We start from the raw sequence: 56569 nt of genomic DNA on the forward strand, positions 1-56569 counted from the left end.
AAAATTATTAATATTAGAAATCTTTGGAATGAGACTTCTTTTTTGAAGTTCACTTATTATTTGTTTAAAAGTTTCAAAGTCTTCGCAATAAATATTCTGCTCAGAATACCCGTTTTTACAATAAATGAAGATTGAAAATAATATGATAAGAAGTTTCATATAGTTATTATCGACAAAATAAAATAAATTTTAATGGGATATTATCTTAAAGGTTTAATTTTAAATTTATACTAAGCTATTTGATTATATATAACATAATATCCGAAAAACTTATTAGTCTTTAACTTCAACAAGTTTTTTTGGCCAAAGCCTATAAAGAAAGAATATTAGAAGCCCAACAATTGCCACAAGAAAGCTAATTTTACTTGATACACTTTGTATCGATAGTAAGAACACCCCCACTAGGATACTGATCATAGCAAGACAAAAGCAGAATCGATTCTTGCTTTCAGGAATAACACCGACAAATCGTCTTGTGCAATTTCCACAAGTCTGAGGCTTCTTTATTGCATGCATCCAAGAGATTGTGCGCTTCCCGCAACTTGGACAAGGACGAATATTGAAATCCTTAAGTGCGGGCTCTGTCATTTTTAAATCACCATCTAACGTCATCTCAATATCCATACTCTTCTCTTTTGCTCTCTCATCAATAAACTTTTTTAAACAGTAAGTTATTAACTTCAACCAGATCAACGCAGCGATGGTGACAATGAGAAGTAGTAATACTTTCTCTGTATAGCTTCCTACAGGAATGAACCCTTTCAGTTGCGTCATTAAGTAGTTATAAAATTCAATAATCATAAATATTTTGATGTAGCCTAAGTAATTCGTATAAGTCGTATCTCTTTTAAAATCTGACTAATTTTCGAAATACACATCTAGTAATATACGACACTTTATCGTTTGATAGTCAAAAAACATGAGCAATATCAGTAACTTAAGAAAGATCATAGTTACAAACGATAAACTACTGTAATCATAGAAGTTACAAACATCAAAATTTTAAGAAAACCCTAAACGATAATTCTTCAACAATAACAAGGGTTTATAAACAAAGCCTTATTCAAGAAAATTTATGTTCAAGTTTTTAAAAAGTTTAATCCTTTAGTTAATAGAGCAAAACAACGTAAAAACTCTGAACACCTATAGTATTAATTTCAAACTCCCCCATGTGAAACGCTCAAAACGCTATATTAGAAGGATGAAGATAGAACAAACACACACAAATTCTGCAAATGTGGAGCTTGCTCCTGCCCCAAAAACTGCCCAGAAAGCGACAAAGAAGAGGCTGTCGGCCCCATCTCGTTTTGACTACTCTGAGGCAGCTCGTCTAAAGCGTATCGAGCTTCTAGAAGAGCAATGTGGGCAAGACCTTGATGCCATTGCAACAACGGACCTGGATGGCCTAAATTTAAAGGGAAATATCGAGTCCTACGCTGGAAGTATTTCAATTCCTATGGGAATTTGTGGGCCACTGAAAATGAATGAAAAGGGAGAGACGGAAGAGCTCTACATCCCTATTGCAACTTCAGAGGGTGCTCTGGTTTCTTCAATTACTCGTGGAGCACTTGCTGTTTCACTATGTGGTGGATTCAAAGCAAAGGTCACAAGAAAGCGCATGTATCGCGCACCTGTTTTTACATTTGAAGATATTGATCATGCTGATGAATTTAAGGCATGGCTTGAAGATAATTTTAATACAATCAAAAGTATCACAAAGAAATATTCTAATTTTGCTGATCTAAAAAAGATCAAGACGACTCTTATTGGTCGCAATGTTCACGCTAAATTCATTTATGAATGTGCAGATGCTTCTGGTCAGAATATGACTACAGTTTGTACTTGGCAGTCATGTCTATGGATTAAAGAAGAACTTCTTACTTCTAAGATTAATCTTATTGAATTTTTCTTAGAAGGAAATGGCTCAAGTGATAAGAAAGTTTCAGTTGGATCGGCCATGCAAACTCGTGGAACTTACGTGACTGCAGAATGTGTGATCACAGAAAAAGTACTAAAGAGAATCCTTAAAACTTCAAGTACAGACTTAATTAACCTATATCTTAGATCACTTCCTATCACACGCCTTGAAGGGATGATGGGATATAACGTAAACGTTGCCAATGCAGTTGCTGCAATCTTTGCTTCAACGGGACAAGACCTTGCTTGTATCCATGAGTCATCTACGGCGGTTTTAAATTTTGAAAAACACGAAAAAGGTTTATATGTAAGTTTAACTCTTCCATCTCTTGTCATTGGTACAGTTGGTGGTGGAACAGGACTTGGCCATTATAAGAATTGTCTACAAGCAATTGATTGTGCAGGAGCTGGAAAGGTTGAGCGTTTTGCAAAAATTATTGCAGGAGCTGCTCTTTCTCTTGAGCTTTCAACAATGTCGGCTATCTGTGGTGGACAATTTGCTTACGCTCACGACAAGCTTGGAAGAAATAATCCAAAAGATCAGCTTAAGACAAAAGATATAACAAAAGACTTTATCAAAGAAAACTTCTCTGATCTTTCTGAATCACTAAAAGAAAGTGAGACTATTGAACACGATGTAAAAGTTAACGTTGAAAATGGAATCATCACAGAAGCAACATCAAGAGTTGTAAATAAGTCGCTGGGCTTCACTGCACTTGAAGTGGATAAAGAAAAACAAGTTATTTTAAAATCAAAACCACTAGATACTGATGTAATTGCAGGCCTTGCAGCAATTGCTGGTTTTGCAGATAGTGATATAAGACGCAAATTCTTAAAGACTATTCGAGATAACGAATTTACAAAATGTCATATTAGAGAAATAGAGGCTTACCGAATGGTATCACGTGATTTTTCACGTTATATACCGACTCTACACGGTACCTATATCAATACTCAAAAAGAAGCATATTTAATTCTTCTTGAAAATTTAAACTTCTCACAAGTAGAGCTTATTAATACTGAAGCCTCTCCAGAGCTGTGGATTAGTTCAACGAGAGAGCTTATTTATGATGCCATTTCAAAGGTACACACCAGCTTTCTTTCAAGTGAAGAAGTTAGTAATTCTTCACTAAACTTAGGAAAGACGAAAGTTGACGCTGATTTAACTAAATCAATTATTACCTATATCCGTGCTCAGCGCTACATAAGTGCAGAAACAGAAAGTAAATTAGAAGAAATTCTTTCTAATATCAATAAATGGGCAAAGCTTATTGATGAAGGTCCAAAGACTCTTACACACAATGACTTTAACCCAAGAAATATCTGTTTTAAGAAAGGTCGCCCATGTTTTTACGACTGGGAATTATCAAGATTTAATTCTCCATACCGTGATTTAGTAGAGTTCATGAGCTTTACAACTCCAAGTGAGGAGATTGCAAGTGATATTGAATTATTCTTTGAAAAAGACGGTATTGAGCTAGCGAGAAATGAAAAACTAGAAAATATGTTAGCATGCTCATATGAGTACTTACTTAATCGCGTACTCTTCTACTATGTTGGTCACAGTGTAAATGAATATGTATTTATGCCACATATCTTTAATAAAACGCTTGAAATCATCCAATTCATTGAAGGAGAGCTTGATGCATAATCTAATTCAAAAGCTACTTTCACACTCGATTGAAGAAAGAAATAAGAAAGTCTTATTCTTTTATAAGAATTATAAGCTTGTGTCTTCTCTATCCATTAATGAGATGATGGAAAAAGCATGTCAGATTGCATCTAAGATTATTGAAAACGATATTAAAGATGAGAATATAATTCTATCTTTTGAAAACGAAGAAAACTTTGTCACTTACTTCTTTGGGATCATCTTATCTGGAAATACACCTGTTCCAATGGCCTCAAATGCCCTGATGCTAAAGAAAGACTTTGAAGAGCTACTCTTTCAATTTGCCTCTAGTGCAAAAACAAAGTATATCGCCGCAAAAAAGACACCAGCGGGCTACACAAATATATTTAAATTAGATGAGGCAAAAAAACTGGCATCAAACTTTGCAAACCCAACACTTGAAGATACTTGTTTTATTCAATACTCTTCAGGTTCTACTTCTGCACCAAAGGGTGTTGTTATTCGTCATAAAAATCTACTGGCAAATAATGAGCAAATTAATATTGGGATTAAGCTAACAGATAAAGACTCGATTTGTACTTGGCTTCCACTTCATCACGACATGGGACTAATAGGAAGTCTAATGACAGCACTTCTAAGTAATCTAGAATGTCATATTGTGCGAACTCAGGATTATGTTATTGCCCCTCACAAGTGGCTACACCTAGTGAGTGAAACGAAGTGTAGTGCCCTTTGTATACCAAATTCGGCCTACTATGTTTGCGCCACAAAGATTCCAGAAAGCAAACTTGAAGGTCTTGACCTAAGTCATATTCGTTTTGCTCAATGTGGAGCTGAGCCAATCAAGGCAAATGTTCTCGATGCTTTTAGCAAACGCTTTAAGAAATATGGATTTAACTCAAAGGCCATAATGCCTGTTTACGGACTTGCAGAAGCAACCCTTGCTGTTACCTTCCACGAAGTAGGAACTCAGTATAAAAAACAGTCTCGTGACAATGAAGAGTATATCTCATGTGGGAAAGTCCTCTCTCCTACCGAGCTAGAGATAAGAAATAGTGAAAATGGAATTGGAGAAATCTATATTAAGGGGCCATCAATTTCAGACCACTACTATGGCCGTGCCACTCACCTAGAAGATGGATGGCTCAATACCGGTGATCTAGGCTTTCTAGATGAAGACAAAAACCTCTATATTACAGGAAGAAGCAAAGACTTAATTATCTGTAATGGAGTCAATATTTATGCCAATGATATCGAGTTTGAGGCCGCAAAAGTACCTCAAGTAAAACTAGGTCGCATCGTGGCCTTCAGTGTGCCAGGACTAGATGGTGAACTGGCAAAAATCGTTATTGAAACGAATGAGAAGTCATTAGAGGGCCGTAATAAGATTAAGGAGCAAGTTATTGAAATCCTTAGATCTAAAATTGCACTAACTTTAGACAGTATTATCATTGTTCCAGAGTTGACCCTAAAGAAGACCACAAGTGGAAAAGTAAAAAGACAGGATGCGAGACAGCGCTTTCTTAAGGGAGAGCTAAATAAAGTTGAAAAACGCTTTGGCCTTAACTTACTTGCATCAAAGTGGATTAAAAATAAGTTTAAGTTTAATTTCTTATTAAGAGAAAAAATAGGATAAATAATGGCACAAGAACTTCTTACATATTTAAATGAAGCAATAGCAGAAGTTTCAGATAAAGAAGTTGTGCTAAGTGAAGACACAAAGTTTGCAACTCTTGGACTAGATTCATACGATGCCATGAGTTTTATCGCCAGACTTAAAGAAGACTTTGAAGATCTACCTGTTACGATCTTCCTACAGTGCCAAACAACAACAGACTTAATTAAATACTTAGAAAATAATCATAAAGAAGAGATGGAAGAACTATGGAAACAAGATTAGTAGAAAGACTGCAAAGACTTAATAAACAATCTGTGGACCGTGCTTTCACTGTAGAAGCTCTTGATTGGACAAAGCCAATTGATAAGAGTTTAAAGTGGACACCAGATGAGATGATTACAATCTCATATCTTCCTAGTTATGACTTATTAACTGATGCTCAAAAGCTTCGCTTTAACCAATTAATTGGCCTTTCAATTTGCGAGCAATTTATATGGTTTGAAAATGTACTTCTCAATCCAGCTCTTAGAAGCTGTAAGAGAATCTATAAGCTAAATCCAGAAATGAACGAGGCCATCGATCACTTTATGGAAGAAGAAGATAAGCACGGTGAAATCTTTCTTCGTATGTTAATGAAAGCAGAACCTGAGAATTACTCAAAAGAGAATCCTCTAAGAATTTTTAAGCTTTCTAAGACTCAAAACTTTATCATGAAAATTGTGACGAAATTTCCACAAATCTTTCTATGGTGGATTTGGATTGCCCTATTCTTTGAAGAACGTACATTAGATATCTCGAAGAAATATAATAAGGCCCTAAAAGAAAAAGATGTTGATTGGAACTTCTGGCAGTGCCATTACTACCACATGCTTGATGAAGTGAGACACCAACAAATTGATGAATGTTTCCTAGCAACTTTCTACAATAAGGCCAACCCTATTCTTAGAAAGATTAATGCCAAGGTATTTATCAACTTCATCTCTAGCTACTTTGGACCTAAGAGAATGGCCACTCGAATTCTTGAACTAATGCAAGAGGAATTCGATGACCTAAGTACTGAAACAATTAATACTCTAAAAGATGAATTTGATACTCTTCGTACAAATGTTGAGTTTCAAAGAAGTGCTTTTTCAAGACAAGGCCTTGGCCGTACTTATGAACTGCTTGCTCAATATGATGAAATGGATGACTTTTGGGATCTATTAATTGAGGAAAGTAAGGAAGATCACCTTGGAAAAAATCGCTTTGTTCGCGGTACTCACTCAACAATTCTAAACTAAAAAAAAGGCCCTGTTAAACAGGGCCTTGATATATCTATTGGCTTAAATCGCCTTTTAAACTCGTTAGTAATTCATCAAGATCAAATGGCTTATAGAAGAAGCGAGTTACCCCTTCTTTCATGGCCTCTTTAAGAGAAATATCTGCTTGGCCAGAGACGAAGTAGAAAACCTTATCCTTTTGTTCTTTGTGACTATTTGAACAATCAAGTACGACCTTTCCATTACCATCGGGCATCTTATAGTCAGAAATAATCGCATCAAAAGTTCCACCACTATTGATTAGTTTAACAGCGCTATTTCCAGAACTTGCACATTCAGTCTCATAACCTTCAAACTGTAATTCTTCAGCTAAAAGCTCTAAAATATCTGGTTCGTCATCAACGATTAGTACTTTGTAAGGCATGTTTTAATTTCTCTTCTAAATGTATAAGTCGATAATAATGTAATGCATCCTATTATAAATACTATATTTTGTAAAATAAAATAAATTGATAAGCTATACAGTTTAATAGTATAGGCCAAGGCTTTGTTTTCTAAGATATATTTTACAAACTTTGGCGCTGTTCCATAATAAAACTCGACAAATAATTGCCCTGCTCCAAAGCTCATTAAGTACTCATCTCGAATATGGCGAAAGTAATTTAAGACATAGTGGTCATGGCCAAAGCCTGCAGTGACTAAATAACATTGATTCTTGGCCAATAATTTCTCAATTGGTTTAGGATTAATATCACTACTTTCAACAAGTGTTCCGATAAAACCAAAATGATCAACGTAAGCGATGGCCGCACGATAATTTAATCCATTTGTCAGCCTAGAAACTTTTATTGTTCCATCTTCACCTTTTTCTTCAATAATTTCTCTGAAGTTAGTCTTTGCTACAGCGGCCGATGGATTAACTAAATATAAGGCCATTCTAGAAATATAAGAACCATTTCCTCCGTGATCACCTGTATACTCAATGATCCCAGTTGCATCCCCGTCAAAAGTTGCATTAATAACTAGAGAGGACTTTGTCTGAATATCTTCTGAAGCAGCACTCATGACTAATTTAAAATAAAGTGCTTGCCCGACAGTATCTGGAATAACGATATTATCTTCATTTGGTGGATAGTCAGTTCCATCAGGCTTTAAAAAGAAAACCAATTCGATCTCATCTTTAATTGTTGCAAGTTTATCTGTAAAACCAGCGCAATTTAATTCCGATGTTGAACATAGATCAATGAAGCTGACAAAAGGAGCTTCCACATCAGAGCTAGGGATTTGAGTCACAATTCTAAAGCTGGCATCTGATCCATTACTATTATCTTTTACAGCAACATATAATTCCTCATCGCTGTAACCTTTAGTATCGATATCCTGAAAGTACAATCCTCCATCAGTAGAAACGACATCTGGTAGATCACTTGAAGTATCAAAATAATAAGCTGCTTCTTGGCTGGCCGTAACTTTTACTGGAACATAAAGTGTAATTGCAGCCTCTGGAGTCGAGCTATCACCACCTAGGTTAATAAAAAGCTCATTAAGGTTGGTACCTGAATCACCTCTTAATCTAAAAATAGGTTCCTCTATGTCATCAAGTCCCAAGCTAGCAGCGTGTGAGAGTTGACCTGCGATGAAGAATAAATTTAATAAGATGAGTGATTTCAATAATTTTTGCATATTAAAATTATGGTTTATCTTTTCTTCTTGGTCAAATAATAATAGATTTGATAAGAATGAAGTCACTTATAAATCACTTATAAGTTACTTAAATAACATAGATTCAAAGAGCAGATAGGAAGCACAATGAAGTATATTATCTTGTCATTATTATTTCTTACTTCGTGTATCGACACTGAAGGTATAAAGAACCAAAAACAAGTTATAACAAGTATGGCAACGGCCCTTGGGAAGAAGTACCCAAGTGTAAAATCTGTGGACTGCCAATATCTTTCAAAAAGACTATTACGCCGCGACAACAGACTCGTTCTCGTTGATGCTCGAAATATCTATCAATACGATGTCTCTCATATTCAAAGGGCCATTCCCCTTTCAAAACTGCATGAGACTCACCAAAGCCTAGAAGGACGCGAAGTTATCGTTTACTCAACGATTGGAACACGTGCAACAAAGGCCATTCTTGAGCTCGCAAAGTCAAATCAGAAAACGGAATTTAAAAACCTCTTTGGAGGAATTCTAGACTGGCTTCAATGTGGGGAAAAGATTTATAAAGACAATAAAGAAGTGAAAAAGATACGCTTTGAAAATGACGCTTGGAATATCGTTCCTAAGGGATATGAGTCGATTCTTCCATGAAAGTAATTAGTATCAATGGCCAAATTATTGATGAAGAAAATGCCAAAATCTCAGTATTTGATCGTGGCTTTCTCTATGGTGACTCTGTCTATGAGGTAACTGAAGTTCGAAACGGAAAGATTGGTTTTCTCGACGAACATCTTGAACGTCTTCGTAACTCAGCTCTTAAGATGCATATGCACCTTCAATTCACGGCCAAAGAGTTGGAAGAACAAATTATGAAAGTTGCCACAAAGCTTCATAAAGAGGGATTCCAGCGCTGCTATATCCGATTAGTTGTCACCCGAGGTGAAGGTGAAATTACACTTGATCCAAAAGCGGCCAGCAAACAAAACCTCATTATTATTGGAAAAGACTTACAAGAAAATCCAAAAACTTGGTATCAAGATGGTGTTGAAGTCATCGTCTCTTCAACACTTAGAAACCCAGTTAAATCAATGGACCCAAATATAAAGTCAGGAAATTATCTCAACAATATCCTAGCTTATAACGAGGCCCGTGAAGCAGGCTACTTTGATGCAATCATGCTCAACCAAGACGGTAATGTTACTGAGTGTACAACAAGTAACCTGTGGATCGTTAAGGATGGCGTCTTTAAAACTCCCCCAATTGCGGCCGGACTTTTAAAAGGTATTACTCGAGAAAATGTCATTAAGATTCTAGGTGAAAATAATATCCCTTTTGAAGAGACAAATATCACTGGCTCCCAATTAAAAGAAGCAGATGAGTGCTTCCTAACATCCTCTACAAAATACCTTGTTCCTATTGTAAAAATTGACAACCAGGCCATTGGCGGAGGGCGTCCAGGAGCTAAAACGTTACAAGTACTTGAAATCTTTAAAAAGCAACAAGGCATTCCTCTATAATTTCTTGTATTTACGAATTTATTCATTGACAAAAGTAATGACTATTAGCTATAAAGCTTCAGTTGCATCCGAAAATATTAGATAAGATTGATGGGCCTAAGGCTTTGTGCCTTTGAGATGTGATGCAACTTTATCCTTGTCCCACCCAATCTTAATTCATAAGGAGAGCCTCATGGCAAAGAGTACTACAGCGAGATCACGCTTTAAAATCCAAAGAGCACTAGGTGTTGAACTTCCAGGTCTTGGTAAAGGTGGAGCACTAGCTCGTCGTCCATACGGTCCAGGTGTTCACGGTAACAAAAGAAAGAAAATTTCTGACTATGCCGTTCGTCTAAAAGAAAAACAAAAACTAGTATTTCACTACGGTCTAAGAGAAAAGCAACTTGTTACTTACGTTAAGCAAGCTAAGAAGAACACTGCTGGTAAGCCGTGGATGGAAGTACTTCTTACAAACCTTGAGTCAAGACTGAACAACGTTGTTTTCAGACTTGGATTTGCACCATCAATGATGGCAGCTTCTCAAATGGTTTCTCACGGACAAGTACAAGTTAACGGAAAGAAAGTTGACCGTTCATCATACATCGTTAAAGAAGGTGATGTTGTTACTCTAACTGAGAAAGGTTACAACAACCAACTTTACAAGCAAACTCAAGAATCTCCACGTTTCGCAGCTGTTCCAGCTTGTTACAATGTTGAAGGTTCAGACAAGAAGAAAGCAACTATGGTTGCTGCACCTCTTGAGTCAGATGTACCATTTGACTTCAACTCTCAGCTAGTAATTGAGTACTACTGGAAGGTTAAGTAAGCACTCGCGGCATTGGTTGCCCAAAGGCAACCTATTGGACGCGATGCTAGCTCCCCTCGAAGAGGGCAAATTATCTATTCAACAAGCCGGGTTCAAGCCCGGCTTTGTTGTATCTGGAGCTATGGGAAAGCCTTAGCGATAGAAATAAAAAAGCTCCCTACAGGAGCTTTTTTATTTCTTAGCCTTAATTCTTAGCCTTATTATAAACAATCTTCTCTTATTTATTTTCTCGAATCTCAGTAGAACTCAAGTCCTGAAACTCATGAGGCTCTAGATAAATCACCTCTAGCTTAGGGTTATATTCTTTAATAACCTTCTCAACCTCACGATATTGGGCCATCTTCTCTTCTCTAGGAACAACATAGACCTTGCTAAGCTTTTGACACACTTTCTCAACTTCATGCCATTGCAAGAACGAACCAAATGTATCATCACCCATAAGCCAATTAACTTCAGGGTAGTCGACTTCTTTTAACCATTCATACGTAGGCCGACGCTGCTTCTTTGCCCAAAAGCCCGTATAAATCTGAAAACGATCTTCAGTCATGTACTTAATCTTCAAGTACTCACCATATGGATCGTCTTGCTCATTAGACTTCCAATGACTGTAGTCGAGAACAATAATAATATTATCCTCAAACTTAGAACATTGGTTAAGACATTCAAGATGTCCTTTATGAAATGGGTGAAAGCTCCCACCAAAGAGAGTTACTGAAGTTTTTTCTTTTGAGGAAAAAAGCTCAACCTGATTTGCAATTTCTTCTAATTTACTCATTTATTAGAAGTCTTTATCTTGAAGAGTCTTGCGGCCACTTTGCATCGCGCGCTCAGCTGCTGCATCACACTTTACTCTAACAATATCAGATAGAACCTGCATCACGTTGGCCGAAGTATTAAGGCCATGTTTGTCTTTGATATATTTCTTAAGTTTTGAAGCAACAATTAAAATTTCTTGATCATTAAGCGGCAGAGTTTTCTTATCTCCACCAACTAAAATTCGTCGCGGCTGTCGCCTTTGCTTGTTATCCTGCTCGCTCACGTTATCTCCATTTGAGTCATCAGTATTTTGTGATTTAAGATAATCAACTTTCACATATATCTCCAAGTCTAGTATAATTATATTGTATAGGAAATTTAAATCTAATAAACCAACGAGCAAATTATGAAGTTCTCTTGCGAATTTAACGATATTGAGTATTTTTTCCAAACAGAAATTGGTGCAAATACTAATGATAAATACCATCTCTTTCTTTCTGGTTCGAAGCTTACCAAATATCAGAATGAAGAAATGCGCTTTCACACACTTTACATCAATGCAAAATGTGAAGGTAGTGAACTAAATTTCATCATCACTGGTATTCCCCTCTCTTTAGAAGAAGAGGAACAAATTGAAGAATTGGAAGACTTCTTTGAGGCAAAAGAGATTTTTGAAAAGATTGAAAACTCATTTGATCAAATGTTATCTGACAGTAAGGCGCCTCCATGGGCAACTAAGGAGTATAAGTAATGAATCAAAATACACTACCTAATAATACTCACAGTAAAGTCATGGGCTATATTCTATGGCTATTTGGCTTTATGGGCTCTCACCGCTTCTACTATGGTAAACCTGTTTCAGGAACAATCTGGATGCTAACTCTAGGTCTTTTTGGTGTGGGATGGCTTATTGATATTTTTCTCATTCCGGCCATGGATGAAGAATGTGATGTACGCTACTACGACGGAGTATTGGACTACAATATTGCTTGGGTTCTCCTAACTTTCTTAGGAGTCTTTGGTTTTCATAAGTTTTACCAAGGTAAAATTATTATGGGAGTTCTCTATCTCTTAACTGGTGGATTCTTCCTATTCGGGATTCTATACGACTTCTGGACTCTTAATGAACAAATAGATGAAATAAATAAAAAGGGCTTCTAAAAAGAAGCCCTTATATTTTTGCTTGAATATTTTTTTAGTCTAGTAAATAGCGCAATGTCCTCTATAAAGATAAACAGTATCTCTACTAACATCTGTTGAGCTAAATGTTGAATAAGTCTGACCTGCATCAGTAAAGTCTAGAGCAAATTCCTTAGTCACTGTATCAACACGATATTCAACGTGAGTACGTCCTGGGAATCGACGATAGATTGTACGACACTCTCCACGTCTGTTACAAACAACTTGTGGATGAGTAATTTCACAGAACTCACTACGATGACGGATTGGACCTGTTTCAACTTCAGTTGAAATTGTTCCAGCAATGTCATAATTTAATGAAGTATCAAGCTTGTCTAAAAAGAATTCACCATTTGATGGAAGCTTAAGCTTATCATCAAACTTAACTTTTAGTTTTTCATCTGCAACTTTAATAACCATTTTTCTCTTACCTACAAATTTAACCTTTGTACGGTACTCACCTGGAGCTAGAGTTAGGCTATCTTTTGATGTTTTTAAGTTTAATTCTGAAGTGACAGATAAATTACCCTTAAATTCCTTACAGCTAAATAAAATAGTCATAAGAAGGGCCATTTTTAAAAATTTCATTTCTCCCCCTAAGTTAAAATAAAAAATATTTATCAAACGTAATTTTGTTTGTCCATACTGGCACAAATACTATGAAATATGTACTCATTTTTAAAACTTCTGAAAAGATGACCTAGAGCATGTTTCAAAAAGTTAAGAGAGGTTAAGATATTACTAGACTTTATTTTAAAATTGTTTAATATATTCGGGATATCGACAACTTAAACCTACTACGGAGACCTTATGGCAAACGCTAAAGTTTACGAAACTTCTATTGTACCTAAGGGTGAAATGCTTGAGCCTGTTAGAAATCAAGAAATGATTGCTTCATCGATGACGATCGAAGTACTTCACATCGCAACTTTCTTTGTTATCTTTGCTTTTATTTTTGCAGGGATCTGGAAAGCAGCTGTTGCTATTGAAAGAAAAGAAAAAGCATCAGAAAACTCAAAAGTTACAGCATAACTTTTATCAATTCTTAGAATTCAATATGAAATGTCACTGGCCCGTCGTTATTTATGACGACGGCCATGCTTTCTCCAAAAATACCAGTTTCTACTGGAACTTTTTCATTTAGTAATTTAACAAATTCATTAAATAAATTCTGAGCGACTTCAGGTTTGGCACTTCCATCAAAACTTGGACGATTCCCCTTCTTTCCATTCCAAGAAAGGGTAAATTGTGAGACGGCCAAAATACTTCCCTCAATATCAACAACGGATTTATTCATACGTCCGCTTTCATCAGAAAAAATTCTTAAGGCGACAATCTTATCAGCGGCTTTTTTAAGAGTCTGCATTGTATCATCATGTTCGATACATACTAAAAGGTTAAGACCTTTCTCTATTTGGCCGACGATTTCATTATTAACTTTGACTTGGGAACTTGAAACTCTTTGGACAACTATCTTCATTAAACTTTCTTATATTCTTCAATTTGTTTTAATTCATATTGTTTTTTTAGGTTTTTAATTTTTTCTTCGTAACTAGATACGAGTTGATCTCTAAGCCTTTTAGAATCACTCATCTGACGCTCTAATTTCTTTTGGGCCATATTTAGCTTTCGACGCATATCTGTATTATGATCGGCCGTCATTTTCTGTTTTTCCATATTATGGTTATGAGTCATACGTGAAAGCTTAACTTCATTTTCTTGTTTCATCATCTTAAGCTTTGTGTTGAAATCATCACGAAGTGATTGGAAACGCTTCTCATACTGATCCTTAATATGATCAACACTATCCTTCATCTCAGCTCGTTGCATACGGCTTTGCTCTTGAAAGAACTCATTTTCAGCTTGTTGTCTACGCTTACCTGTTTCAGTAAGCATATGAAGCTTCTCTTCTGTTTCAGCAAGTGTTTTCTTAAGCTGTGCCTGTTGGTCTTGAAACTTCTTTTCATAAGAAGCTTGAATATCACCGATCTTTTGATCCATCTCTTTTTGATGAGTCATAAGTGTATCTTCATACATACGACGATTACGAGCATTAATCTCTTCTTTCTCTTCTCTAAATGATTCCTGAAGAGAGTTTACGGTTTCCACACTCTTTTCTTCTGTACGAATAAGATTATCTCTAAAGTGCTCTCTTTGACTCTGCATTAGATCACGATATTGATTTTCTTTATGAAGCATATTATCTTCAGCAACTTTCTTTTCATGAGTGATATTGCGATTATATTGTGCTTTCTTTATCTCATGTTGTTTTTGAGAACGTGCCTGAATCTGATCCATATTCGCTCTCATATGATCTTTAAAATTAATAAAGCGCTCTTGTTGATCAAGGGACTGCTCTTTAATTCTCTTTGTAACACCAATATCTTTTTGAACTAACTTTCGTTCAAAATCATTAATAATATCAGCGTTTAATTGCTTTAGACGCTCAAGCTTCTGCTCGTAAGTATCTTTTATGCCTGCATCCTCAACGGCCTTCATTGATTGAGAACTTTTAAATCGAGCAATATCAACATTGTGGTTACTTTTAATATCCTCACGCTTATTCTTTTCTGCGCGAAGGATATCACTGACTTCAACTTGATGAGCAAGCCTTTGTTCCTGAAGATTTTTTTGTGTTTTAAGGTGTAGGTCGCGAGCAATCTGATCAACGCCTTCTTGCTTCTTATTTAATTCTCTAACATATGATTCGTTGGCCTCTTCTAAAGCTTGCTTCTTCGTTTCAACAAGGAAGTCTTCACGTCTTTTGCCTTCATCAACTACCTTACGTAGTGTTTTATTAGCATCATTTTTTAACTCATGATTTTCTAGAGTGAATTGAGACTTTAATTCATTTAATTCTTTTCGATTCTTTCTAACTTGCTCTTTTTCAAGTTTAGCAAAGTCATTATTTAACTTCTCAGTCGATTCTTCACTATGCTTATGAAGTTCCTTAATCTTATCTTGAAAGCGGTCTTGGTTTAACTCGACACGCTCATCTGCTCTTCTTTTTTGAGAAGTTAGGCTATTAGAGAATGTCTTCTCTCGCTGCTCAATTGTATCTGAATATGACTTTTTTAAAGTAGATAGCTTTTCATCAAAGTTTGTTTTTTGCTCTTTTGAAACTTTACGAAATTCTTCTTGTGTTTGCTCATTCTTATTGCGAAAGAATTCTTTAGATTTAGCGATGGCCTCTTTGGCCTTCTTGGCAGCAATCTCTAATTTCGATTGATTATCTTTGATGAGAGCATCTTGTTTTTTCGAGTATTCGTGCTTTAGAGTATTTAACTTCTCTTCGTTATTATCCTCTAGGTTCTTAAGATTTTCACGATATCCTGAACGAATACGATCAAGCTGCTTACGCTGCTCACTATTCATCTGTGAAATTTTCTTAGAGTAATCTTCTACTTTCATAAACCTATATGCGATAAAAATAATCGCCCATTAAAACACTTCTTTATTATACCTTCTTTATAGGATGCTTTTTACTAGGCAAAGTATATCCTCTATAAGTCATTGAATTCTCAATTATGTTAGTATTTTAATATGAATGAGCTAACAGATACAAAGAAATACGAAAGTTTCCTTAATATGTGGAGAACCCTAATTGCGCTCTCTCATCTCGATAATATTGTTTCCGAGCAAGAAAGAGAGCTTATTCAGGAATTTATCCATAATGCAAAGTTAAATGAAGAGGATAAGGAGATCTTACGTCAGGATCTTGAACAACGTCATCGACCAGACGAGTTCATTGGGCATGTTAATTATCCGGCCCACCTCTCTCAACTGCATCACTTAGCAAATATCCTATTTCGTTCAGATGAGCTCGATCCTAAAGAAGAGGCTTACCTAAAGAAGATTCTTGCAGAAATAGAGACTAAGATTGGTATTTACAATGCCACGACACAAAGCGCCGAAGCACTGAAAAAGATGTCTCAAAGTGAGATTGAAGTCAAAAGAAAGTCGGCCTTTGCTGAAATCATCAAGTTCTTTACCAAATAAGATTTGAGCTCCTATTTACTTCCTAGTTAATTCTCTTTGTGCTAAGTTATTGGCAAATATTTTTCAAAGGATTAACAATGAATAACGCAGAGCTAAATGAGTTTTTAGAAAAGTACGGACAAATGTTTAGACCAAATCCATGGCATGGTATCAAGACATGGGATGACGAATCAAAGAGAGTTCTAAACGCATATATTGAAATCACACCAAATGACCGTGTTAAGTATGAAGTTCATAAAGAAAGCGGTTACCTAATGGTTGATCGTCCACAAAAGTTCTCAAATATTATTCCACAACTATATGGATTAATTCCACGTACTTACTCAGATAAGAAATCTGCTGACTTTGCTGAGTCAGAAACAGGAAGAACAGGAATTGTTGGTGATCTAGATCCAATTGATATCTGTGTTCTTACAGAAAAGAATATTAAGCAAGGTGATATCCTAGTTAACTGTGTTCCTATTGGTGGTTTCAGAATGCTAGATGGTGGTGAAATTGATGATAAAATCATTGCTGTTCTAAAAGACGATGCAATGTTTGGGCACATCACAGATGTAGATCAAGTTCCAACTGCTGTTTTAGAAGAACTTAAGCACTACTTCTTAACTTATAAAGAAATTCCTGTAAAAGAAGGTGAAGCAAAAGTTGAAATCACAGACCTATACGGTGCTGAAGATGCAATGAAAGTAATTAACCTTGGAATTGAGGACTATAATGAAAAATACGTTAAGTAAGAAATATAAAGGGTGCCAAATTTGGCACCTTTTTTTTGCACTAATTCTTTGCCTGTCTTTTGTAAATGTACATCCAGCTTCATATATAGTTAACAAAGAGCATTCTAAGTTAAAGTTCAAAGTTAAGTATATGGCCTTAACAGACGTTGAGGGACAATTTGAAGATTATAAAATCTACTTTGATATGAAAGATAAGACCATCTCAAACCTTGTTGGCCAAATCAAAGTTAATTCGATTAATACTTTTGATAAAAAGCGTGATCAACACCTAAAAAAAGACGATTTCTTTGATGCAAAGAAATATCCTGTAATTAAGTTTCAGTCTGTACAACCATTTTCAATAAAAGAAAAAGAAGTAAAAACTGAGATCCAGGTCAAAATTAAGAAAGTTCAAAAAACAGTACCTGTGAAAATCACTTATCTTGGTAAAAGAAGCGATCCATGGACAGAAAAAGAAGGACATTATTTTCAAGGCAGCTTTATCATTGATCGTTTTGATTTTGATATCAACTGGAGCAAAACTTTTGATGGTGGTAACGTCGTGGATAAAGATATTCATATCAATTTTACAATTGAGGCATACCAGTCCAATGAAAAGCCTGCGTTTTCGAGATTTTATCTACCAACAAACTCGGTAAAAAGAGAAGTATCCCTTGATGCTAAAACATCAGGGGGAGATCTCATTATGCCAGAAAAGAAGGCCACAAAGTCCCCTGCTCCACAAGAGTCTAGTAGCTATTCAGCGCCTATGAATATCACACTCACCCTTTTTTCAACGGCAATTGTTTTCGCATTGGCCATTGGTGGAGGCATTTGGGGTCAACAGAAGCTCGTAAAGCTTATGGAGTCCAAAAATATCTCAGATAATTTAACGTTCTTACTATCCACAGTTATCGTAACAACTTTTATTGCAGTTATCTTCTATATCACTACTAAATACACAGGGATAGGAACTCACCCACTTTTTAACAGATAACAAACCTTAAGAAATCCTTTAGAACTCCTCTATTACCGGCTTTCTTAAGAAAAAATTTACTTGTTCTTAAACTTTCAAATTATTAGAATTCTTCAATGAAGAAGATTGAAAGGGAGGTTTCTACCATGACGATAGAAACAGTAGAGTACCAAGTAGTTGACGGGATCATTTTTACAAAAGATATCGATGGCCTATTTCGCCAAGAAATTGATATTCCACTTGATCATATAAGAACATTGAAATTCGCCTATCAAGATATCGAGTTTGATGATTATAACTGTTATTAATTCCTAATATACAAAAGTTAGGATCATCCCTTAAAATGTCATTATTAATGACTTAAAATAAGGGATTTATTCATGTTAAGAATTATCTTACCTATTCTTGTACTCTTAATATCATGTACAAAGAATGACTCAGAATTTAAAAATAGCTATCACATAGAAGAGAAGAACCCCAATGCTGCTTCAGTTGAAGAGCTTCAAAATATCAACCCAGTTCTTCTCATCTCTCTTGACGGTTATCGTCATGACTACACTAAGAAATATTCACCGAAGTTTCTTTCTCAGTTTGCAAAGAGTGGGACACAATTAAAGGGCCTTGTTCCAGCATACCCGACTAAGACTTTTCCTAATCATTTATCTATTGCCACTGGCCGATATCCAATGAATCATGGAATTGTGGCCAATCACTTTTATGCACCTGATTTAAACCAAAGTTACTCACTTAGAGATCGCAAAGCAGTTAAAAACTCCGACTTCTATCTTGCCACTCCAATCTGGTCAGCTGTAGAAGAGCAAGGACTTAGGTCTGCGACTCTATTTTGGCCAGGCTCTGAAGCCGAGATAAGTGGCCAAAGGCCAAGTTATTGGTATGACTATATTCACACAATGCCACATGAGGCGCGAACGAAACAAATCATTGAATGGCTAAAACTTCCTCAAAAAGAAAGGCCATACTTTATTACACTTTATTTTCCAGACGTAGACTCAGCAGGACATCACTATGGAACAAACTCCAAAGAAGTAAAAGAAGCAATTTTAAAAGTAGATAAAACGTTAGAAAGCTTTATTGCCACTGCAAGAAAGATTGTCCCTAACTTAAATATCATCATTGTCTCAGACCATGGAATGAAGGATGTAGACGAAATTAAGAAAGAATTAATTCTTAAGAATGAGGAACTTCTTAGCATGAAAGAGGATTATCGAATCTACGGCTCAGGTCCGATTGTTCAATTCTATTTGAAAGAGAACAAAAGAAATATCTCCCAAGATATTAGCTCTATCAATAAGTTAGCACAGAATTTTAAATGTTTTGATAAAGATTCAACTCCAGAAAAACTACACTTCAGATCAAGTCCAAGAGTTGGTAATTTTGCCTGTATCGCTCAAGATGGATATTGGATTGCTGCAACAGAATTTAAAATGCCTAAGGCCTCTCATGGTTGGGATCAATATTCAGATATGGATATGCATGGAATATTCTATGCAAGTGGCCCCGACTTTAAAGAGAGTTACTTAGGAGAATCAAAAGAGAATATTCATATCTTCCCTCTTATCCTTAGAATCTTAGGTCTTGAAAATCAATATACGATAGATGGAAAACTAGAAAAAATAAAAGAAGTTCTAAAATAAAAAAAAGGCAGGTTTTCACCTGCCTTTCTTTTATATCAATATCTAACTTAATAAGAAATTACATATTTTTTGGCTTATACCAACATAGTGGTCTAATACCTGTTTCGTAATTATCGATTCTATTACAAGTACCAATAGTTGCATCTCTTTTAGATACATCTTCATTTAGATCTTTATCACAAAGAGCTCCTTGGAAGTAAGTATCTAGACGACACTGACCTGCTGGGTGCTTATCATCTGTTTTTCTAACTACTGATGAATCTGGAGTAGTAAAAGATACTGGACGTCCAGAGTTTAGAAGAGTTGCTAAACCTTTAGAAGCTTGTGCCATTCTCTTACATAGTGCATTTTCATTTTCATCAGACCATACTGAATCACACTTCTTTTCAACTTCTGGATCGATTTCCATTTTTGAAACGATACGAGCATTATTGTCATCTTGGAAGATTCTTCTGAAACACTTAAGTGATGCCCAGTAATCAGATTGACCTTCGTTTGATGCCCATGATGGGATCCAAAATCTCTTGATCTTTGGAGCACCTGCTAGGTGGTGTCCTAATTCGTGACATACTACTAGTGCAAATCCATCTGGAGTTACAAGCTCATGACGAGCTAGACCACCAAACATGTGAACATTCCATACTCCGCCAGCTTGGTTAGCGTATGCATTTACTGTTCCGTCTTCCCACTTGCGGTGAAACTTAAGAGTTGCACCTTCTGTTTCTACTACTGGAGCATAAACTTCATTTGCACGATCGATAATGATATTGAAAAGTTCTTCAGTCATTCCATTACCTGTTAGAGCATCAACTCCACGATACATATCGTTTGTTGGCATGAAACCTGTTTTTCCGTGAATATCACAAGAATAAGATTGAATTGAAAAGATTGCAGTGATTAGTGCAATCAATAGCGTTGATTTTCTCATCTCTTTCCTCCCTGAAAGTATATAATTAAATGTAAACAAGTCATTATAGAAATTTTGAAAACTATTTGAAAAGAAAAAATTTTTATTTGCTAGTTTAAGTCAGAAGCATTTTACTCAACTATTAATCTTTTTAAGAATTTGAGCTGAATAAATACTCTCCTTACCTGAAACAATTTGAGCAATAATCATAGCAACGATCAGATAGGGTAAAATATGGTGGCCAAATATTTCAGCTCCCATAACGATACAAGCAAGAGGTGTATTTGAAGCTGCTCCAAAGACGACACAAAAGCCGATTGCGGCCAAAAGATTAGGGTTTATCGTTAAAACTGATGAAAGCCATGAACCAGCAGTCGTACCAATATACACTAAGGGAGTAAACTCTCCCCCTTTAATTCCAGATATTAGGGATATTGCAGTAAGTAGAAATTTTAAAATAACATCCTTTATCGATACGAACTCAACAAGGGCCTGCTGAATAACTTCGATACCAAGGCCTGTATATCTTTGTTTAGAGATGTCATCTAATACGTAGTAAATCATTATTAATAATAAACTACCTAGAAAAGTTATAAGTAGAGGCTTACCAAAGCTTTTAATAAATGACTTCACATTATCGATCAGTAAAATAAATCCTCTAGCAAGAGCACCAAAGAATAGCCCTGCAATGATTGAATACCAAAGCCAATGCCAATTAAAGTCCAAACTTGTAAATCGTATATAAGTTGAATGAGGTGCATATAGTAAATGAGTCGTGTAAAAGCCAATATATGAAGCGATCAAACATTCCAGAAATGTTGAAAGCTTTATCTTTACATTTAAATAAATTGCCTCAATACCAAAGATTGCACCTGCCAATGGTGCACCTATGGCCGTTCCAAATCCGGCCCCACATCCGGCCATTAATAAAACGGCACGCTTTCTTTTTGAGTGCTTAAAGAGTTTTGCCAATTGCTCGCCGATGGCGCCTCCCATTTGCACAGCACTTCCCTCTCGTCCAACACTTGCTCCAAATAAGTGGGATATAAGAGTTGAAAACATAATGAGAGGAATCATAATAAATGGTATTTTTCTTTTAGGTCGATGAACCTCATCAATGATCAGATTATTTCCTTGCTCACTAAGTGGAGAAAACTTTTTATAACAAAAATTTGCAACGACCATTGCAATAGGTAAGAAATAAATAAGAGCTGGGTATTTAAATCGCGTTGTCGTAACTAACTTTAGAAGATGTAGAAAAACTGAAGAAGCAATTCCTGTTAAAACTCCCAATACCACGAAAGTGAAATAGTATTTTAAGTCTCTTTTTTCATTTAGTTCATCATCTGAAATTGCCATAATTCCATTGTAAGTAGGAATCATGGCAACGTCTATTTATAATTCTACCAAGTTCCAGTGTTTTCCATTTCTTTCCAAGGAGACTTTGGTTCAAGAGCTTCACCTTTTTGAAGTAGCTCAATTGAAATATCATCAGGAGATTTTAAAAACGCCATATATCCATCACGAGGTGGACGATTTATCGTTATCCCCATTTCTTGTAAACGCTCACAAGTTTCGTAAATATTTTCAACTCTAAATGCTAGATGTCCCCAATTACGGCTACTACTTGGCATTTGCTCAAAGCTTCCATCTTCATTTGGCCAATTATATGTCAGTTCAATAAGTGGAGACTCTTCTTTCTTTGCTCTTTCAACATCACCAGGAGCACTTAAGTAAACCAGTGTAAAACGTCCAGCTTCACTCTCAATTCGATGGACCTCTTTAAGCCCTAATTTATTGCAGTAAAAGTCCATACTTTCATCAAGATTAGTTACACGAACCATTGTGTGGAGAAATTCCATCACGACCTCCTATTTTATCCAATTTTTGTGGTCAATTTTAAACTCATATTAACAAGAAAAATGGCGATAACGTACTAAAATTTCGTAAGGTTTTTGTAGGCCCTGGACCTTATCGTATAATTTTGTGAAGTAAAAAAAGGATACAATATGAAGTATTTAGGACTAGTTGTTTTTGGCCTCTTGTTTAATTTCTCACTACAGGCCAGTGGTGTTGATCGAAATATGACTGCCTCCATGATTGATAAGATGGTAGCAAAAGGAATTATTGGCCCAGAGGAAGCAAATAATGCAAAGTCTAAACTTGCGGCGATGCCTGATCAAGAATGGAATCAATTATCTGACTTAGGAAGAAAGCTTGCTTCAAAGCAGATGAATAACAAAAATGTTGATTTTGATGTAGAAAGCGCGGCAAAGAATATTGATTTTGACTCAAAACAATTCAAAGATATTCAATCTCAAGTAAAGAGCATAATGAATAGTAATTAAATAAAAAGGCCACTATAAAAGTGGCCCTTGTTTAATCTTCTCTAAATTTTTTATCGTGTATTTCTGGATGAACATATTTTTCAAAATAGTCTCGAGATATCCTTTGGCGAGAGTCATCCTTCTCTCTTGAATCTTCAGGAATCTTGTCTTCGACATAAGCCGCTGAGTTTGAGTAACTACCTTCATTTCCTACGCTTGAAATATTTCGATCTTTTTCAGCGTATGAAAATAGCGAACTAAAAATCATGGCAAACAATAATAAACGCTTCATAAATAACCTCCCATTTCCTTCGGGAATTGAAATGCGTTAAGTTTCCCTACAAGTTAATAATACTGCACCTTGGGAGCATTTTAAAGGGCCCGGCAAAATAATGATCAAATCTTAACATTAAGTTTACATTGAATTTATGCTGCCGATTTAAGTTCTTGATTAGACAAGACTTCATTGATCTTTTCAATCAACTGTTCTTCAGTAAATGGTTTATAGATAAATCCATTCACATATTCATATACATCCTTGTCTGAACCTTCAAAATTTAAGTTTACGCACCCACTAGTTAAAATGAACTTGGGTTGATTAAGGTTCTTATGTGAGCGAATTTCTCTTAATAATTCTGGGCCATTCATATTTGGCATCTTTAAATCAGAAATGATGATATCGAATTCCTTTGGATCATCTAAATACATCTCTAAGGCGACTTTTCCATCTTCAGCAGTCTTAGTATTTATTCCCAAGTCCATTAACATCTCTTGTAATAATTCTCTAATACCTTCTTCATCATCAACGACTAAGGCATTACATTTTACACATTTAATTTCTTTAGCTTTAACTTCGACACTTTGATTCATCATTTCTTGCTTTATCTCCTCTTTCTTGGACTCGTCCATATATGCAGGAACGACAACTTGAAACTCAGTCCCCTTTCCAATCTCACTACTAACATTTATTTTTCCATGAAATATATCCTGGACGAATTCACGAGTTAATGAAAGTCCAATACCTGTCCCACGTCCAACGTCTTTAGTTGTATAAAATAGATCAAAAATCCTTTCCTGATCTTCCTTAGTAATACCAGCTCCATTATCTAAAACTGAAACAGCTATGTTTTCACTATCTGACTTTACGATAACTTTTATGAGTGCATTTTTACGATTTTCAACGGCATCTCTTGCATTAGAAATAAGATTAATCAGCACCTGTTGAAACTTACCTCTATCTCCTTTGATATAAAGGTCTTCATCAATTGATAGTAAAAGAAGAACTTTAATCCCATCTTTTTCATACAACTCCTTAAGCATTGAAACTGTATCAATAAAAAGTGCACTTACATTAAAAAGTTTTTCTGACTCATCAGCATCATCTCTGGACTGACGTGAAAATTTTCTAAGTGCAGAAACGATTTTCTCAATTCTTTTAACTGATTTATCTACCTTTAAGAGTCTTTCCCCGACATCAGATTGACGATTAACTAGCTCTTTTAACTTCCCTAGTTGTCCGATAATAATAGATAAAGGATTATTTATCTCATGACCTATTCCAGCTGCTAAAACTCCAATTGATGCCAGTCTTTCATTTTGACTAGCTATTTTCTTCTGTGTCGCAATTTCATCAAATTGTCTCTCAATTGCTCTTTTTTGTTTTTTAACTTTTAAAGAAATTAATTTCTCTCGTTTTAAAGCTGATTCCACGTTATAGATAACTAGTCCAAATAAGGCCGCAAATAACGTAAGAATTAAAATATAGTCAAAAGATAAAGTTAGAGAAGAGAAAGAAATAGGTTTTGTGACTTCTATATAGTAATTTTGATTTCCGTCTACAATAAAGACTTCTTCATTGAAGTAATTCATCATCCCTGAATCTAGATCACTTTGACTAGTTCGTAAGTTAATCCTTATCCCTGAAAGGCCACCTTCTATTAGGTCTCTAGGTATTAAAGAATTAAATTTAAAAACCATTAAAGCGCGACCTTTCGTGCCGTCAACAGAGCTTACATCTTGAAAGATATAAACGTTAGAGGTGTCTTTATCGAAACCAGAAGAGTTTTTTCTTTGATATTTACCGCAATTATCTCTTCTACTATTTAGAGTTTTATATGTTGTTCCATCTTCGCCAAAATAACAGATTGAAGAAATATTTAAATCTGAGAGCATATTATTTGTGAAATTATGAAATTCCCACTTATTCACATTTAGTGACGATGAAAAAAATTGTGCAATTGTACTAAGAACTTCACTTCTTAAATTTCGAGCGGCCACTATCCCTGCAGACAGTTTCCTTGCATCACTTTTGAACTCTTCATGGTACTTCTCCCTCAACACTCCATCCCTTTGAAAGTAGAGAATGACAAGGAAGGCCAACCCAGAGAGTAATAACACAATGGAAATCTTAGATAAGCCACGCATCATTAAGGACCTTTTTTATTTTCACCTAACTCACATCGTCATCTACATAACATTCTAAACTTAATTATTTTTTAACAAGTGTTGTCAAAAAAAATGCTTTCAAAATATTAAGATAAGTTCCTAATATTTTATTACATATAAGGGGGGTCTAATTTTTCTTATTAGACAGATTAATTAAACTGGCCTATAAATTAAGTACACACACAAAGAAAAAATGACCACTGGAGAAAAAAATGAAGATGAAACTACTCTTCGTAACCCTACTGTCGTTCGTTGCGACAGCAAGCTACAACCCTCAACAACTTAAAACCTTAATTTCAAAATCTTATTCAAATTCAGACTTAAAAAGTAATTTAAAAAGAATGACTTCAGATGGTCACTACAGAAACTCTTATCGTACGGCCCGTGAATACCTCTTTGGAGAACTTCACTTAAAAAGAGATGGAGGCCATGGACAATATATTCGCGATGTTTATTGCGATGAGGTCTACACGAACTCGACACCAAATATCGGAACAATTGGAAGAAATAGAATACCAAATCACCAAGTCGTAAATTGTGAGCATACATGGCCACAATCAAAGTTTGGAGGAGCTGATCAAAGATACCAAGTGTCTGACCTTCACCACCTCTTTCCTACTCAAAGTCGTGCAAATAGCATCAGAGGAAATTATAACTTTGGTGAAGTTGATAGTAAGAACGCAAGACTTGATGATTGTCAGGTATCAAAATTTGACAACCACACTTTTGAGCCACCAGAATTTCACAAAGGAAATGTAGCTCGTGCAATGTTCTACTTCTCAGTACGTTATGGCCGCAGCTTAAACTCTCATCAAGAAAGACTATTTCGCCAGTGGCATAAGCAAGACCCAGTAGATGCTGATGAAAGAGAAAGAAATGAAAAGATTGAGCGTATTCAAGGAAATAGAAATCCATTTATCGACGCTCCTGAACTTGTTTCAGAAATTCAAGACTTCTAATATATTTTTTAAATTATAGAAATATGAAGGGCACTTTTAAGTGTCCTTTTTTATTATTTTGAATAATAGACTTGGCAATGAGATGAACACTCTTCGAAGTTTTGAATATCACCGCGCTGACTTAATCTCAATCCTCTTAAATTTGCTAAGAGATCCTCTAACTCCGGTGTCCCTCCACCAAATAAGTCATAAAGCTCTTTTGCTACACCAATCATTGCCGTAGGCTTAACTCCACATTCAATTCCAACAATACAAGAAATTGTACAATGCTTATACTTATCAACTTCTAGATTCTGTGTTTCAAGAACTCTTTTATAATATGTAGCTGATTCAATTGCACAGATTAGTCCATCAGAAGCAAATGACGGAAGTGAAACGCAAATTAATACAGATAAGAATAGGTTTTTCATACCTAAAAACTTAATGCATATCCTATGCTTAGGCCATCTAAATTCTCAGTAGGAAGTACTGTGAACCAATATGGTTTTCCATAATCCATATTATTAAAGTAAATCCCCCATGCATAGCTCATCCCAATGGTCATACCTGCTGTAACATCATGAAGATAATGCCATTCGTCGTTTATACGACTAAAAGAAATAAATATTGCAGCGAGATGGGCCAAGCTCCCCCATACAACACCATCCTGCGCTAAAACGACAGAAGCAAATGCAAAAGACGCCGAAGTATGCCCAGAAGGAAAAGAGTCATGCTCTTGAGGATAACCTGGTCTCGTTTCATGAATCATACTTTTTAACGCTACTGTTGTCCCTACAGTATAGAAAGTGGCCTGAAGCATATGAGAAGCTTTTTTAGCGCCTCTAGCACCACCTAATAAGTAGTTGCCTAAGATATATGTTCCATTTAGATAACCATAGCCAATATCCCCGCCAAACTCACCTAAGCCTTTTAGGTGATTCTTAGCAACTGCTCTTCTTTGGATTTCATCAAAGCCTTTAATTTGTTTAAGTAGACGAAGACCAGCAGTAATTGTTGTTCCGGTCCAAAAGATATACTTAGCATCAGTACAAACAGGTGAAGTGAAATCAGATAGGAGCCAACCACACTCATTCGCACGAGAGCTGACTGGATTATAGATAAGAAAAAAGAATAAAATTAGAACTCTTTTAAAAAATGTAGACTTAATAAATAGCAAACTTAAACTTCCTTGTTTCTAAACTTACTTATTTTACAGCGTATTTAGGATGTTTGCCTACACCTACATTTGTTTCAATTAAAAGTCTTAAATACAATGAACTAAATCACCTAAGAAGCGATTAACTTTTTGATTTCACGATCAGAGCGTTCACCAAAGTCCTTATTTGTATATTGAGTGACTTGCTTGCCTAGCTCTTTATCTAAGTTCTTTTTAAGAATCCCTAGAAAGGAAGGTGCCGCTACGATTTCAAGTTCATCAAATTTATTTCTTGTACGATTCTTTTCAAGAAAATCATTGATCTCTTTTGCAAAGCTAATTTCATTATGCTCTTTAGCTGTTGTCTTTGGCGAAAATGATTGTTGTCCATGACTATGACTTTGGGACATTGAACCTCGACGATCAGAAACCTGTTCAGACTCACTTCTTTTGGCCGTAGGATTTTCTAAACTTTCTATTAGTTTTAAATCTTTTCGTTTAATACGCTCATAAACTCGAGCACTAGATTTATTGGCGACAATTACCCATGAACGATTCATAGAGACCTCCTGTATGAGACTATAACCATCATCGCCTGATTTTATAAAAACTACTAACTAATTAAGGTAAAGAATAAGCTTTTTACTTACAATGTGAACATATTTGGAAAATTATATTTCCTTTTCCATGATGATTTGCTCGATACCATCATCTTTAATACGCTTTTCAAAAATATAGAAACCAAATTTTAAATTAAGACTTATCATTTCAGGGAATCGATCATCTGTATGGGTACGCAATTTTAGGAACCCCTGCTCCCTTACCCATTGGTGTTGTCTTTCCATCAGCTTAGTTGCTAACTTTTGTCCACGATAAATCGATGAAACACCGCCAATCCAACTATAGAAATAATCCTCGCGATCATAACCAATTTTAAAGGCAATAGGCTCATCACCATCAAAGAAGAACTGCGCAAGAAACTTCTTACAATGACGAGTTTTATCTCGCATCTTTTCTATACTATATGGAAGACTAAAGATATAGCCATTTACCTTTGAAACGATTTCAAAAACTTCATCGGTATTCTTTGTATATTCTCGGTACTCATAATCTGACATATTTATTCAATCCAAACTCGATATGATTTTTTAGGGTCATTAATCTCAAAAAATGTTTGAGGCCTATAATCACTATCTTTAACTTTTTTGACAATACTCTCAAGATCAATATTTCTTTCTTTTAATTTAACTAATGCAACATCTGGCATTAATGTTTCGATATGCTTTAGAGAATAAATAGGAAGTTTTATATTCGCTTTTTCTTTGCCATCTCTTTTTATGACAATTCGAAGTTTTGTTGCCTTCTGCATATCTCCTCACTAAATTAACACTTAAAAAAATTATCATAGGGTATTCTTTTTGTTTAGGGAATATAGCGACTTAGAATATAAGATAATTTTATTCTACATATACTACACTTGATCATTATTTAGACACAAGACTCACGTAACCCACTGAAATAACGATCGTTTTTTTGGCACCTCATCTGCATCTAAACTAATGATGATAAGATTCTTATTTATACTATTCACATTCAACCTCTCAGTTTGGTCAGCAGATCTTCATCTGTTTAATTCAGATGATGTCTTCAATGACAACTTTGCACAAAGTATTCTTTCAGGGGAGCTTAAAGCTGGCGAAAGTATCCATCTACGTGGAAAGAGCGTCATCTACAAAGAAGTCCTTGGAAGTGGGAATACGACTTTAATATTAAAAGTACACGACAATGAAATGGGACAAGATATGGCCCTTAGACTTCCCCATGGAAACCAAGAAAAGAATTATAATATTCATGATGGGAAGCGATTTATAAATCATTCCTTTGCAGGATTTAGTGAGCTAGAAGAAACAAAACTTCCAATTCCAATGATTCATTCATATGAGGATAGCTCTTACCTACTTGTAGATGTAATTGAAAATGACTTTGACGTGAAAGACTTTCTTACAAATAACGAATCAATACCAGATGTAGAAAAAGCTCATATTGAAGAAGCTCTTTTTGACTTTGCAAAACAAAGTGCAATTTATCAAACTATTGGAGATTTCCATGTCGAACAACTTGTCTATTCAAAGGCAAAAGGTAAATGGTTTCTATTAGATTGGTCATCTGGCCATGAATTAGCACGACTGCCATCATCACCAACACTATTTACTCAACACTTTTTTACAAATAGCAAACGTCCTATCACAGAATACGAAACGAATTTACTAAATAACTTAAACGAGATTGTCAGTGAAGAAAGAACGAAACAATCAGAACTAGATACAATTGAGCTTGAAAAAATAAAACAACAACTTAGTGAAATAACAGATTACAAGAAGATCTTAGAAGTTTACAAAGAAATTGAAACAAAGCATTTAATGTCTTTTTATACCTTATTACAAAAAGACTTTATCTCAAATCACTTAAACAAATTCCCATCTGGTGAGTTAAAGAAACAAGAGTTAGAGCTACTTCTTAATCACTTAGGAAAGTTTTCTCCTTACTACTTTTCTCAATTTGCAGAAAAAGTCATGGCCAATATTTATGACCTTGATGCATTTATGTTCATCTATAAGAAAATGAATGAAATTGGATTAGACGAAGAACTTGAAGACGATATCTCAAATATTATCTCTGATAATATTCAAAGAATACTCTCTAATACAACAGAGTCGCCAGAGGCCACAGAAATAATTGAAAAGCTTAAGGGTGATTTTGGACTAATCAGCTATCGAACTAAAGATATTCTTGCAAAAGCCTCCGACTTTTTAAAGCCGCCCCAAAGCTGCCAAGAAGTACTAGCGGAAATTCTCAATTCATAAGAATAATAAACTTAGCAATACTACCTAGGCGGCCCTTCAAATGAAGGTAGTTCATCTAACTTATCTTCCCAATTCGCTTTACTTCCAATAAACAAATGAGCATTAGGTTTTATACTAACAGGAACGTCCAAACTACCTGCAGGTACTACAATCAAGCCACCATTATTTTGAATGCTAGGAACAGCTGAGCCACAATTAGTACAAAAACTTTTAACGTGTCTTGTTTGAGGTAAATTAAATGTCTTAACGAGGTCTTCTCCAGATAACCAACTTAGCTTTGAATTTGTCGTAAAGAGGTTTGCCGCATGAGCAGAACCTGTATCTTTTTGACAATACTTACAATGACAAAGAAAGAAGCTTTCAAAACTTCCTTCAAGCTCAAATTTAATCTTTCCACATAAGCAAGACCCTGTATTCTTGTTACTCATACTTATCCCTATTAAATAGTTTGAAAGTTGAACAAATGGTATTTATGGCCCTTGTTCTACTATAGTATGCAATAATTTAATAATTGTTGGCAAAAAAGTACTGAAACGCAGTTATTATAAGGAAAGTTAAGAAATTACTTAGATTAATGTGTCATATAGCGTATATTCATTGCTATGACAGATAATATACCATTTGAAGACTTTAATTTAAGCGCAGGCCTCCTTGAATCCATTAAAAAATGTGGTTTTACAACAGCAAGCGCCATCCAAGAACTTACAATTGATCCAATTTTAGAAGGTAAAGACATACTTGCCCTTGCTGAAACAGGCTCTGGAAAGACTGCGTCATTTGCCATTCCTATCATCGAACACATCATTCACGATGACCTCGTGAAAGTTGATGATGTTCACTATGTTGTCCTATCTCCCACAAGAGAACTAGCGCAGCAAACTGCAAAGGTCTTTAACGATCTCGGTAATGACTCTGGAATTAAAACGATTTGCGTTATTGGTGGTGAAAGCCTCGCAAAGCAGAAAGAACAAATAAATAAGGGTGTGCATATCATTATTGCAACTCCTGGCCGCTTAGTGGACCTACTTAAGCAAAAGGCCGTCCTCATTGATCGCACTTACGGAATTGTGTTTGATGAAGCTGACCGTTTATTTGATATGGGCTTCCAAAAAGATATCGAATACACTCTTGCTCAAATGCCAGATGACAGGCAATTAATCATGGTATCGGCCACGACTAATATGGCAGTTTTAAATACGGCCTATAAATTTAACTCAACACCAATCGAGCTTAAGTTAAATGAAGATAATATGGTTGTTGATCACATTGATCATAAGCTTGCGATGGTTAACGAAAATGAAAAGATGGGCCTTCTCGTAAACCTCATCCGAAACCACGAAGACGCATATGCACTTGTCTTTTGTAACACAAAGTTTCAAACACACTTAGTCGCTGAGTGGCTAATCGCAATGGATTTCAAAGCAAAGGCAATCTCAGGTGGACTTTCTCAAAGTAAGAGAACAAAGCTAATCAAAGATTTTAGATCAAAAGACACGACAATCCTTGTTTGCACAGATGTTGCAGCACGAGGGCTTGATATTAAAGATGTTAACCTTGTTATCAATTACGATCTTCCTCAAGATGCTGCTAATTATGTTCACCGAATCGGTCGTACAGGGCGTGCAGGTTCGGAAGGTGAAGCAATAAGCTTTTGCTCTTTTGATGACTGTGAATACCTAGACCCAATTCAAGAATTTATTGGCGATAAAATTCCAAAATTTGAAGTTGGGCCAGATGATATTTCTAAGCAGCTTTCAAAGAAGCCATTCATTGATCGTAAAACTTACAAAGTTGTCGATAGAACGACTGGCAAGCCTCTAACTCAAGAGGAAAAAGATAAGCGCAAGAAGCCTCAGCGCAAAAAGACTCAAAGGAAGGCTAAAGAAAGAACTCAGGAAAGAGTGAAGAAAGCGCCTGTAAATGAACAAGCGACAACAAGACCTGTTAAGAAAATTGAAAAGAAACCAAATACACCAAAGTTTACGATTCAAGCAGACTCTCAAGAAAGCGCAAAAAAAGCCGCTCTTGCATTCTTTAAGATAAAGTATGATTCTCAACTAAGCCTTGATGAATCGACACCAGGACGTAAGAAGTTTTTCTTATTTGGAAAAAGGCTTACAAAGTTCACTTATAGCCTAAGGCCTACGTATAAGAAGATCGTGATGCCTTTCTTAATTGATGTCATAAAGAAGGCAAACTTAAAGCTATTTGCAAAATTCTCATTCAATGGAAAGAATATTAAAATCTTCTTTTCAGGAAAAGATGAGAAGATGTTAACACGTGACAATAATGAGCTACTCCAAGCTCTTGAACACCTGACAAGACTACACCTCTACAACAGTGTTGAAGTCCCAAGAGAAGTCAGACTAAACTTCAAGTGTAAGGGTATTAAGAATCAAGAAGACTATCTTATTAAGATGGTTGAGCGCGAGACAGCTAAAGTGCTAGACACTCGTGAGCCAGTCACACTTAAAGCATTAAACTCTTCAGATCGCAGGCTTGTTCATCAACACCTTGATAAGCACAAAGAAGTTAAAACAGTCTCGATCGGTGAAGGCCGAATGAAGAAGATTCAAATTACGTTAGTGTAATTTTCTAATCCAGGTGCTTCTTCATTTACCTTACATTAATGAAGTCTAGCACCATTTGGAACGTCTTTATCTAAATCGAAAAGAACAATATCATTGTTTTTGTCTGAAAATCCCATAACAAGAACTTCCGACATAAACTTTCCTATTTGCCTTGGAGGGAAATTCACTACGGCCAATACTTTTTTACCGAGCAATTCATCTTTTGAATAATGTACAGTGATTTGCGCACTTGATTTCTTTATACCTACACCCTCACCAAAGTCTATTTTAAGCTTAAAGCTTGGTTTTCTAGCTTCCGGAAAGTCTTCAACTTCAACTACCTCTCCAATTCTCATATCAACATCAAGAAATTGATTAAAATTGATTTCAGCAGCTGGCTCATTATTTGGATTAAAATCAAGGTGCACTTGCTCTCCCATTCTAATTTAATTCGAAAACTTATTTTAGGGTATAAAAATACTCTTGTAAAAAATAGAGTTTTGTAGAGTGCAATGTTTGATGATTGAAAATTTAAAATACTCGATTCAAACTCCCCCGCATCCTGCTCGTTGGACACCTCCGCCCATCGTGGGCTACGGCCTACCCGAACTCGCACTCGCGCTGATTACTTTTTTACTTAATACTTAAGAAGTAAAAACGTGCGCTTTGGGCACGTTTTTTCGGTCAGGTTGCTCTAACGAGCAAAGTCCTGAAAATCCTTTTTGGATTTGTAGTGTGCAATGTTTTGATGATTGAAGGCAAAAAAAAAGCTACTTCAAAGAAGTAGCTTTTTTATGGTGCCCCGACGCGGATTCGAACCACGGACACAAGGATTTTCAGTCCTTTGCTCTACCAACTGAGCTATCAGGGCATAAATGATTTGGTTCCAATAAATTAATGGTTTATGCCTTCTTCGTCAATAGAAAATTAAAAAGTTTTTTAATTTTAATTTGAGATATCTTTAATTATTATGTCTGCTATGAATGAAAAATTTTTAAGTATCGATAAAATTATTTTAACAGTTAATGAGATAACAGTTAATGCGCTACTCTTTAGGCCACCTCAAAATAAGCTTAAAAGTACTGGTTATGCTATTTTCACACATGGCTACACATCACATAAGATCAGCATTTTCTCTTGGGCCCAAAAACTATGTGATGATGGAATCCCGACTCTCATTTTTGACCAACCGGGTCACTTTACAGGCTCATTTCACGATGTGAATTCATTTGAAGACTTTAAAAATGACGCGCCTGCACTCTTCAAAGAAGCAATTACAAAATTAACTCAAGCCTATCCAAATCAAGAAAAGAAACTTCTAGTTGGTGGCCACTCACTCGGAGCTCTTACATCTATTCTAGCAGTTCAAAATAACTACTTTGAAGGCTTTAACATTCATCATGTTGGTGTTGGCTTTGGTGTTCCACCAGAAGGTGTCACACATGTATTTGATACGCCTTTTTATCAGGCCACAGTAAGAGCAAGAGCAGAGCTTGTCTCAACTCATCTTGGCCCAGATACAATCTTTCCTTGGATCAAGGATCAAAAACACAATTTAACCTTATCAGGTCACAAAATTCACCTCATCTCAGGTGAAGATGATGTGGTTGTAGGTAAAGAGGGAATGGAGAATTTTGCAAAGATCTTAGAAGAACTTGGCAATACAGTGACAATGGAGAAGCCTAAGAAGCTTGGCCATCACCTACCAGATATGGCCGGAAGTTTTATAAAGAGGTATGCAAAGAAGATTGGCCTAATCTAGATAATACTTAAGATTTTTAAGCATCCCCACACGTCCTGTGCGCTCAAGTGGGGTGCCTTTAAATTGGCGACGATACTCACGATTACTCATGGCCTCAAGATCATTAATAATCTCATCCACAGGCCTTGTTAAAAAGAAGTCGATAAATTGCCTTCCACTTTCTTTAAACGCTTCAGAGTCGCTTTCTAGCTTTCTCTCAAGCCTCTTATTCCAAGGACAAACATCCTGGCAAATATCACAACCAAAGAATTCACCACGTGCCTTATCGAAGCCTTCAGGTGCTTGAATATCTTTAAAGTGTTCGATAGTAAAAGTTGAGATGCACTTATCAGCAATAATTGTTCTCTTCTCTAAGTCGATGGCATCAGTTGGACAAGCATCTGCACAACGTGTGCACTGGCCACAGTGATCCGTTTCAAATTTATCATTTGGGGCCACCACTTCTTTATTAAGTAAGAGTGAGCCGATTATGAAGTAGCTTCCAATATGACGATTAATAAGCATGGAATTCTTTCCATACCAACCAAGCCCTGACTGATAAGCAAAGTCACGCTCAAGAATTGGTTGTGTATCAAGAGAGAACTTAAATTCAAGATTCGAATCAAGCTTTTGTAACTCTTCTCCTATGGCCTGTAATTTATCTCTCACCTCATAATGGTAATCACGACCTTTAAATCCAACAACGTAATTGGCGATTTTAAGCCCATTGCTCTCGCCACTTTCATAGAATTTCTTAGCACTACGAGCGATATGAGAGTAATCAAAAGCGATAACTAATGTTGACTTAATATCAGGATAGTAATTTTTAAGATCTTCTCTTTTTATAGCACGTTCATCCGCAAGATAACCAAGGGCACCATAGAGCCCATCACTTACCCACTTTTTGAATCGATCAAGAGACTTTGGTTTTGATTCAGAGACGACACCCCATACTTTAAGGCCTTGGCCATTTAGGATATTTTGGATATCATCTCTTTTAATCATGACTTTTCAATAATTTCGATAGCACCTGTTGGACACACTCTGATACATTCATAATCAAGAGTACAGTGCTTAATATTGTCTTTATTAAGTTTTGTAAGCTTTGTTTTCTTATCAGCTTGCCAAATCTCATGCGGACAAATTGAAACACAGTTTTGACAAGTTGAGCAGATATTATGATCTAGTAGAATTCTTTTTTTTTTATCTTCTGCTATATCAAAAGGTTCTTCACCAGATTCTTCATGATGCTTTGCTTGTTTGATTATTTCAACTTTCACCGAGTTAGAATAACCTTTAGAGAAGATCTTTCCATCACCTAAGGTAACAACGATCTTATCTCCGTTAAAAAGCCCCATCTTCTCTTTTGCATGATTCACAATATACTTAACGTAAGAGCCTGTATCTTGTACTTCTTCTTCTACAAGATATGGATAAACACCCCAGTATAAACAAATACGACGAGCGGTACGAAGATTATGAGTCACACCTGCAACAGGTGTTTGTGGTCTAAACATCGAGACCTTACGACAAGAATTACCACCTTCAGTTACTGCAAGAATTCTCTTTGCTTCGACTTTTTCAGCAATCATTGATGCTGCAACCATTACTGATGAATTTACAGAAGAAAGGTCAATATTTCTAAGAAGAGGTCTCTCCTTTGGAGTCTTCTCTGCTTCATAAATAATATTGCTCATCATAGTAACTGTTTCAACTGGATACATACCAGAAGCCGACTCACCAGATAACATAACAGCGTCTGTACCGTCCCAAATAGCGTTGGCAACATCACTTGCTTCTGCTCTAGTTGGTGTCGGTGCATCTGTCATACTCTCAAGCATCTGAGTTGCTGTAATAACAGGAATCATACGATCATTACACTTTTGAATAAGCTCTTTTTGAATAGAAGGAACAAGGTGATTACCTACTTCAACCCCCATATCACCACGAGCAACCATAATGACATCTGTAATATCAAGAATTTCTTCGATATTATCTAGGGCCTGTGGTTTTTCTATCTTAGAAACAATAGGAACTCTTACTTTTAGCTTATGAAGTAAGGCCTTCACTGTTTGAATATCTTCTTTTTTACGAACAAAAGAAAGTGCGATGTAATCGATATTATGTTTTAGAGCAAACATTAAATCTGCTTCATCTTTTTCAGTAAATGCAGGAGCAGAAACTTCACAGTCAGGAAGATTAATTCCTTTATTAGACTTAAGCTCGCCACCTACAATAACTTCAATTTTATAAACATCACGATCACGCGTTGTCGCTTTTGCTATTAACTTTCCATCATCAAAGAGAATTCTTGCACCATCATGACAATCATCAACAAGCTTTTCGTATATCGTAGGAATATAGCAATCTTTATACTCAGGATAATCTTCTTGCTTAGACGAAGGACCTATTACCCATGTTTGACCTTTTTCTAATTGAAGGCCATTTGGTAATTTATCTGTACGGATTTTTGGACCTTGAAGGTCGATTAGAATCGCAATTTCACGTCCAAGGTTCTTAGAAGCCTGACGTATATTTGAGATAAGCTGTGCATGTGCCTCATGAGTACCATGGCTCATATTTACACGAGCAACATTGATCCCTGCTGTGATGAGTTTTTCAATCATCTCAACAGTGTTTGATGAAGGACCTAAAGTCGCAACAATCTTCGCACGACGGACTCTGCCCATTCCCATTATCTCTCCCTGAATTCTTATATTTCAATTCTTTCTAATTAAGCTTTTCGACTTGCTTGCTGCTCTGAGAACATTCCCGAGCTAATCTCCTTAGATCTTTCTTCTAAGGCCATTGCATTTGCAGCGCGTACCTCTTCAATACGGTTTTCATATTGATTAATAAGGTTTCTTCTTTCAAGCTTAGAGTTCTCATATAAAGTATTATATTGATTTTCAAGTTCTGTCACTTTACTCATATACTTTCTTTGAGACTCATCACGTTCACGTGCAAGCATATCTTCATAGTAATCTACCATTCTTTTTACTTGAATGTCTGCTCTTTGTTTAACTTGAGATAAACGTTTATCAAAGTCACCTCTAACTTCTGCTAGATGATTTTGATTTTCTCTATCCTTAAGAGCAATAGCATTTCTAGTCTGTTCTTTCAAATGCTCTGCTTGTAAGTGGTTTGTCGTTTTTATACGCTCAATCTCTTTAGCATTAGCTTTCTTAAGACGACTTAACTTACCTTCATAAGAAGAAATTAACTTTTGGTTTTGTTCTTCTAATTGCTCGATTTTTTGCGTCATAGACTTAGTAAGCTTCTCTTTATTTTCCAGGAAACTTTCTTTAACTTCTTTCATCTCTTTTGCATGCTTGAAACGGGTCTCTTGAATAAATTCTTTTGACTCATCAGAGAAGTCTTCTTGCATTTGAGAAATTGCCTCAGAGTTTCTATTATTGATCTTTTGAATCGTTTCACTAAATTGATTTCTTTGTTTTTCATTTATCTTTTTAGCGTGTTCTTGTTCGTTGTAAGCATTGACATCTTTTGCCATAAGCTTTCTCTTATAACTATCATGAAGCTCTTCAATGTCATTATTAACTTCAACATTGATTTCACTTAGCTTATCACTCTTAAATTCGGCCATATCCTTTTCAAGAGCTGCGATATAATTTGATGCTTTTTGTTTTTGATTTCTTAAAACTTCTTTTGTTGACTGAGTACGACGACGTTCTTGAATATCTGCATTAAATCGATCGTCTTCAATTTGATCGCGAATATTCTTAATACGAGTTTCGTAACCACGCTTTGTTTGATCTAATTTATCATTGAAAATATCTTCGCGATTACCACCTGAAAGTTTTTGGTTCATTTCACGACGTGCTCTATCTAGAGAACGCGCATGTTGATTTTGAAGATCTGTTGCAGCTTGCTTATTATCACGTTGTTCAAGTTTTCTCTTTCTTGAGTTACGAATATTGATATCATCAATAGAGGCCTTAAAGCTCTTTTGATTTTCAGCAAGTTGTTTATCTTTTTGATCTCGCAAATCCTCTATTCTTTCATCTTGATATGATTTAAGAGATGCTTCTCTTTGTTTATGAGTTTTACGTAGATTTGTTACATCATCATTAAATTCTTCGTACAGTTTTGCTCTTTCACTACCATGGGCCTTATTTGATTGTCTGATCTCATCTTCAAATCTTCCAATCAAACGACGACGATCATTCTTTGTTGCTAATTCATGATCATGAGCTGTATCGCGGGCATTAGCATAAACATCTTTGATCTTTTCGTTAAAATGTCCTTCCATTTTATCGATAGTATTTTCAAAACGTCTTTGATTCGTTGAGAGTCGATTTCCCATCGTGGCCACATCATTCTTACCTTTGGCCTCATATGCTTCACGGATATTTTTAAAGCGATTATTAAAATCATCACGTATATCTTTGCGCTCTCTTTCAAAGTCGCGCTTATTTGTATTTAATTTACTTAGGTAATCTTTTTGCTGCTCTTCAATTTTCTTTTTAGTATCTTCTGTTGAGATTTCTCTGAAACGATCTTGAGTTTCTTCTAGCTTCTGAATTGAATTATCATAAGCCTTTCTTTGCTTATTAAGACGATATTCTTGAGTTTCTTTTAACTCATCTAACTGACGATCATAATTTTGGCGCTGCTCTTCGCGCTTACGATTAAAATCCTCTCTGCTCTGTGACAATCTCTTACTATAGTCTCTAACGTCCATAAACTTTCTTCCAATTACCTAAAATATGAAGATTAAATAGGCCAAAATTGGCCAGATTACCTTACTATTCTATCAATTCTGAAGAATTTAAAAAGGCCGGGAATAAATGCCCGGCCTTCTTTATACAGTAAATGTCAGAGTCTTTTACTTTGTCATTTCTGAATCAATAAGCTCTTTAAATACCTCAAATGGTTGAGCTCCATTGATTAACATACCATTTACGTAGAATGTTGGAGTTGATTTAACACCAACCTTTACACCTTCTTGTACAGTAGCATCAACTTGTGACTTCATCTTTCCAGAATCAAGACATTCATTAAATTTCTTTTGATCAAGTCCAACCTTCTTCGCCTTGGCCTTAAGTCCATCAACTGCTAGACCTGACTGATCAGCAAACATCTCATCATGTAATTTCCAAAATTTCTCAGATGATTGTTCATTTGCACATAGTGCAGCTTCAGCAGCTTTTGCAGCATCTTTATGGAAGCTAAGTGGAAAGTTCTTAAATACAATCTTAACCTTATTTCCATAAGCTTTTTTGATTTCGTTCATAATCTCAACACCCTTTGCACAGAAAGGACACTGGAAGTCAGAATACTCAACAATAGTTACTGCTACATCTTTCCCACCAAAAGTTGGCTCATTTCCTGTAACAGGAATATCGAAACGAGGTCTCTCAGGCTTTGCAAGATAGATCTCAACTGGTGAGTCCTTTGTTTTCTTAGCGATATAAGCTTCAATAGCATCACGCTTTTTTGTATTCTTTAGGAAGTCGATAATTCTCACTTTTAGTTGTGGATTCATCTGTGGAATATTTCTTTCTTTTGCGAAAGCATTGATTTCTTCTTCTGTGATCTCAATATCTTTAGCAACAACTGTATCAATAAAGTTTTCCATATTCATTGAAGTACGAGCTGGATCTTCATTCTTATATTGTTCAAGTAAGTAGGCTTTTACCTTCCCTAGCTTCAGCTCATAAAGCTTTTGCTTCATTTCATAGATTTCGGCCTCTGAACCTTTGAATAATTCATCGTGACTTACTTCTTTCCCATTGAATTTAATTACAGCTGTATCATTTGGAGCCTTCTTAAATAGAAAATTAGGCTTTGAATTTACATCACTCGTACAAGCAATTAGTCCCATTGCAGAAATAGCAATCAGACCAAGAGCAATCTTGGATTTTTTGATCATGTTTGTTCTCCTTCACATCAATTTAAATTAATTATATGTAAAAAAGAGAAATAATGCATTAAGGAGTACGTCATTTTTTTGTCAATTTGATAATTCTTTAACAAATTGATCATACTGCGGTGAAGTATTTTTCAACTCTCCGTGTGTTCCTTTAGCAACAATACGTCCACCTTCCATCACAATAATTTGTTGTGCTTCTAGAATTGTCTCAACTCTGTGAGCGACAATAATTGTTACCGCTTGCTTTTGTACAAATAAAATCATTCTACGCAATGCTTCTTCCAGATCACTATCTAGAGATGATGAGATTTCATCAAAGAGAACAATTGGCTTTTTTAAATAACAAGAGCGGATAGCTGAGATAAGTTGTTTTTGTCCCAAAGAAATCTCATTTTGGTCTAATACTGTATCTGGCCTAATTCCCCACTTAGAAATATATGAGATCTGTGTACAGACTTCATTCCAGAAACTATCGAAGTCACCAAATCCAGGCTGACCCATCGTAATATTAAACTCAACACTTTCAGAAAAGATATGTGAATCTTGTGAAACAATTCCTATTAATTCACGATACTCGTTAAAGTCATCGATATAATCGAAATTATATTCTTTTTTCAGTCCATCGTGATTTTGAACATAGACCCTTCCTTCATCAGGAATAATATTTGCTGCCATAATATTTAAAAGAGTCGACTTTCCACTACCTGATAGGCCAACAATACCAATGAGGTCACCTTGGTTTGCACTGAAATTAATATCTTCAAGAGTAAATGGCGTCGAATTCTTACCCTTTGCAGGATAAGTAAATTTTTGGATATCAATATCCATTGTATCAACATCATATTTGCGTCTTTTTGCGTCTATATCTGAAGACTTCTCTCTTTCTAGATCAGTTAAAAATTCGTCAATTCGCCCAACCCCAGTAGCTGCCCTTTGTATATTTGCAACCTTAGATGAAACGTCTTTAATTGGATTAATTGATCGTTGAATTAAATCAATTAATGCAAAGATTAAAGCAACCTGAGTTATACCACTATTTGGAATAATGAAAATTGCACAGGCCAAGAAAACAGGAAAAAGAGATTCAGCAAATGAATAATAAGAAGCATCCCAAACATTTGAAGAAAGGATTTTTCTTAAGAACTCATCAAAAACCACTAACGACTTTTTTGAAGTATACTGCTTTGCCGGATTATAATAGTTTTCACGAACCCCACCGATTAAATCGGCAACGACGCGATAAAGCTTAGCTCTTGAGTTTCTAACACTCAAAAATACTGCTCTCATATACTTAGAGCACCAAATAAGAATTAAGGCCGCACCAAATTGAATAGCAGCAAGATATGCACCAGCGATGGCATTTAAGCTAACAAAACTCACCAAAGAAGCTAAAACGAAGAAGATATCAATAATGATTCCAAATGTTCCAGACGTTACAAGCTCTCTTAAACTCTCTGTATCACTCATGATACGTGCAAGAACTTCTCCTTGAGGATAACGATCATTACGGTTTTCTTTTGACGTTTGAAGCTCAACACTTGATAGCCACTTCGAATAACAATGAGTTCTAACAAATTGAACCATTCCCACAACATAGCGATTTATAATTAAATTATAAACAGCGCGGTTAATAGCTGTCCCTAGAAAGACAAATGTCATGATTAGAAGGGTTTGACGATAAATAGCTTCATTATCATAATTTGCCGTTAATTTATTTATTAACTGTGGCAAGGATGCCCCAAGAGCACTTGAGATAACTAGGCATAAAGTCATACTTAGAAGATACTTTCCACTACCTTCAAAGAATAAAAACTTAGAGGAGTTGTTTTTTGAAATGTTCATATATTTCTCCTTCTAAATTACTGTTTTCTTCTTTTTTCTTAAAGGCCTCAACTGTCATTTCTTCTAAGAGACCACCATCATCACAAATGAGAGATAAGTGATCACACTGCATGGCCGTTGTATAGCGGTGAGTAGACATAATAAGAGTTCTGCCATCAAAAACACCCATATCGTTTAAACGCTTTAAAATATCTCTTTCGAGAACAACATCAATCGATGAAAATGGATCATCCCAAATAATAAACTCACTATCAAAGAGTAGAGACTTTATGAGTGCAACACGTTTAATTTGTCCACCTGATAATCTCTTACCATTCTCCCCTACAACTAAATTAAATAAGCTTTCACGGTCCTGGGCGAGATAATCTAATCCAAATATTTTTAATAACTCGTAGGCTCTTTTAGACTCCTCTTCGCTAAAGTCTTGGCCCAGTGATAAGTTTTCAAAAATAGTTCCGTTATAAAGATATGGATCTTGTGCGACATAACTTGTTGTAAGAGATTGTAGCTTTAAAAGTTCACTGATCTTTATTAGTAGCTCAGATTTCCCACAACCAGTCTTTCCAACAACTGCATTCTTTTGTCCCACATGAACTTTAAGCGCTAAATCACGTTCCCAAAATGGAAGTTGTAACTCTACAATTTCCTCTTTCTTCTTTAATGAGAACTCTCGTTTTAAAGACTTTTCTAAATCACTTTCACTATTCATGGCACCAACGAGCTCTCTTACTCTGGCCCATGCACCAGCAGAACGAGTAAAGACAACTCCAATCCAAGCTAGGAACATAATTGGTTCTAAGAATAGGTAAACAAAACCAGAAAATAAGATCAGTGAAGATGCACCAAGCTGTTCCTTATAAATAATAAAAGCACCCCATACAAGCGATAGCCCCACACCAGTAGGCATAAGAGGAATCGAGATACCGACTCTCTTACCGGCTTCATAGAAGTTATCTAATTCTTCTTGAGACTTCTTTGAGAATAAATCAATAAATGCTTTTTCTGCATGAAAGTTTTTGATTGTTTTCTTTCCTGCATAAGTTTCAATAATTGTATTTTGAACTTCACCTTGTAGGTCTTGAGTTTTTCGATAAAACTTTCTATTTGTAGAGACAATGACGCTGAAGACGATGAAAGCGAAGAACATCGGCAGCAAGGCAACAAATAATTCTTTATTAAAGCTTAAAAGTTTTGGAACAAGAATCGAAAGTGCAATAATGATATTTGCAATTTGAAGTAGAGCAAAACCAACGAGGGCCCTAACATGCTCTAAGTCCCCTCCAATAATTTGAAAGATTTGTCCTTTAGAAAATTCTTTATAGCGAGATGGGCTGACTGTCTCAAGCTTCTTCATTAACTCAAATCTTAAGATCTTTTGCAGGACTCGTGCTGGGTAAAAGAAGAGAAGCCTAGATGAAGTTCTAAAGATAATAATCCCTAGAGCTAATAAAAATAAATGCCCCACAGGAATTGAAATTCCCTCTGATATTTTCTCTGCCAAATCTTTAGCAATAAATGGTAATTCACTTTGAATATTATGAGTTAAATAGAGACAAATAAAAGCCCCTATATAGTAATACCAGTAATGAATAAATTGGCTCACAACTAGTGAAGTTAATTTTTTATTAAGATAGCTTTTCATTGCGCACAGTCTACTTGAATAAGAACTATCAGTCTATACAAGGGTTTATGGTGATTTATATAATGAACAATCAACAAAATATGAAGATACCTTCTTAATTTAAGTTAAGTTTAAACCTGCCATCTTTTTATTGAATAACTTTACAGTTAATATCCATAAAAATAATTTAAACAACAACACTTCTGAAAGGAAATATTGTGACCTATATCGCCGCGATTCTCTTAGTATTACTCTTAGTATCCATGGCAACAACAATGCACGTGGTCATTAAAAATAAACAGCTTGAGGTCGATAAGAACGATCTTTCTCAAAGTCTTGAAGAAAAGCAGCACTTATTATCTGTCCTCTTCCACGACCTCTCTAATTCAACAACATTATTATCTCTTTTAAGTGACTCAACAATATTGGCAATGAAAGATAAAGAAGGGATTCTTAAAAATCTTGGTCGAGTAAGTGGTGTGATTGAGAATATGAGTGAATTAATTCAACATATAAGAAAAATCCAGTCCATCGAATCCGGAAAATCCACAATCAAATTAGAGCCTGTTAAATTAGAAGATACAATAAAGAGCTCAATTCAGTTAGTGCGAAAGAGGCTCGATAAGAAAGGACAGCATATTAGGCTTGAGATTCTTAATAAAAACCTAAAAGCAATGGCCGAACCATCTTCCTTAAATCAAAGTGTCTTCACAAATCTTATTACTAATGCTTCAAAATTCTCTCCACAAGGATCAGAGATCCTAATCAAAGTCAGCAACAGAAACTCAGCAATTCAGGTTGATATTATTGACCAAGGAATAGGTATTCCAGAAAGTATGCTAAGTGGTCTTTTCTCATTTACAAATGAAACTCATCGAGAAGGAACTCACGGCGAAGAAGGCTCAGGCTTTGGCCTTCCAGTGGTTAAGAAGTATATGAATTTCTACGGCGGAGATATTAAGGCATTTAATAATCGAGACGAAATAGGATCGACATTTCGCTTAAAATTCGTAAATGCAGCGTATGTTGACACATCAATTGATACTCAAATTGTAGCAAAAAGAAGCCTTAGCAATCGAGATAAAGATGTCTTAGAAATCCATCATTAAATGTCATGGAGATTAAAGTTGAAATGTACTGGGTATAAAAATCGAATTGTACTAGATCAAATCAAAGATGGTAGGACTATGCAGATTCGAACTTTACAACCTGCAGTCAAAAGATGCCCAAAGGCATGTTTTGATGCTGAGTTGATATCCGTAAATGTACTGGGTATAAAAATCGAATTGTACTAGATCAAATCAAAGATGGTAGGACTATGCAGATTCGAACTGCAGACCTCTACCATGTCAAGGTAGCGCTCTAACCAACTGAGCTATAGTCCTAAAATCACTCAGAATAATATTAAAATTCTCAAACAACGTCAAAAGATAAAATTGACGCACAAACCTAAGCCTCATTGTTTCTGATTTGCTAATATAACCAAAATTCGTGGAGGATATATGAAATATATTTTAATGATACTACTACTTTGTAGTTGTGCCGTTTCAAAGACAAAGCTTACAGAAGAAGGAAGCAAAGTTAAGGTTACATACCAAAAACCACGTAAGAACTGTACTGTCTTCACTTCTGTAATCGGTGAAAATGAAAACGGAATAAAAGACCTTGCAATTAACCACGCTATCAATCAAGTTGCAGATAAAGGTGGAAATACAATCTTTATCAAAGAAGCAGTTAATGAAGGCGGTCGCTGGAAAGTGACAGGAATGGGTTATCACTGCAAATAATTAATTGAGGAGTATTATGAAAGTTTTAGCAAGTGCTAAAGAGGCCATCGAGAATTTTTCGATGCCTGATAAAGTAGGATTTGGAAAAGTTCTTTTACCAATTATGGCAACGTGTGAATTCAAGCGTGGCGAATGGGGCGAGCTTGAGATTAGGCCATATGCAAAACTTGAACTAGATCCAACATGTAAAGTTCTTCATTACGGACAAGAGATCTTTGAAGGAATGAAAGCATATAATTACAAAGGAAATGGACCAAACCTATTTCGTCCATTAGAGAACTTCAAACGCTTTAATCATTCAGCAAGAAGAATGGCCATGCCAGAAGTTCCAAATGAGATTTTTGTTAATGCGGTAAATACAATTACAAAGATGGGTGAAAACTTCATCCCAAAAAGAAGTGGTGAATCTCTTTATATAAGACCGTTTATGATCGCAACAGAAAATAACCTTGGGATAAAGCCAAGTGAAGAGTTTCTCTTCATGGTTATCGCCTCACCTGTTGAGTCTTATTTTTCTGGTGGTAGTTATAAGGTTTTGATTGAAAGACAAATGGTTCGAGCCTGCCCAGGAGGAATGGGGACAGCAAAAACAGGCGGTAATTATGCAGGAGCTCTAAACTCTGGTGTACGCACGCAAAAGCTTGGCCTTCACCAAAGTCTTTGGTTATCTGCAAGTGATAGAAAGTCTATTGAAGAACTGAGTGGAATGAATTTCTTTGCTGTCATTGATGGAGAAATTCACACTCCAGAATTAACAGAGACAATTCTTGATGGAATCACACGTCGCTCACTCATTGATATTGCACGCTCAAAAGGACTTAAGGTTATTGAGAGAAAGATGAGTATCGATGATTTAATTGAAGATATTAAATCAAATAAATGCACGGAATGCTTTTCTTGTGGAACGGCCGCTATTATCACTCCAATATGCTCTCTTCATGAAGAAAGTGGAGAAAGATATAATGTGAAAGAAGAATTTGGTCCAACCACAAAAATGCTAAGAGAGACTCTTCTCGGTATTCAAGAACAAACAGTGGAAGATCAATTTAACTGGGTTGTAAAACTTTAGATCAAATAAAAAAAGGCCTCAAATTGAGGCCTTTGTTATATCTACTTTCCTAGATTAGGAAGAATTTGGAAGAATACCATTGCTAGGATTGTTGGAAATAAGGCTCCAAGAAGAAGCTTTCCAGGATTAATCCCATCTTTACCAAATGTCCCCTTAAGGATTCCAAAACCAGCAGGGTTTGGAGCATTGGCAATAACAGTAAGACCACCACCGGCAACCGCACCAGCGACAAGGTTATACTTAGCCGAATCTGTAAGTTCAACAAGTGTCCCTAGATAAGTAAGAGCTGCGTTATCAGTAATCGCTGTAAGTGAAGTTGCACCAACAAAGAGAACAAAATCACCTAACTGAGTTAGGATCGGTTGTAGCCACCAACCTTGTTGTCCACCAAGTGTAACAAGACCACCAAGGAAGAAACCAACAAGAAGTGATTCTTTTAGTTTGATTTGATCTTGGTATTCGTTAGTTACTGTTGTGAAACCTAGGAAGAATAGGAATAGACCTAGGAAGAAAACCATATGGTGAGCAGAGAAAACAACTAGTCCCATGAAGATGATATGAATTAATGTCATCCACCAAGTTGGAGCAAGCCAATTTTCACTCTTTTCTTTAATTTCAAGCTTTCCTGCAAGTTCATTTTTAAATAGGAATGCAATAACTAATGTTCCAATAATAATTGAAATCGTTGCTTTATAACCGAAGTTAGTCAGCATGTGCATGAATCCCCAGTGCCATTTTCCAGCAACCATTAAAACAGGTGGAGCAGCAAAGTGAGACAGAGTACCACCGATTGAAACGTTTACAAATAAAAGACCAATCGTTGCATACTTAAACTTCATACTCATCTTCTCATCTGAGAAGAAGTAATCAAGAAGGATTAGAGCCGTAACAGTCATTGCCGCAGGCTCAGTAATGAATGAACCTAGGATTGGCCCAACGATTAGAGCTGAAATATAGAAGGCCATCTTTCCTGGCATTGGTAGAACCTTAGCAATCATACCAATAATTTTTTCAGCAAGAACGATAATTGGTCTCGTACCGGCCATACACATAATAACAAAAACAAAGGCTGCTTCTGTGTAGTTAACGTCTTGTTCAAGATACTTTAGAGCACCGCCAACAACCTTGTGCTGATCATCGTAAACAGCAAAACCTTGAGTTGCACTGTAATAAACAATAAAAGCAGCTGCCCACATTCCAAAAACCGCTTCAACTTCACCTAAGAAGTGTAAAAGGTTTTCCATCATCGACCCTTCTGGGTACTTGTGTGCTAAATGTTGAATTTTCGAAACTAGAAACGTGTGCAAGATGGCACATGCAAATAGAATCGTACCTACGAGCTGTAGATTAGTTGGATTCATGTTACGTCCTTTGTAAGTAAAAATACTCTTTTATTTTATTCCTGTCGGCAAAACTGCGCAAGTACTGAAATTTTCATCAACATTAAATTATTTTAGTATTTTCCTAAAGTTTTTCTAAACCTTCATTCTATGAAAACCGAATAGATATCGTGTCACTAAATAAAATTAGCATATTCCTATTTTCATTTATTCTTGCTCTCAAGAGCATTGCAGGTATCGATTCGATTTCTAATCAGGTTATCAATATCAACGGCACTAATTATCGAGCTAAAGATGTTATTTCAGATATTGTTCGTATTGCCAGGGCCAGAGATCCAAAACACGTCTCACCTCGACTAATCCCTCATGAATACGGTGAAACCCCTGTTAGAAATGAAGGTACTAGAGAGATCTGTATCGAATGCCAAGACATGACAAACTTTACATCTCAAATTGTCGATATTGTTCAAAAGTTTAATGAAGACAATCCTAGAAAAGACAATGTTGAACTTTCACAGGAAAGCTTTAAATTACAAGCAGTACTAGACTATACAAAAATAACTGACAACGAAGGTCAGCCAAGATGCATAACGAATACATTTGCCAGTAAAGAGGCCTTTTACAGACCTGAGCTGTTTGAGGACTTCGAACTTGTTTTTACATCTGAAGCAGATTTATCTCAGTTTTCTTCAATGACTCTTCAAAGTAGCTCAAATATCCTTTCTCATATCACGTGGTTTAGGGCCACGGATGAAGTTGGCGAAGATATATTTGTCAAAGTCGTTAATATTAAAGATAAGAGGCCATATTTTCAGATTTACTATGCTGGGGAATCCTTTGTTGATCCCATCGCTCATCGAAAACTTGCCCTACCAGATCTTACAACTTCTGAAGAAGAGATCATTCCTCGAAGAAGAGAGTTATCTGCATTGGAGAATCGATCTTACGAAACTGGTCTAGGTTCTGTAAAAATTAATAGGGCCCTTCATCTTAGACAAGATTACTATATTCCAACATCTCTCACTCTGATTAATATGGAGACTGAGAGTAAGCCTTTTGAGAATACAACGATTAGAAGTAATCTAGATATTTCAGATCGTGATCAAGAATTAAATATTGGTGTGGATAATAAACTAACAGAAACAATTGATCTCAAAAGTAATCTTGAGCTCTCTCCAAAAGATCAGGAGCTTGATATGGCCGTAGAAGTAAATGGCCGTAGACGTGCAAGTGCTCACGTCGAAGCAGATGGAACTTATCGAGTCGGTGTTTCAATGGCCTCACCTCGATTCAAGAACTTTGATTTTGAAACTGATATTTCATATGACTCAAATCGAAATACTCGAATTGATAATAACTTTCGTTTAAATGGCTCAACGATTATTCAAACAGGTACAATTTTAGCAGAAAATGGCGATTTCGATTTTGTTGCTGGAAGATCAATTGATGTATTTGATGATGCTATCGTTACTTTTGAAGTTAGAAAAAACGGCATCGCTCAGAATGCAACAGATAATGAAGGTCTGAACAGACTAGCTGATCAGACTTCCGCATATATTAGATTTGATATGAAATTTTAATTATCCATCATCACCGATTGAAGCAACTGGACATGCATCCATTTGCTCTTGGCAAAGCTCTTCATCTTCAGGAGTTTCAGGCTGCTTCTTAACATAAGCATTTCCGTCCTCATCTTCAGCGAAAAACTCTGGTGCACCTGTGTAACAAACGTTACATGCAATGCATCCTTCTCCATTATCATCATCAGGATCTGTACAGTACCACTTACCTGCTACATTATCCTTATGCTTCATATCTTTGTTTGCCATGTTAACTCCTTGATTTTATTAACACACAACGTAATAAATTGTTGATATTATTTTGCCTAAGTCTACTAGATTTGAGAATATAGCACAAGATACTCAATCATAAATTTCACAGGAGATTTTCAAAATGACAACGAGCCTTGAAAAAGCTAATGCTTGGGCCAATAACCCTTACTTTGACGACGAGTCACGCGCTGAAATCCAAAAATTAATCGACGCTGACGATATGAAAGAGATCGAAGAAAGATTTTATAAAGATATCGAGTTCGGAACAGGTGGACTACGTTCCATTCTTGGGGCCGGACATAATCGTATTAATAAATACACTGTACGTCGTGCCACACAAGCTCTGGCCGGTGAAGTTTTAGACTATAGTTCTAAAAACGGAATTGATAATCCATCGATTGCTGTTAGCTACGATTCTCGTAAATTCTCTTTTGAATTTGCAAAGGAAGTTTGTGGCGTTATGGCGGCCAATGGAATCAAGTCTTATATCTACAAAAGACTTAATCCAGTGCCAATGCTTTCTTACTCTGTAAGATATCATAAGGCCCAAGCAGGAGTTATGGTAACGGCTTCTCACAATCCTCCTGAGTACAATGGCTACAAGGTATACTGGAATGATGGAGCACAGGTTACTCCTCCAAATGATAAGAATATTATAAATCGCTACTACGATATTACTTCTTATGATGCAGTTAAATTCATGGAATTTGACCAAGCTGAAAATGAAGGATTTATTCACTGGGTTGGCGAAGATGTTGAACAAAGCTTCTATAACGATATCTTATCAAAAACAGTAAATCCTGAAATGTGTAAGAAAGATGGGAAGGATCTAAAAATCGTCTATACTCCAATTCACGGAACAGGACTAATTCCTTGTACAACGGCCTTAGCACAACTTGGGTTCACAAATGTTGAAGTAGTAAAAGAGCAGGCCCAGCCAGATTCAAGTTTTCCAACAGTAAGCTCACCTAATCCAGAAAATCCATCGGCAATGAAAATGGCCGTTGATTTAATGAAAGAAACTGGAGCTGATATCGCTTATGGTTCAGACCCAGATACAGATCGTCTTGGAGTTGCTTTTGAACACGAAGGTGAAGTTCAGTATATCAACGGAAACCAAATCGGAATCCTGATGCTTTACTATATGTTACATAGCCTAAAAGAAAATGGAACAATGCCTGCAAATCCATACTTTGTTAAAACTGTTGTAACAACTCCTCTACAAGAGCTTATTGCAGATAAGTACGGGGTTAAATCATACTCAACTCTTACTGGGTTCAAATGGATCTGTGGACTTATGAATAAGATCGAAAAAGAAGATCCATCTGCAAACTTCCTATTTGGAACTGAGGAATCATTTGGTTACCTACCTCATGACTTTGTTCGAGATAAAGATGGTGTTGCTTCAATAACATTCATGTCAGAAGTAGCTCTCTACTTCAAAAAACAAGGCCTAAACTTAATTGAGGCCCTCGATAAAATCTATAAAGAATTTGGCTTTAGCCAAGAAACCCTTTTAAATCTTGTTTACCAAGGTAGAGAAGGGGCCGAAAAAATTACACGAATTATGAGTCATTTTAGAGACTTAGCTCCGTCAAGCTTGTGTGGTCAGGATATTCACGTTATAGAAGACTATCAGACAGGTATTGTTAAAGATCTTGAATCTGGTGAAGAGTCAAAGCTGGAGTATCCAGTAAGTAATGTAATTGGTTACCACTTTAAAAATGGAAACCGCCTGTATCTTCGACCATCTGGAACAGAACCAAAAATTAAGTTCTACATAATGATTCAGGAAAAAGAAGGAAGCTTAGCAGATAAAAAAGCAAAAGCTTCAAAAGTAACTGATGAGTTCTTAGCGTTTATTAATAAAACAGCAGAAGGACTATAGGGTTAAGGAGTAAAAATTTTGAAAAGTGATAAACTTGCAGTTGTATTAGTTAGTGGTGGTATGGATTCGTTAGTTTGTGCTGCAATTGCAAATGAGAAGCATGAGAACCTTGCATTTCTTCACCTTAACTACGGACAAAAAACTGAAGAACGAGAGCTTGATTGCTTCCAAAAAATCGCTGATCACTACGGTGTAGATAAATCTCTTCGTAAAGTAATCGACGTATCTTTCTTAAAGCAGATTGGTGGAAGCTCACTGACTGACGATGGAATTGATGTAAAACAATATAAAGGTGACTCAGAAGAAATCCCTGATAGTTACGTACCTTTTAGAAATACTCACATCATTGCAATGGCCGTATCTTGGTCAGAGGTTGTTGGTGCAAAGAATATCTACATAGGTGCTGTTAACGAAGATTCATCTGGTTATCCAGACTGTCGTCCAAGTTACTACGCAGCTTATAATGAGCTAATCAAGCAGGGAACAAAGGATGGTGATATTGAAATCATCACTCCAGTTATTGATATGGCAAAGAATGAGATTGTCCAAAAAGCGGTAGACCTAGGTGCTCCACTTCAATTTTCTTATTCATGTTATGCTCGAGGGGACAAAGCATGTGGAGTGTGTGATTCATGCGCTCTAAGACTTAGAGGCTTTCAAAAGGCCGGGATTGAAGATCCGATTGAGTACGATCAAAGACCAAATTATCTATAATAAAAAAAGCTCCACTAAGGAGCTTTTTTTTATTGGAATTATTCAGCAGCAGCTTCTTGAGTTTCTTCAGCAGGAGCTTCCTCTGCAGGTGCTTCTTCTACTTTTGGAGCAGGAGCTTTAATTAAACCTGCATCTAAAAGAATTTTTACTTTTTCTTCTTTGTTGATAAATTTTCCATTTGCATCTTTAACAGCAAAACGGCCAGATCTTTTTTTAACGATTGTATACTCGCCTACTTTTTTAACAACTTCCATGAATTCTCCTATAATAATTCTTTGCGTTTGTTATCTTTTAAGTGTTGAACAATTTCTTTCACTCGTTGCGAATCATCCTTTGGCACAATCATTACGGCCTTATCATTTGAAACAACAACAAGATCTTGAACATTAATTAAAGAAACATGCTTATCCGGTGCATAAATAATATTTCCCGTAGCGTCCTTTAAGAAAGTTCCGTTACTATCAATTATAGTGTTTCCTTCCACACGGTCAACTACTTGTTCAAGTGCTTCCCATGAACCAAGATCATTCCAATCAAACTCGGCCTTAACTAGAGTAATGCGGCTCGACTTCTCCATGATGGCATAATCAATAGAGTCTTTTGGAATTTTATTATAAACTTCTTCCAGTTTGAACTCTTCATTAAGATTGGCCTTTAAATCTTCATAAAAATTAAACATCTCTGGTGAATGGGCCTTAAATTCTTCTTTAAAGACACCAAGAGGGGCCATAAACATTCCGGCATTCCAAACATACTTACCAGTCTTTAGGTAAGCCGTGGCCTTTTCAAAATTTGGCTTTTCAACAAATTCTTCAACCTTAAAGCCATCACCAAGAGCATCCGCAACCTTAATGTAGCCGTATCCAGTATGTGGAAAGTGAGGCGGAATACCAATTGTTGTAATGGTTTTTGACTCACTTGATAATTTAACAGCTTTTTCAAAACTCGAGCGAAAGCCCGTTTTATTTAAGATGACATGATCTGAAGGCATAACAGCTACGATATCTTCATCTTTAGCTCCTGCTGCTTCTATTGCTGCAAGAGATAAGAGAATACATGGTGCGGTATTTCTTCCTGTTGGCTCATAAATGATATTATTCTTATTTACTTGATCCTTAGAACAATCGATGGCCAATTCACTTTGATCACGCGTTGTAATTATGAATCTCTTATCAATATCAACTGCACCATCAAATCGCTCAAGAGTTTGACCAAGTAAAGTCTCGCTACCAACTAATGAAAGATACTGTTTCGGTTTAGATTCAGTTGACTCTGGCCACAGACGAGTTCCCTTGCCACCGGCCATGATAAGTGTATAAATATTCATAAAAAAAAGCCCTTAATTATTAAGGGCCATCATATCATAAAAATTTTAAAATGCTGAATTAATCAAATTTGGTAAAGAAGTAATCACGCCCTGCAAAAAGAGAACGATTTTTCTTAACATACTGCTTCGCTTCAATAATTCTCTCAAAAGCTCCCAAGCTTACACGAAAGCGATTCCCCTTTCCTGGAATATCCTTCTCATTAATAATTGGACTAAAACCAAGAACTCTAAAGCCTTCAGCAAATTCTTTAGCATCATCAATTGACTCAAATGAACCAACAACAATTGTGTATTTACCTGTGTACTCATCTGTACCACTTGATGTCTCTTGAATTTGAGTCGTCTCTGTTTGAGCTTGAACAACTGGTTCGGCCTGTCTTTCTTCTACTTGTTCTTGAACAGGTGGAGTATCTGCAGCGAGGTCATTGAACTCTTTATTCTCACTTGAGAACTCCTTAACCATTTTCTCTTTCAATGATTCCTCAATTCGCTTGTTAAGATCTTCTTTCGAAACGTCTTTTGTACGTTGCTCTTGAACAAGTTCTTGAACCTTTTCTTCTTCTGGTGAAGTTAATTCGATCTTCTCTTTTTGTGTTACCGGTGAATCTAAAACCTTTTCAGCTTCTTGATCTAAACCAGACTTTTCAAAAGCATAATTTGAACCAATCTTTAAACCAAAGAAGAAAGATGTTACCGCTACTAAAATAACGAAGATAACAACCAATAGGATTTCTTTTTTCTCAAAAACGTAGAAGTTACTTTTATCATTCATAAGGATATTTTAATCTCTCCCAAATTATTAGCAACTTGCTGAAAATACTAGGAAAAATAATCCTTTATTTCATAAATGAAATAATCCCCGAGTTTTTCTCTCATCTTAATGAAAACATTCATGCAATCATTTATAACGCCTTTAACTTAATTTTCGGAGGTACAAAGTGAAAAAGATTCTAAGAAATAATAAAGGCCAAGGTGTTATGGAATATATGATCATTACAAGCCTTGTAGGAATCATCTGTATAACGGCAGTAAAAGGCTTAGGTAGCCGAGTTAAAACAAGACTTGAGGATGCTTCATCAAAGATCACAGAAAGCATTAAGATCGACTAATGAAAGTCATTCCTTTTTTCATATCAACTATTCTAATTTTAACGGTATTTCTTGCGGGTATTTCAGTTAGCGAGAAATACCGTTGTAAAAATATGATGGTATTTCGAAGCTATGTTCACACCCTAGCAAATACTCATCATAAAAATGAACGATTCAAACATTTCTCATGTGAAAGTCTTATTTCTCTTAAGAGATGGATTGATCCAAATTCACAATTAACTTTCGTGAAAACAAAGACAGAAAAATTTCTTATCTATAAAGGTAAAAAACACTACCTAAGGATGAAAGATGGACTTAAACCATAAGAAGATTCTAAATAATGAAAGAGGTAGCGTTAGTCTTATTGGTGCTTTCTTCTTTATGACTTTTATAGCTATCACTTTCTACAATATGGCAAAGTCTTATGAAGAACTTCATATTATCAAGCACTATAACAAATCATATATCTGTGCAAAAAAAACCGTTAAACATTACAATGACTTTTACAAGTTTATCTCTCAGACGAATATCGTTATTCGCTCCTTCTTTTATGGAAAATTTATACCAATATTAAGCTGGCTAAGGCCCTTTCTTTCATATGGAGAAAAAGGATTAAAAATCCTACAAGCAAGTTATCGATTTTATTTTCGATTAAAGTTGCTACAAATCAGTGAATGTAATTCTTTAAATATTGTTTCTCTAATGAAGGATGATCCTCTTGGACAAAAAGTCTGGAAAATTAAAAGGCAATTCGATGGAGGTGCAATATTTCAAAAAGAATGGAAGGGATTTATGCCTTTTCACTACAAAGGAAGTGATCTATCAGAAAATCATTCGTTCGTAATTACACTAAAGTTCAAGTTAAAGAAAGGCTATGTCTTAGACGATTTCACACTCAACTCAAGACATATGGCACCAATGGGTTTTCAACAATTGAAGGAATACTATGGTCTTCAATTCTTATAAGTACCCTCGTTTTAATAATTAACCTGGAGATTAAAATTGAAAATTCTAAACAACAAGAAATCAAAAACTTTACCAAGCAATGGAATGCAATCAAATAACTCTTGTACTTCTAAGCTTTTATTTAATAAAGAAAAAGAACAACAATTAAAAAAATCACTCTATCTTAGATTTTGGGTAGCACTTGTCCTAACTAATATCTTCACATTCATCCTATCCCAACCCATGACAGAGGCTACAATTGAAAAAGAAATAAATATTGCTAAAGATGAAAGACTTTTAAAACTGAGAATTAATGAGATGACTAATCTTGTTGGAAAAGACCAATATGTTGCCCTTTATTCGGGAAATAACCACCTTACAAACAAGGCAAAGATTGTAAAAAGGCTTGAAGACAATACGAAGTCCATTTACTTAGTAAAAATATCTATTTCAGAACTGAATAAAATAGCTCCATATAAGGCACTTGAGTTAGATTCCTATCCAGTTACTAATCAACCAAAGTCTATTGGAGGCGTATATGAAATTGAAATTTAGCTTACTACTTCTACTTATTTCC

Annotated in this window: 62 protein-coding genes and 2 tRNA genes (1 of these 64 cut by a window edge); 31 read left to right on the forward strand and 33 right to left on the reverse strand. The window is 35.8% G+C overall.

The window, feature by feature from the left end:
* Positions 1–273: 273 nt before the first annotated feature.
* A complete protein-coding gene (locus ACN5L8_RS04135; RefSeq protein WP_419172382.1) occupies positions 274–774 on the reverse strand; it encodes a hypothetical protein in 501 nt (166 codons plus the stop codon).
* 427 nt (positions 775–1201) lie between these two features.
* Between ACN5L8_RS04135 and ACN5L8_RS04140 the strand changes: the two genes are divergently transcribed.
* The 4 genes from ACN5L8_RS04140 to ACN5L8_RS04155 are packed head-to-tail and all read left to right on the forward strand — an operon-like array spanning position 1202 to position 6448.
* Positions 1202–3568, forward strand: coding sequence for a phosphotransferase (locus tag ACN5L8_RS04140; RefSeq protein WP_419172383.1), 2367 nt, complete (start codon positions 1202–1204; stop codon positions 3566–3568).
* Positions 3561–5186 carry an AMP-binding protein gene (locus tag ACN5L8_RS04145; protein ID WP_419172384.1) on the forward strand — a complete coding sequence of 542 codons (1626 nt, stop codon included), beginning with the start codon at positions 3561–3563 and terminating at the stop codon, positions 5184–5186. Before ACN5L8_RS04140 ends, ACN5L8_RS04145 begins: the two co-directional genes overlap by 8 nt.
* Positions 5187–5189: 3 nt before the next feature.
* Entirely contained in the window at positions 5190–5450 is a 261-nt protein-coding gene (locus ACN5L8_RS04150; protein WP_419172385.1) for an acyl carrier protein, read from the forward strand.
* Positions 5435–6448, forward strand: coding sequence for a diiron oxygenase (locus tag ACN5L8_RS04155; RefSeq protein WP_334679240.1), 1014 nt, complete (start codon positions 5435–5437; stop codon positions 6446–6448). The genes ACN5L8_RS04150 and ACN5L8_RS04155 overlap by 16 nt, the downstream gene beginning before the upstream one ends.
* Before the next feature lie 34 nt (positions 6449–6482).
* Here ACN5L8_RS04155 and ACN5L8_RS04160 read toward each other — a convergent pair whose 3' ends face one another.
* The gene (locus ACN5L8_RS04160; protein ID WP_114706383.1) at positions 6483–6851 is read right to left on the reverse strand and encodes a response regulator; all 369 of its coding nucleotides are present in this window, start codon (positions 6849–6851) and stop codon (positions 6483–6485) included.
* Positions 6833–8110: a CFI-box-CTERM domain-containing protein gene (locus ACN5L8_RS04165; RefSeq protein WP_419172386.1), complete on the reverse strand. Its 1278-nt coding sequence runs from the start codon at positions 8108–8110 to the stop codon at positions 6833–6835. Before ACN5L8_RS04165 ends, ACN5L8_RS04160 begins: the two co-directional genes overlap by 19 nt.
* A gap of 126 nt (positions 8111–8236) precedes the next feature.
* On the opposite strand from ACN5L8_RS04165, the gene ACN5L8_RS04170 reads away from it, so the two are divergent.
* From ACN5L8_RS04170 to rpsD, 3 genes are all read left to right on the forward strand, one after another.
* Positions 8237–8746: a rhodanese-like domain-containing protein gene (locus ACN5L8_RS04170; RefSeq protein WP_419172387.1), complete on the forward strand. Its 510-nt coding sequence runs from the start codon at positions 8237–8239 to the stop codon at positions 8744–8746.
* Positions 8743–9612, forward strand: coding sequence for an aminotransferase class IV (locus ACN5L8_RS04175; protein ID WP_114706386.1), 870 nt, complete (start codon positions 8743–8745; stop codon positions 9610–9612). The genes ACN5L8_RS04170 and ACN5L8_RS04175 overlap by 4 nt, the downstream gene beginning before the upstream one ends.
* 172 nt (positions 9613–9784) lie before the next feature.
* Positions 9785–10417, forward strand: coding sequence for a 30S ribosomal protein S4 (gene rpsD / locus ACN5L8_RS04180; protein ID WP_114706387.1), 633 nt, complete (start codon positions 9785–9787; stop codon positions 10415–10417).
* Between the two features lie 217 nt (positions 10418–10634).
* Here rpsD and ACN5L8_RS04185 read toward each other — a convergent pair whose 3' ends face one another.
* The gene (locus tag ACN5L8_RS04185) at positions 10635–11192 is read right to left on the reverse strand and encodes an adenylyltransferase/cytidyltransferase family protein (RefSeq protein WP_114706388.1); all 558 of its coding nucleotides are present in this window, start codon (positions 11190–11192) and stop codon (positions 10635–10637) included.
* A 3-nt stretch (positions 11193–11195) separates the two neighbouring features.
* Positions 11196–11510, reverse strand: a complete 315-nt coding sequence (locus ACN5L8_RS04190) for a hypothetical protein (RefSeq protein ID WP_419172388.1) — start codon at positions 11508–11510, stop codon at positions 11196–11198.
* A gap of 69 nt (positions 11511–11579) precedes the next feature.
* Between ACN5L8_RS04190 and ACN5L8_RS04195 the strand changes: the two genes are divergently transcribed.
* Entirely contained in the window at positions 11580–11924 is a 345-nt protein-coding gene (locus tag ACN5L8_RS04195; RefSeq protein ID WP_334679244.1) for a hypothetical protein, read from the forward strand.
* On the forward strand, positions 11924–12334 hold the full coding sequence (locus ACN5L8_RS04200) for an NINE protein (RefSeq protein WP_114706390.1): 411 nt from the start codon (positions 11924–11926) through the stop codon (positions 12332–12334). Before ACN5L8_RS04195 ends, ACN5L8_RS04200 begins: the two co-directional genes overlap by 1 nt.
* Positions 12335–12373: 39 nt before the next feature.
* Here ACN5L8_RS04200 and ACN5L8_RS04205 read toward each other — a convergent pair whose 3' ends face one another.
* Entirely contained in the window at positions 12374–12940 is a 567-nt protein-coding gene (locus ACN5L8_RS04205; RefSeq protein ID WP_114706391.1) for a hypothetical protein, read from the reverse strand.
* Positions 12941–13162: 222 nt separating this feature from the next.
* Between ACN5L8_RS04205 and ACN5L8_RS04210 the strand changes: the two genes are divergently transcribed.
* Positions 13163–13384, forward strand: a complete 222-nt coding sequence (locus ACN5L8_RS04210; protein ID WP_114706392.1) for a hypothetical protein — start codon at positions 13163–13165, stop codon at positions 13382–13384.
* A gap of 13 nt (positions 13385–13397) precedes the next feature.
* On the opposite strand, the gene dtd is transcribed toward ACN5L8_RS04210, so the two are convergent.
* Together dtd and ACN5L8_RS04220 are read right to left on the reverse strand one after the other, a co-directional pair.
* On the reverse strand, positions 13398–13832 hold the full coding sequence (gene dtd / locus ACN5L8_RS04215; protein WP_412474372.1) for a D-aminoacyl-tRNA deacylase: 435 nt from the start codon (positions 13830–13832) through the stop codon (positions 13398–13400).
* On the reverse strand, positions 13832–15763 hold the full coding sequence (locus ACN5L8_RS04220) for a hypothetical protein (protein WP_419172389.1): 1932 nt from the start codon (positions 15761–15763) through the stop codon (positions 13832–13834). Before ACN5L8_RS04220 ends, dtd begins: the two co-directional genes overlap by 1 nt.
* A 132-nt stretch (positions 15764–15895) precedes the next feature.
* Between ACN5L8_RS04220 and ACN5L8_RS04225 the strand changes: the two genes are divergently transcribed.
* From ACN5L8_RS04225 to ACN5L8_RS04245, 5 genes are all read left to right on the forward strand, one after another.
* The gene (locus ACN5L8_RS04225) at positions 15896–16351 is read left to right on the forward strand and encodes a DUF533 domain-containing protein (protein WP_412474370.1); all 456 of its coding nucleotides are present in this window, start codon (positions 15896–15898) and stop codon (positions 16349–16351) included.
* A gap of 77 nt (positions 16352–16428) precedes the next feature.
* Positions 16429–17085, forward strand: coding sequence for an inorganic pyrophosphatase (locus tag ACN5L8_RS04230; RefSeq protein WP_114706396.1), 657 nt, complete (start codon positions 16429–16431; stop codon positions 17083–17085).
* Entirely contained in the window at positions 17066–18061 is a 996-nt protein-coding gene (locus tag ACN5L8_RS04235; protein WP_114706397.1) for a YceI family protein, read from the forward strand. The genes ACN5L8_RS04230 and ACN5L8_RS04235 overlap by 20 nt, the downstream gene beginning before the upstream one ends.
* A gap of 95 nt (positions 18062–18156) precedes the next feature.
* Positions 18157–18348 carry a hypothetical protein gene (locus ACN5L8_RS04240; RefSeq protein WP_133296905.1) on the forward strand — a complete coding sequence of 64 codons (192 nt, stop codon included), beginning with the start codon at positions 18157–18159 and terminating at the stop codon, positions 18346–18348.
* Between the two features lie 72 nt (positions 18349–18420).
* On the forward strand, positions 18421–19695 hold the full coding sequence (locus ACN5L8_RS04245) for an ectonucleotide pyrophosphatase/phosphodiesterase (RefSeq protein WP_419172390.1): 1275 nt from the start codon (positions 18421–18423) through the stop codon (positions 19693–19695).
* A gap of 58 nt (positions 19696–19753) precedes the next feature.
* Here ACN5L8_RS04245 and ACN5L8_RS04250 read toward each other — a convergent pair whose 3' ends face one another.
* From ACN5L8_RS04250 to ACN5L8_RS04260, 3 genes are all read right to left on the reverse strand, one after another.
* Complete coding sequence (locus ACN5L8_RS04250; protein ID WP_120404555.1) at positions 19754–20623, reverse strand: hypothetical protein; 870 nt, start codon at positions 20621–20623, stop codon at positions 19754–19756.
* A 114-nt stretch (positions 20624–20737) separates the two neighbouring features.
* Positions 20738–21961: a chloride channel protein gene (locus tag ACN5L8_RS04255; protein WP_419172391.1), complete on the reverse strand. Its 1224-nt coding sequence runs from the start codon at positions 21959–21961 to the stop codon at positions 20738–20740.
* 44 nt (positions 21962–22005) lie between these two features.
* The gene (locus ACN5L8_RS04260; RefSeq protein ID WP_419172392.1) at positions 22006–22464 is read right to left on the reverse strand and encodes a VOC family protein; all 459 of its coding nucleotides are present in this window, start codon (positions 22462–22464) and stop codon (positions 22006–22008) included.
* A 147-nt stretch (positions 22465–22611) separates the two neighbouring features.
* Here ACN5L8_RS04260 and ACN5L8_RS04265 point away from each other — a divergent pair, with 147 nt between their 5' ends.
* Positions 22612–22950: a 30S ribosomal protein S20 gene (locus ACN5L8_RS04265; protein ID WP_120404552.1), complete on the forward strand. Its 339-nt coding sequence runs from the start codon at positions 22612–22614 to the stop codon at positions 22948–22950.
* Positions 22951–22981: 31 nt separating this feature from the next.
* Here ACN5L8_RS04265 and ACN5L8_RS04270 read toward each other — a convergent pair whose 3' ends face one another.
* Both ACN5L8_RS04270 and ACN5L8_RS04275 read right to left on the reverse strand, forming a co-directional pair.
* Positions 22982–23221 carry a hypothetical protein gene (locus ACN5L8_RS04270; protein ID WP_114706403.1) on the reverse strand — a complete coding sequence of 80 codons (240 nt, stop codon included), beginning with the start codon at positions 23219–23221 and terminating at the stop codon, positions 22982–22984.
* A gap of 134 nt (positions 23222–23355) precedes the next feature.
* The gene (locus tag ACN5L8_RS04275) at positions 23356–25356 is read right to left on the reverse strand and encodes a hybrid sensor histidine kinase/response regulator (protein ID WP_419172393.1); all 2001 of its coding nucleotides are present in this window, start codon (positions 25354–25356) and stop codon (positions 23356–23358) included.
* Positions 25357–25586: 230 nt separating this feature from the next.
* Between ACN5L8_RS04275 and ACN5L8_RS04280 the strand changes: the two genes are divergently transcribed.
* Positions 25587–26333 carry an endonuclease I family protein gene (locus tag ACN5L8_RS04280; protein WP_419172394.1) on the forward strand — a complete coding sequence of 249 codons (747 nt, stop codon included), beginning with the start codon at positions 25587–25589 and terminating at the stop codon, positions 26331–26333.
* 53 nt (positions 26334–26386) lie between these two features.
* Here the strand turns inward: ACN5L8_RS04280 and ACN5L8_RS04285 are convergent, their stop codons facing one another.
* The 5 genes from ACN5L8_RS04285 to ACN5L8_RS04305 all read right to left on the reverse strand — a co-directional run bounded on the left by ACN5L8_RS04285 (position 26387) and on the right by ACN5L8_RS04305 (position 28837).
* On the reverse strand, positions 26387–26743 hold the full coding sequence (locus tag ACN5L8_RS04285) for a hypothetical protein (RefSeq protein WP_114706406.1): 357 nt from the start codon (positions 26741–26743) through the stop codon (positions 26387–26389).
* Positions 26744–26745: 2 nt separating this feature from the next.
* Positions 26746–27489 carry a phosphatase PAP2 family protein gene (locus ACN5L8_RS04290; protein WP_419172395.1) on the reverse strand — a complete coding sequence of 248 codons (744 nt, stop codon included), beginning with the start codon at positions 27487–27489 and terminating at the stop codon, positions 26746–26748.
* Positions 27490–27599: 110 nt separating this feature from the next.
* Entirely contained in the window at positions 27600–28028 is a 429-nt protein-coding gene (locus tag ACN5L8_RS04295; protein ID WP_114706408.1) for a host attachment protein, read from the reverse strand.
* Between the two features lie 111 nt (positions 28029–28139).
* Positions 28140–28586, reverse strand: coding sequence for a GNAT family N-acetyltransferase (locus ACN5L8_RS04300; RefSeq protein ID WP_419172396.1), 447 nt, complete (start codon positions 28584–28586; stop codon positions 28140–28142).
* Between the two features lie 2 nt (positions 28587–28588).
* A complete protein-coding gene (locus ACN5L8_RS04305) occupies positions 28589–28837 on the reverse strand; it encodes a hypothetical protein (RefSeq protein ID WP_419172397.1) in 249 nt (82 codons plus the stop codon).
* A gap of 193 nt (positions 28838–29030) precedes the next feature.
* Between ACN5L8_RS04305 and ACN5L8_RS04310 the strand changes: the two genes are divergently transcribed.
* Positions 29031–30332: a hypothetical protein gene (locus tag ACN5L8_RS04310; protein ID WP_419172398.1), complete on the forward strand. Its 1302-nt coding sequence runs from the start codon at positions 29031–29033 to the stop codon at positions 30330–30332.
* Between the two features lie 20 nt (positions 30333–30352).
* Here the strand turns inward: ACN5L8_RS04310 and ACN5L8_RS04315 are convergent, their stop codons facing one another.
* Positions 30353–30760 carry a GFA family protein gene (locus tag ACN5L8_RS04315; protein WP_419172399.1) on the reverse strand — a complete coding sequence of 136 codons (408 nt, stop codon included), beginning with the start codon at positions 30758–30760 and terminating at the stop codon, positions 30353–30355.
* A 174-nt stretch (positions 30761–30934) separates the two neighbouring features.
* On the opposite strand from ACN5L8_RS04315, the gene ACN5L8_RS04320 reads away from it, so the two are divergent.
* Positions 30935–32923 (forward strand): DEAD/DEAH box helicase, encoded by a 1989-nt coding sequence (locus ACN5L8_RS04320; protein WP_419172400.1) that lies wholly within the window; start codon positions 30935–30937, stop codon positions 32921–32923.
* Positions 32924–32958: 35 nt separating this feature from the next.
* Here the strand turns inward: ACN5L8_RS04320 and ACN5L8_RS04325 are convergent, their stop codons facing one another.
* Entirely contained in the window at positions 32959–33330 is a 372-nt protein-coding gene (locus ACN5L8_RS04325) for a tRNA-binding protein (protein WP_419172401.1), read from the reverse strand.
* Between the two features lie 367 nt (positions 33331–33697).
* Positions 33698–33773 (reverse strand) — tRNA-Phe (locus ACN5L8_RS04330).
* 108 nt (positions 33774–33881) lie between these two features.
* On the opposite strand from ACN5L8_RS04330, the gene ACN5L8_RS04335 reads away from it, so the two are divergent.
* Positions 33882–34664: an alpha/beta hydrolase gene (locus ACN5L8_RS04335; RefSeq protein WP_419172402.1), complete on the forward strand. Its 783-nt coding sequence runs from the start codon at positions 33882–33884 to the stop codon at positions 34662–34664.
* On the opposite strand, the gene queG is transcribed toward ACN5L8_RS04335, so the two are convergent.
* From queG to ACN5L8_RS04365, 6 genes are all read right to left on the reverse strand, one after another.
* The gene (gene queG, locus ACN5L8_RS04340) at positions 34656–35648 is read right to left on the reverse strand and encodes a tRNA epoxyqueuosine(34) reductase QueG (RefSeq protein ID WP_419172403.1); all 993 of its coding nucleotides are present in this window, start codon (positions 35646–35648) and stop codon (positions 34656–34658) included. The genes ACN5L8_RS04335 and queG overlap by 9 nt on opposite strands.
* Positions 35645–37339: a pyruvate kinase gene (gene pyk / locus ACN5L8_RS04345; protein ID WP_419172404.1), complete on the reverse strand. Its 1695-nt coding sequence runs from the start codon at positions 37337–37339 to the stop codon at positions 35645–35647. The genes queG and pyk overlap by 4 nt, the downstream gene beginning before the upstream one ends.
* A 38-nt stretch (positions 37340–37377) precedes the next feature.
* A complete protein-coding gene (locus tag ACN5L8_RS04350; protein ID WP_162929563.1) occupies positions 37378–39321 on the reverse strand; it encodes a hypothetical protein in 1944 nt (647 codons plus the stop codon).
* 171 nt (positions 39322–39492) lie between these two features.
* On the reverse strand, positions 39493–40539 hold the full coding sequence (locus tag ACN5L8_RS04355) for a DsbA family protein (protein WP_114706419.1): 1047 nt from the start codon (positions 40537–40539) through the stop codon (positions 39493–39495).
* Positions 40540–40620: 81 nt separating this feature from the next.
* Entirely contained in the window at positions 40621–42381 is a 1761-nt protein-coding gene (locus ACN5L8_RS04360; RefSeq protein WP_114706420.1) for an ATP-binding cassette domain-containing protein, read from the reverse strand.
* Positions 42353–44023, reverse strand: a complete 1671-nt coding sequence (locus tag ACN5L8_RS04365) for an ABC transporter transmembrane domain-containing protein (RefSeq protein ID WP_419172405.1) — start codon at positions 44021–44023, stop codon at positions 42353–42355. The genes ACN5L8_RS04360 and ACN5L8_RS04365 overlap by 29 nt, the downstream gene beginning before the upstream one ends.
* Before the next feature lie 197 nt (positions 44024–44220).
* On the opposite strand from ACN5L8_RS04365, the gene ACN5L8_RS04370 reads away from it, so the two are divergent.
* The gene (locus tag ACN5L8_RS04370) at positions 44221–45111 is read left to right on the forward strand and encodes a sensor histidine kinase (protein ID WP_419172406.1); all 891 of its coding nucleotides are present in this window, start codon (positions 44221–44223) and stop codon (positions 45109–45111) included.
* 199 nt (positions 45112–45310) lie between these two features.
* On the opposite strand, the gene ACN5L8_RS04375 is transcribed toward ACN5L8_RS04370, so the two are convergent.
* A tRNA-Val gene (locus ACN5L8_RS04375) sits at positions 45311–45387 on the reverse strand.
* 117 nt (positions 45388–45504) lie between these two features.
* Between ACN5L8_RS04375 and ACN5L8_RS04380 the strand changes: the two genes are divergently transcribed.
* On the forward strand, positions 45505–45789 hold the full coding sequence (locus ACN5L8_RS04380) for a hypothetical protein (RefSeq protein WP_114706423.1): 285 nt from the start codon (positions 45505–45507) through the stop codon (positions 45787–45789).
* A 16-nt stretch (positions 45790–45805) separates the two neighbouring features.
* On the forward strand, positions 45806–46858 hold the full coding sequence (locus ACN5L8_RS04385; RefSeq protein WP_114706424.1) for a branched-chain amino acid aminotransferase: 1053 nt from the start codon (positions 45806–45808) through the stop codon (positions 46856–46858).
* Positions 46859–46899: 41 nt separating this feature from the next.
* Here the strand turns inward: ACN5L8_RS04385 and ACN5L8_RS04390 are convergent, their stop codons facing one another.
* Positions 46900–48219, reverse strand: coding sequence for a putative Na+/H+ antiporter (locus ACN5L8_RS04390; RefSeq protein WP_419172407.1), 1320 nt, complete (start codon positions 48217–48219; stop codon positions 46900–46902).
* 149 nt (positions 48220–48368) lie between these two features.
* Between ACN5L8_RS04390 and ACN5L8_RS04395 the strand changes: the two genes are divergently transcribed.
* The gene (locus ACN5L8_RS04395) at positions 48369–49778 is read left to right on the forward strand and encodes a hypothetical protein (RefSeq protein ID WP_419172408.1); all 1410 of its coding nucleotides are present in this window, start codon (positions 48369–48371) and stop codon (positions 49776–49778) included.
* Here ACN5L8_RS04395 and ACN5L8_RS04400 read toward each other — a convergent pair whose 3' ends face one another.
* Complete coding sequence (locus tag ACN5L8_RS04400; RefSeq protein ID WP_114706427.1) at positions 49779–50027, reverse strand: ferredoxin; 249 nt, start codon at positions 50025–50027, stop codon at positions 49779–49781.
* 124 nt (positions 50028–50151) lie between these two features.
* Here ACN5L8_RS04400 and ACN5L8_RS04405 point away from each other — a divergent pair, with 124 nt between their 5' ends.
* Both ACN5L8_RS04405 and queC read left to right on the forward strand, forming a co-directional pair.
* Positions 50152–51918, forward strand: a complete 1767-nt coding sequence (locus ACN5L8_RS04405; RefSeq protein ID WP_419172409.1) for a phospho-sugar mutase — start codon at positions 50152–50154, stop codon at positions 51916–51918.
* 18 nt (positions 51919–51936) lie between these two features.
* The gene (gene queC, locus ACN5L8_RS04410; protein WP_114706429.1) at positions 51937–52632 is read left to right on the forward strand and encodes a 7-cyano-7-deazaguanine synthase QueC; all 696 of its coding nucleotides are present in this window, start codon (positions 51937–51939) and stop codon (positions 52630–52632) included.
* Between the two features lie 38 nt (positions 52633–52670).
* Here queC and ACN5L8_RS04415 read toward each other — a convergent pair whose 3' ends face one another.
* The 3 genes from ACN5L8_RS04415 to ACN5L8_RS04425 are packed head-to-tail and all read right to left on the reverse strand — an operon-like array spanning position 52671 to position 54731.
* Positions 52671–52886, reverse strand: a complete 216-nt coding sequence (locus ACN5L8_RS04415) for a hypothetical protein (protein WP_114706430.1) — start codon at positions 52884–52886, stop codon at positions 52671–52673.
* An 8-nt stretch (positions 52887–52894) separates the two neighbouring features.
* Entirely contained in the window at positions 52895–53959 is a 1065-nt protein-coding gene (locus ACN5L8_RS04420) for a mannose-1-phosphate guanylyltransferase (protein ID WP_419172410.1), read from the reverse strand.
* A gap of 58 nt (positions 53960–54017) precedes the next feature.
* Entirely contained in the window at positions 54018–54731 is a 714-nt protein-coding gene (locus ACN5L8_RS04425) for an SPOR domain-containing protein (protein WP_114706432.1), read from the reverse strand.
* A 166-nt stretch (positions 54732–54897) separates the two neighbouring features.
* Here ACN5L8_RS04425 and ACN5L8_RS04430 point away from each other — a divergent pair, with 166 nt between their 5' ends.
* The 5 genes in view from ACN5L8_RS04430 to ACN5L8_RS04450 are tightly spaced (at most 36 nt apart) and all read left to right on the forward strand, a layout consistent with a single transcriptional unit that may run on beyond the window.
* On the forward strand, positions 54898–55068 hold the full coding sequence (locus ACN5L8_RS04430) for a hypothetical protein (RefSeq protein ID WP_199506624.1): 171 nt from the start codon (positions 54898–54900) through the stop codon (positions 55066–55068).
* A complete protein-coding gene (locus ACN5L8_RS04435) occupies positions 55068–55373 on the forward strand; it encodes a hypothetical protein (protein WP_120404534.1) in 306 nt (101 codons plus the stop codon). Before ACN5L8_RS04430 ends, ACN5L8_RS04435 begins: the two co-directional genes overlap by 1 nt.
* Positions 55357–56013 (forward strand): hypothetical protein, encoded by a 657-nt coding sequence (locus ACN5L8_RS04440; RefSeq protein WP_114706434.1) that lies wholly within the window; start codon positions 55357–55359, stop codon positions 56011–56013. Before ACN5L8_RS04435 ends, ACN5L8_RS04440 begins: the two co-directional genes overlap by 17 nt.
* 36 nt (positions 56014–56049) lie before the next feature.
* Positions 56050–56547, forward strand: coding sequence for a hypothetical protein (locus tag ACN5L8_RS04445; RefSeq protein WP_419172411.1), 498 nt, complete (start codon positions 56050–56052; stop codon positions 56545–56547).
* A protein-coding gene (locus tag ACN5L8_RS04450) for a hypothetical protein (RefSeq protein WP_114706436.1) crosses the window boundary here: on the forward strand, positions 56531–56569 show its start. 252 nt of this gene lie beyond the right edge of the window; the window shows 39 of its 291 coding nt (coding positions 1–39); it begins with the start codon at positions 56531–56533; its stop codon lies off the right edge, out of view. Before ACN5L8_RS04445 ends, ACN5L8_RS04450 begins: the two co-directional genes overlap by 17 nt.

This window comes from Halobacteriovorax sp. (assembly GCF_048381875.1).
GTDB lineage: Bacteria > Bdellovibrionota > Bacteriovoracia > Bacteriovoracales > Bacteriovoracaceae > Halobacteriovorax_A > Halobacteriovorax_A vibrionivorans.

Bases quoted from the DNA above. Each gene is read 5' to 3' on its own strand.
- ACN5L8_RS04135 (WP_419172382.1), bottom strand. From the start codon at position 774: ATGACGCAACTGAAAGGGTTCATTCCTGTAGGAAGCTATACAGAGAAA.
- ACN5L8_RS04140 (WP_419172383.1), top strand. From the start codon at position 1,202: ATGAAGATAGAACAAACACACACAAATTCTGCAAATGTGGAGCTTGCT.
- ACN5L8_RS04145 (WP_419172384.1), top strand. From the start codon at position 3,561: ATGCATAATCTAATTCAAAAGCTACTTTCACACTCGATTGAAGAAAGA.
- ACN5L8_RS04150 (WP_419172385.1), top strand. From the start codon at position 5,190: ATGGCACAAGAACTTCTTACATATTTAAATGAAGCAATAGCAGAAGTT.
- ACN5L8_RS04155 (WP_334679240.1), top strand. From the start codon at position 5,435: ATGGAAACAAGATTAGTAGAAAGACTGCAAAGACTTAATAAACAATCT.
- ACN5L8_RS04160 (WP_114706383.1), bottom strand. From the start codon at position 6,851: ATGCCTTACAAAGTACTAATCGTTGATGACGAACCAGATATTTTAGAG.
- ACN5L8_RS04165 (WP_419172386.1), bottom strand. From the start codon at position 8,110: ATGCAAAAATTATTGAAATCACTCATCTTATTAAATTTATTCTTCATC.
- ACN5L8_RS04170 (WP_419172387.1), top strand. From the start codon at position 8,237: ATGAAGTATATTATCTTGTCATTATTATTTCTTACTTCGTGTATCGAC.
- ACN5L8_RS04175 (WP_114706386.1), top strand. From the start codon at position 8,743: ATGAAAGTAATTAGTATCAATGGCCAAATTATTGATGAAGAAAATGCC.
- rpsD (WP_114706387.1), top strand. From the start codon at position 9,785: ATGGCAAAGAGTACTACAGCGAGATCACGCTTTAAAATCCAAAGAGCA.
- ACN5L8_RS04185 (WP_114706388.1), bottom strand. From the start codon at position 11,192: ATGAGTAAATTAGAAGAAATTGCAAATCAGGTTGAGCTTTTTTCCTCA.
- ACN5L8_RS04195 (WP_334679244.1), top strand. From the start codon at position 11,580: ATGAAGTTCTCTTGCGAATTTAACGATATTGAGTATTTTTTCCAAACA.
- ACN5L8_RS04200 (WP_114706390.1), top strand. From the start codon at position 11,924: ATGAATCAAAATACACTACCTAATAATACTCACAGTAAAGTCATGGGC.
- ACN5L8_RS04205 (WP_114706391.1), bottom strand. From the start codon at position 12,940: ATGAAATTTTTAAAAATGGCCCTTCTTATGACTATTTTATTTAGCTGT.
- ACN5L8_RS04210 (WP_114706392.1), top strand. From the start codon at position 13,163: ATGGCAAACGCTAAAGTTTACGAAACTTCTATTGTACCTAAGGGTGAA.
- dtd (WP_412474372.1), bottom strand. From the start codon at position 13,832: ATGAAGATAGTTGTCCAAAGAGTTTCAAGTTCCCAAGTCAAAGTTAAT.
- ACN5L8_RS04220 (WP_419172389.1), bottom strand. From the start codon at position 15,763: ATGAAAGTAGAAGATTACTCTAAGAAAATTTCACAGATGAATAGTGAG.
- ACN5L8_RS04225 (WP_412474370.1), top strand. From the start codon at position 15,896: ATGAATGAGCTAACAGATACAAAGAAATACGAAAGTTTCCTTAATATG.
- ACN5L8_RS04230 (WP_114706396.1), top strand. From the start codon at position 16,429: ATGAATAACGCAGAGCTAAATGAGTTTTTAGAAAAGTACGGACAAATG.
- ACN5L8_RS04235 (WP_114706397.1), top strand. From the start codon at position 17,066: ATGAAAAATACGTTAAGTAAGAAATATAAAGGGTGCCAAATTTGGCAC.
- ACN5L8_RS04240 (WP_133296905.1), top strand. From the start codon at position 18,157: ATGAAGAAGATTGAAAGGGAGGTTTCTACCATGACGATAGAAACAGTA.
- ACN5L8_RS04245 (WP_419172390.1), top strand. From the start codon at position 18,421: ATGTTAAGAATTATCTTACCTATTCTTGTACTCTTAATATCATGTACA.
- ACN5L8_RS04250 (WP_120404555.1), bottom strand. From the start codon at position 20,623: ATGAGAAAATCAACGCTATTGATTGCACTAATCACTGCAATCTTTTCA.
- ACN5L8_RS04255 (WP_419172391.1), bottom strand. From the start codon at position 21,961: ATGGCAATTTCAGATGATGAACTAAATGAAAAAAGAGACTTAAAATAC.
- ACN5L8_RS04260 (WP_419172392.1), bottom strand. From the start codon at position 22,464: ATGGAATTTCTCCACACAATGGTTCGTGTAACTAATCTTGATGAAAGT.
- ACN5L8_RS04265 (WP_120404552.1), top strand. From the start codon at position 22,612: ATGAAGTATTTAGGACTAGTTGTTTTTGGCCTCTTGTTTAATTTCTCA.
- ACN5L8_RS04270 (WP_114706403.1), bottom strand. From the start codon at position 23,221: ATGAAGCGTTTATTATTGTTTGCCATGATTTTTAGTTCGCTATTTTCA.
- ACN5L8_RS04275 (WP_419172393.1), bottom strand. From the start codon at position 25,356: ATGATGCGTGGCTTATCTAAGATTTCCATTGTGTTATTACTCTCTGGG.
- ACN5L8_RS04280 (WP_419172394.1), top strand. From the start codon at position 25,587: ATGAAGATGAAACTACTCTTCGTAACCCTACTGTCGTTCGTTGCGACA.
- ACN5L8_RS04285 (WP_114706406.1), bottom strand. From the start codon at position 26,743: ATGAAAAACCTATTCTTATCTGTATTAATTTGCGTTTCACTTCCGTCA.
- ACN5L8_RS04295 (WP_114706408.1), bottom strand. From the start codon at position 28,028: ATGAATCGTTCATGGGTAATTGTCGCCAATAAATCTAGTGCTCGAGTT.
- ACN5L8_RS04300 (WP_419172396.1), bottom strand. From the start codon at position 28,586: ATGTCAGATTATGAGTACCGAGAATATACAAAGAATACCGATGAAGTT.
- ACN5L8_RS04305 (WP_419172397.1), bottom strand. From the start codon at position 28,837: ATGCAGAAGGCAACAAAACTTCGAATTGTCATAAAAAGAGATGGCAAA.
- ACN5L8_RS04310 (WP_419172398.1), top strand. From the start codon at position 29,031: ATGATAAGATTCTTATTTATACTATTCACATTCAACCTCTCAGTTTGG.
- ACN5L8_RS04315 (WP_419172399.1), bottom strand. From the start codon at position 30,760: ATGAGTAACAAGAATACAGGGTCTTGCTTATGTGGAAAGATTAAATTT.
- ACN5L8_RS04320 (WP_419172400.1), top strand. From the start codon at position 30,935: ATGACAGATAATATACCATTTGAAGACTTTAATTTAAGCGCAGGCCTC.
- ACN5L8_RS04335 (WP_419172402.1), top strand. From the start codon at position 33,882: ATGAATGAAAAATTTTTAAGTATCGATAAAATTATTTTAACAGTTAAT.
- queG (WP_419172403.1), bottom strand. From the start codon at position 35,648: ATGATTAAAAGAGATGATATCCAAAATATCCTAAATGGCCAAGGCCTT.
- pyk (WP_419172404.1), bottom strand. From the start codon at position 37,339: ATGGGAATGGGCAGAGTCCGTCGTGCGAAGATTGTTGCGACTTTAGGT.
- ACN5L8_RS04355 (WP_114706419.1), bottom strand. From the start codon at position 40,539: ATGATCAAAAAATCCAAGATTGCTCTTGGTCTGATTGCTATTTCTGCA.
- ACN5L8_RS04360 (WP_114706420.1), bottom strand. From the start codon at position 42,381: ATGAACATTTCAAAAAACAACTCCTCTAAGTTTTTATTCTTTGAAGGT.
- ACN5L8_RS04365 (WP_419172405.1), bottom strand. From the start codon at position 44,023: ATGAAAAGCTATCTTAATAAAAAATTAACTTCACTAGTTGTGAGCCAA.
- ACN5L8_RS04380 (WP_114706423.1), top strand. From the start codon at position 45,505: ATGAAATATATTTTAATGATACTACTACTTTGTAGTTGTGCCGTTTCA.
- ACN5L8_RS04385 (WP_114706424.1), top strand. From the start codon at position 45,806: ATGAAAGTTTTAGCAAGTGCTAAAGAGGCCATCGAGAATTTTTCGATG.
- ACN5L8_RS04390 (WP_419172407.1), bottom strand. From the start codon at position 48,219: ATGAATCCAACTAATCTACAGCTCGTAGGTACGATTCTATTTGCATGT.
- ACN5L8_RS04400 (WP_114706427.1), bottom strand. From the start codon at position 50,027: ATGGCAAACAAAGATATGAAGCATAAGGATAATGTAGCAGGTAAGTGG.
- ACN5L8_RS04405 (WP_419172409.1), top strand. From the start codon at position 50,152: ATGACAACGAGCCTTGAAAAAGCTAATGCTTGGGCCAATAACCCTTAC.
- ACN5L8_RS04415 (WP_114706430.1), bottom strand. From the start codon at position 52,886: ATGGAAGTTGTTAAAAAAGTAGGCGAGTATACAATCGTTAAAAAAAGA.
- ACN5L8_RS04420 (WP_419172410.1), bottom strand. From the start codon at position 53,959: ATGAATATTTATACACTTATCATGGCCGGTGGCAAGGGAACTCGTCTG.
- ACN5L8_RS04425 (WP_114706432.1), bottom strand. From the start codon at position 54,731: ATGAATGATAAAAGTAACTTCTACGTTTTTGAGAAAAAAGAAATCCTA.
- ACN5L8_RS04435 (WP_120404534.1), top strand. From the start codon at position 55,068: ATGAAAGTCATTCCTTTTTTCATATCAACTATTCTAATTTTAACGGTA.
- ACN5L8_RS04440 (WP_114706434.1), top strand. From the start codon at position 55,357: ATGGACTTAAACCATAAGAAGATTCTAAATAATGAAAGAGGTAGCGTT.